A 56,391-nucleotide genomic window follows, 5' to 3' on the forward strand; every position below is an offset into this window, starting at 1 on the left:
ACAGTTGGTTGATCTTGCCGCTGGTTGGCTCCCCTCTCCCACTTGTGGGAGAGGGGCCGGGGGAGAGGGCGGGCGCTTGTTATGCCGTTGGGCGCTGGCGTGCTCCCACATTGTTTCTCACGCCGGCGCGCCTTCCATCTCGCGCAGCCTGAAGCGCTGGATCTTCCCCGTGGCCGTCTTCGGCAGCGCGCCCATGAATTCGATGATGCGCGGGTATTTGTATGGCGCCAGCCGTTCCTTGACGAAGGCTTTCAGCTCCGTCTCGCTGACCTGTGCGCCGGGTTTGAGTACCACGAAGGCCTTGGTCTTGGTGAGGCCCGCGTCGTCGGGCACGCCAATCACCGCGGCTTCGAGCACCGCGGGGTGCTGGGCCAGCGTGGCTTCCACCTCGAACGGGGAGACATAGATGCCGCTGACCTTGAGCATGTCGTCGCTGCGCCCGGCGTAGCTGTAGCTGCCGTCGGCGTTGCGCGCGTATTTGTCGCCGCTCTTGGTCCAGCCGCCGCGAAAGGTCTCGCGTGATTTTTCCCGGTTGCCCCAGTACATCAGCGCTGCGCTCGGGCCCTGGATATAGAGGTCGCCCACATCGCCGTCGGGCACGGCGTGGCCGTCTTCGTCGCGCAGTTCCACCGCATAGCCCGGCACCGGCCAGCCCGTGGTGCCGTAGCGAACCTGCCCGGGGCGGTTGGACAGGAAGATATGCAACATCTCGGTCGAGCCGATGCCGTCGATGATTTCGCAACCGAAATGCGCGGTGAAACGTTCGCCCAGGTCGGCGGGCAAGGCCTCGCCGGCGGAGGAGCACAGGCGCAGCGAGACCTGCTCGCGCGTGGGCAGCCCGGGCGCGGCGAGCATGCCCGCGTAGCCGGTCGGCGCGCCGAAGAACACGGTCGGCTGATAGTCCAGCCAGCGCCTGAACGTGGCCTCGGGGGTTGGCCGCTCGGCCATCAGCACCACGGTGGCGCCCACGCTCAGCGGGAAGGTCAGGGCATTGCCGAGCCCATAGGCAAAGTAGAGCTTGGCGGCCGAGAAGCAGATGTCGGCCTCGCCCAGTGACAGCACGGGCTTGGCATAGAGCTCCGCAGTCCAGTACGGGTTGCCCTGGCTGTGCAGCACGCCCTTGGGGCGTCCGGTGGAGCCTGACGAATAGAGCCAGAAGCCGGGATCGTCGGGGCCGGTGCTGGCCGGCGCGGCTAGCGGCGCGTTGCGCTCGATCCACGCTTCGAGGGCGATCATGCCATCGGGCAGCGGACCGGCGGGCCGCGAGACGATCACGGTCCCGGCTTCGTGGCCGCCCTGGGCCATGGCCTGCTGCAGCACGGGCAGCAGCGCGCCCGATACCAGCACGGCCTGCGCGCGGCTGTGCTGCAGCATATAGGCGTAGTCGTCGGCGGTGAGCAGCGTGTTGACCGCCACCGGCACGATGCCGGCATACATCGCGCCGAGGAAGCACACCGGCCAGTCGTTGCCATCGTGCATCAGCAGCAGCACGCGTTCTTCGCGATGGATGCCGCTGGCCAGCAGCGCGGCGGCAACACGGCGGATGCGCTCGGCCAGTTCGCCGTAGCGCGTCGTGCCGTGGTCGTCGATGTAGGCGGTCTTGCCGGGGCGCTGCGCGTTGCAGGCGATCAGGTGCTGGGCGAAGTTGAACGGCGTGCCGGGTGGCTGGACTTGTGGTTCGGCTGTCATGCTTGTCTCCCCCTATCGACGGATCGATGGATCGATGTTTTGGTGGGTCTGCCGTGGCGGTGCTGGTGCTGGTGGTGGCGGTGCCGGTGGTGCATTAAAGCTGTGCCAGCACGCTGGTGCTTGCCTGCACGGCACTGCGCCGGTGATAGAAATTCAGCGCGCGCAAGCCGCCCAGTTCTTCGCCACCGCCTGCGCGGCCCGGGCCGCCGTGCAGCGATTGCGGCATGACGTTGCCGTGGCCGGTATGCAGCTGGGCAACTTCGGGTGAGATCACGTGGACGCGGCCATGGCTGTCGGCCAGTTCCACGGCGGCTTGGGCCAGCGCATCGGCATCGCTGCCGTAGAGCGATGCCACCAGCGAGCCCTGGCCCCGGCGCACGAGCGCCAGTGCGTGGGCGCTATCGCGGTAGGGCACCAGCGTGGCCACGGGGCCGAACACCTCGGTGTCGTGCACGCGATCGGCAGCGTCCGCATCGCGCGTACCCAGCAGCGTGGGCCCGACGCAGCAGGCCACGGCCGGATCGGCATCGACCAGCGCGTGCGTCGCGCCGTCGTGCAGCACCTCGGCCTGGGCTTGCAAGTAACCCAGCCCTTCGCGCACCGATGCGAGTTGCGCCCGGCTGACCAGCGCGCCCATGCGCACCGCTTCATGGCGGGGATTGCCCACGGTGACCCTGGCCAGCCGCGCGCCGATGGCATCGGCGGCAGCGCCATACAGCGTCTCGGGCACGAAGATGCGGCGGATGGCCGTGCATTTTTGCCCGGACTTGACCGTCATCTCCCGCGCGGCTTCCCTGGCCAGCAGGTCGAACGCTTCGCTGCCGGCGGCTTCGCCGGGCAGCAGCAGGGCCGAGTTGACGCTGTCGGCCTCGATATTGACGCGCACCGAGCGCTGCGTCACCGCCGCATGCGAGCGGATCAGCGCGGCGGTTTGGGCCGAGCCGGTGAAGGAGACCACATCGAACGGCTGCAGCTGGTCCAGCAATCCGGCCGCGCTGCCGCATACCACCGACAGCGCGCCGGGCGGCAACACGCCAGCGTCCACCACGTCCCTGACCATGCGCTGGGTCAGCCAGGCGGTGGCTGTCGCGGGCTTCACGATCACGGGCACACCCGCCAGCAGTGCCGGTGCGGCCTTTTCCCACAAGCCCCAGCTCGGGAAGTTGAAGGCGTTGATTAATAGCGCCACGCCGCGCGTGGGCACCAGCACGTGCTGCGACTGGAACAGCGGGTCCTTGCCGAGCCGCGCGGCATCGCCGTCGATCAGGTAGCGCCGCTCTCCTAGCGCGTCGCCGAGCTTGGCATAGGTGCCAAGCGTGAAGATCCCGCCATCGATATCCACGGCGGAATCGTTGCGCACGGTGCCGCTGTTGGCGGTTGCGATCTCGTCATAGGCATCGCGGTTGGCCTGCAGGATCTTGACGACGGCGGCCAGCATGGCGGCGCGCTCGCGGTAGGTCATGGCGCGCAAGGCGGCGCCGCCTTGCTCGCGCGCAAAGGCGAAGCCGGCGGCAAGGTCGAGCCCGGTGGCATCCACGCGCACCAGCGCATCGCCCAGTACAGGGTCGGACAGCGTCGCGCCGGCACCGGAGCCGGCTTGCCAGCGGCCGCCAAGATAGTTGGAAAGCAGTTCGGTCATGAAGGCAATCTCAGCGGGTGAAGTCGATGCGGCCGTCGGGCAGCAGGTAAAGGACGAGCGCGCGGCCGTGGCTGACGGTGGGCCGGTGTGCGCTGCCCGGCGGGCAGACCAGCCAGCCAGCGGGGCGGCCGTCGAACTCGGCGGCGGCGTCGATCGGCACGATCAGGTCGATCTCGCCATTGGGGTGCGTGTGATGCGGCCCGGCGATGTCTTGCATGTCGACCACGTCGACGGAGAACCCGTGCAGGTCCTCGGCCGGCTTGAAGATGCGGCCATAGCGGATGCCGCCGCCCTCGCGGTTGCACAGCCAGCCCTCGGCCACGCCAGCCTGGCAGGCCGCCTTGAGTTCGCTGTAAGTGGCGCTGCCTGCGCCATGCTCGGCATTCAGCCAGGTATCCAGGGCGGCATCGAGTGGGCGGCCAGCAATGCGGGCCGTGAGCCGCGCGATCTGCTCGCGCAATTCGGTGGGGGACATGGAAGGGGCTCCGTTAGGCTCAGCCGGGTTGCATACCCGCGCTTCATGCATTATTGTGCATGTGTGAAACATAGAGCCATCACGAAATCATGTCAAGCACTATATTGCATGTTCCCGGGTTAACGCGGGAGACTGCCGGCGAGCAGGACGGCGATGCCGCGCCAGGCAACGGTAGCGCCGCGGAAGCCGGCGGGGTGGAGAAAAACGCCTTTCTCGCCGCATTGGGCGAGCGCGTGCGTGAGCTCCGCTCGCGCCGGGGGCTGACCCGCAAGGCCACGGCGCTGGCCGCCGGGGTTTCGGAGCGGCACCTGGCCAACCTGGAGTACGGCAGTGGCAATGCTTCCATCCTGGTGCTGCTGCAGATCGCCTCGGCGCTGCACTGCTCGCTGGCCGAATTGCTTGGCGATGTGTCCACCTCATCGCCGGAATGGCTGCTGATCCGGGAACTGCTGGAACACCGCGACGAAGGCACGCTGCGCCGCGTGCGCATTGCGGTCGGCGAGATGCTCGGCACCGGCGGCGGCAACGCCGCGCGCAGTCCGCGCGTGGCGCTGATCGGGCTGCGCGGCGCCGGCAAGTCCACGCTGGGCGGCATGCTGGCCGAGGACCTGGGCTTTCCCTTTGTGGAACTCAGCCGCGAGATCGAGAAGTTCGCCGGCTGCAGCATCTCCGAAATCCAGGGACTGTATGGCATGAACGCCTACCGCCGCTATGAGCGGCGCGCGCTGGAGGAAGCCATCCAGATCTATCCCGAAGCGGTGATCGCCACGCCTGGCGGCCTTGTGTCCGACCCTGCCACCTTCAACCTGCTGCTGGCCCATTGCACCACGGTGTGGCTGCAGGCTAGCCCGGAAGATCACATGAACCGCGTGCGCGCCCAGGGCGACTTCCGCCCGATGGCCGCCAGCAAGGAGGCCATGGAAGACCTGCGCCATATCCTGGCTGGCCGCGCGGCCTTCTATTCCAAGGCGGAGTTCAGCGTCGACACCAGCGCCGAGCCGCTGGAGCCCACCTTCCTGGCGCTGCGCGAGCGCGTGCGCTACGCATTGCAACTGCCGCTCTGATTCCTTGGTGGGTAGATGCACAATATTGCTTGACGGAGTTTTGATGTATGAACTATAGTTCTTTCACCAAAACCCAATCCATGCACTATTGTGCTTCATTGCTGAGGAGACACAGCCATGACTACCGCCCCCCGCGTCGAATACCAGACTGATCCGTCCCAGTACAAGCACCTCAAGCTAACCTTCGACGGCCCCATAGCGACGCTGGCGGTAGACATCGATGAGAACGCTGGCCTGCGTCCTGGCTACAAGCTCAAGCTCAACAGCTACGACCTCGGCGTGGACATCGAGCTCAACGATGCGGTCAACCGCATCCGCTTCGAGCATCCGGAGGTGCGTACCGTGGTGGTCACCAGCGGCAAGGACAAGGTGTTCTGCTCCGGCGCCAATATCTTCATGCTGGGCGTCTCCAGCCATTCCTGGAAAGTGAACTTCTGCAAGTTCACCAACGAGACGCGCAACGGGCTGGAGGATTCGTCGAAGCACAGCGGCCTGAAGTTCCTCGCCGCGGTCAATGGCGCCTGCGCCGGCGGCGGCTACGAGCTGGCGCTGGCCTGCGACGAGATCATCCTGGTCGACGACCGTTCCTCCGCCGTGAGCCTGCCCGAAGTGCCGCTGCTGGGTGTGCTGCCCGGCACCGGCGGCCTGACCCGCGTGACCGACAAGCGCCACGTGCGCCACGACCTTGCGGATATCTTCTGCACCACCACCGAAGGCGTGCGTGGCCAGCGCGCCAAGGACTGGCGCCTGGTGGACGACATCGCCAAGCCCGCCGTCTTTGCGCAAAAAGTGCAGGAGCGCGCCCAGGCCCTGGCCGCGCAGAGCGACCGCCCGGCCAACGCCAGCGGCGTGGCGCTGACCCCGCTCGCGCGCACGCTGGAGGCCGACGCACTGCGCTACACCTATGTCACCGTGGAGATCGACCGCGCGGGCCGCAAGGCTGCCTTCACCGTGAAGGGCCCATCCGCCACGCAGCCGACGAGCGTCGCCGCCATCGCCGAGGCCGGCGCCGCCTGGTACCCGCTGCAACTGGCGCGCGAACTCGAAGACGCCATCTTGTCGATGCGCACCAACGAACTGGATATCGGCACCTGGCTGATCAAGACCGAAGGCGACGCCGCCAACGTGCTGGCCATGGACGCCACGTTGCTCGCCAACCAGGATCACTGGCTGGTGCGCGAAACCATCGGCCTGCTGCGCCGCACGTTCTCCCGCCTGGATGTGTCCTCGCGCAGCCTGTTCGCGCTGATCGAGCCGGGCTCGTGCTTTGCCGGCACCTTCCTGGAGCTGGCGCTGGCGTGCGACCGCAGCTACCACCTGGCGCTGCCGGACGACGAGGCGCGCGCGCCCAGGATCACCGTGGCCGAGACCAATTTCGGGCTGTACCCGATGGTGACGGGTCAGAGCCGCCTGGGACGGCGCTTTTACGACGAGCAGCCGGCGCTGGACGCGGTGCGCGCCAAGGCCGGCCAGCCCCTGGACGCCGACGCCGCATTCGCGGTGGGCCTGGTGACCGCCAACCCCGACGACATCGACTGGACCGATGAAGTGCGCATCGCGCTGGAAGAGCGCGCGGCCATGTCGCCGGATGCGCTCACCGGCATGGAGGCCAACCTGCGCTTCAACGGCCAGGAAAACATGTTCACCCGCATCTTCGGGCGGCTCACCGCCTGGCAGAACTGGATCTTCCAGCGCCCCAACGCGGTGGGCGAGAAGGGCGCGCTCAAGGTCTACGGCAAGGGCGACAAGGCCGCGTTCGACTGGAACCGCGTCTGACCTGACACCGCTGATATCGTTGATATCGCACCCGAACCCGAACCCGAACCCGAACCCGAACCCGAACACGCCGCATCCAACGCATAGCCAGCCCGGAGACCATGATGTCCAGCATCAACTACAGCGACAAGATCCCCAATAACGTCAACCTCAGCGAAGACCGCACGCTGCAGCGCGCGCTCGAGCAATGGCAGCCCAATTACCTGAGCTGGTGGAACGACATGGGCCCGGATGGCTCGCAGGACTTCGACATCTACCTGCGCACCGCCATCAGCGTCGACCCGCAAGGCTGGGCGCACTTTGGCCACGTGAAGATGCCGGACTATCGCTGGGGCATTTTCCTGAACCCCGCCGAGGCCAACCGCAAGATCCACTTTGGCGACCACAAGGGTGAAGACGCCTGGCAGGACGTGCCCGGCGAATACCGCGCCAACCTGCGCCGCATCATCGTCACGCAGGGCGATACCGAGCCCGCATCGGTGGAGCAGCAGCGCCACCTCGGCCTGACCGCGCCGAGCATGTACGACCTGCGCAACCTGTTCCAGGTCAACGTGGAAGAAGGCCGCCACCTGTGGGCCATGGTTTACCTGCTGCACAAGTACTTCGGCCGCGACGGCCGCGAAGAAGGCGAAGCGCTGCTGGAGCGCCGCAGCGGCCAGCAAGACAACCCACGCATCCTGCAGGCGTTCAACGAGCAGACGCCGGACTGGCTGTCGTTCTTCATGTTCACCTATTTCACCGACCGCGACGGCAAGTTCCAGTTGTGCGCGCTGGCCGAAAGCTCGTTCGATCCGCTCGCCCGCACCACCAAGTTCATGCTGACCGAGGAAGCGCATCACATGTTCGTCGGCGAGAGCGGCGTCTCGCGTGTGATCCAGCGCACCTGCCAGGTGATGAACGAGCTCAAGACCGACGACCCGGCCCGCTTGCGCGCCGCCGGCGTGATCGACCTGCCGACCATCCAGCGCTACCTGAACTTCCACTACAGCGTGACCATCGACCTGTTCGGCGCGGATGAGTCGAGCAACGCCGCGACCTTCTACAGCACCGGCCTGAAGGGCCGCTACGAAGAAGGCAAGCGCGCCGACGACCACGTGCTCAAGGGCCAGACCTACAAGGTCCTGCAGGCCAGCGGCGGCCAGTTGATCGAAAAGGAAGTGCCGATGCTCAACGCGCTCAACGAAGTGCTGCGAGACGACTACATCAAGGACAGCGTGGCCGGCGTGGAGCGCTGGAACCGCGTGATCGACAAGGCTGGCATCCCTTTGCGCCTGAAGGTCCCGCATAAAGCCTTCCACCGCAATATCGGCGCGCTTTCCGGCGTGAAGATCTCGCCGGATGGCCGGGTGATTTCGGACGCGGAATGGAACGCCAATGTCGACCAGTGGCTGCCTAGCGAGACCGACCGCGCCTATGTGGCCAGCCTGATGGGCCGCGTGGTCGAGCCCGGCAAGTTTGCCGGCTGGATCGCGCCGCCGGTAATGGGCATCAACCGCCAGCCGGTGGATTTCGAGTACGTGCGCTTCAACTGAGCGTCGCGAGTCGAAAGCCAGAAATCGAAAGGCAAAAATCGCAAGAAGGCGGGGGCCCGGTGGGCTCCCGCGGCAAAAGGCCCCGGCCACAGGGGTCGCATCACCCCCGGAGTTCGCCATGGACATGTCCGACATCCAGGTCATCAGGCAGCACCTGATCGACCCCGAGATCTGCATCCGCTGCAATACCTGCGAGGCCACCTGCCCGGTCGCGGCCATCACCCACGATGCGCGCAACTATGTGGTCGACGCGGACAAGTGCAACGGCTGCATGGCCTGCATCTCGCCATGCCCGACCGGCTCGATCGACAACTGGCGCACCATGCCGCGCGCCAAGGCCTACGGCATCGTGGAGCAGTTTGGCTGGGACACGTTGCCTGACGAGCTTTCCTCCGAGCAGCTTGCCGCGCAAGGCGTGGCGGCGGATGCCGAGCCGCTTCTCGAATCCGCCCCGGCGTCATCGCTAGCGGCCGTCACCGGCGAAGACGGTTTCAACAGCGCCCAGTACGGCGCCACCGTGCCGCCGTGGTCGGCCGCGCACGCCTATACCAACCTCTACGGCGCCAAGGCCGCCGCCCGCTCCGTCACGGCCACCGTGGTTGGCAATGCGCGCGTCACCGAGGTCGGGCGCGACTACGATACGCACCATATCGTGCTGGACTTCGGCACCGCGCCGTTTCCGGTGCTGGAAGGCCAATCGATCGGCATCGTGCCGCCGGGCGTGGATGCCAGCGGCCGCCAGCACCATGCGCGCCAGTATTCGCTGGCCAGCCCACGCAATGGCGAGCGGCCGGGCTACAACAATATCTCGCTCACCATCAAGCGCGTGCTGGAAGACCACCAAGGCAACCCCGTGCGCGGCGTGGCATCGAACTATATGTGCGACCTGCAGGTGGGCGACAAGGTGGAAGTGATCGGGCCATTTGGCGCGAGCTTCCTGATGCCCAACCATCCGCGCTCCCATATCGTGATGATCTGCACGGGCACCGGCAGCGCGCCGATGCGCGCGATGACGGAATGGCGCCGGCGGCTGCGCAAGTCCGGCAAGCTCGAGGGCGGCAAGCTGATGCTGTTCTTCGGCGCGCGCACGCAGGAGGAGCTGCCTTACTTCGGCCCGCTGCAGAGCCTGCCCAAGGACTTCATCGATATCAACTTCGCGTTCTCGCGCACCCCGGGGCAGCCCAAGCGCTATGTGCAGGACGTGATGCGCGAGCGCGCGGCCGACCTGGGGCCGCTGCTGGCGGACCCGAACACCTGCTTCTACGTCTGCGGGCTCAAGAGCATGGAGGAGGGCGTGGTGCTGGCCTTGCGGGACGTGGCGCAGCAGGCGGGTTTGTCGTGGGACACGGTGGGCGCCGCGCTCAAGAAGGACGGGCGGCTGCACCTGGAGACGTACTGATTCTCTGAAGATGCGCGCCGCGCCCCCGAGCCCTGGCGCGGGCCCGATCCGGTCACGCCGCCAGCTTGCTCAGGCTTTCCACGGTCTTGATGCAGGCCTGCGCCGCCTCGCGGCCCTTCACGACGAAGTGCTCGCTGAAGAATTTGCGGTGGTCTTCGTGATCGTGGAAGCTTTTCGGCGTCAGCACGGCGGAGAGCACGGGCACCTGCGTATCGAGTTGCACGCGCATCAGGCCGCTGATGACGGCGTCCGCGACAAACTCGTGGCGGTAGATGCCGCCATCGACGACAAAGCCCGACGCTACGATCGCCGCATAGCGCCCGGTGTCCGCCAGCTTGCGTGCATGCAGCGGGATCTCGAACGCGCCAGGCACTTCAATCACGTCCACTGCCTCGCGCGCTACGCCGCGCGCGGCCATTTCAGCGAGGAAGGCGTCGCGGGCCTGGTGAACAATATCCGCATGCCATTGCGCGTGGATAAACGCAAAGCGCCAGGCCGGATTGACGGGTGCGGTGTCCTGGAGGTCGCGGTGGTCGCGCTGGACAGGAGAAACTAACTGATTCATGGCCTTCTTCAGAAGAGTGGGTTACCAGAATCAGGGCGCACGAGTTTAGTCCCCCGGCGCCGGGAGACGGGGCGGGGAACAGAAACATCGCGCTCTCTTTCATCCGGACTATGACCGTCGGCTTCGGAGTTGCACCGAATCTGCTGACCCCGGCTCTCGGAGACTTCGAGGAGAACCGGGCGCTCGCGGGCTTATGCGAAAAAATCGCCATCACCGCCGGTGGGGACTTTCACCCCGCCCTGAGAACGCTGATGCAGGCGCGAAGCCTGCAACGCAGCCATGATACACCGTGATGCGATTGTGAGTTTGGCGTGGCCCAGGCCAGCCGTTTGGCCGTCATGCGCCCGACATTGCTTTTCTCAGGGCTGTTCGTTGAGAATGCGCGGGCTTGCGGCAGGCATCGATTTGCGGTTGCGGCGCGTCTTCACGTCCAGCCACCAGCGATCCGCGTTGTGCGCTTGCAGGATGCTGACGGCCTCGCCCATGCGCGGCGTGCTGACTGGAACGCCGCGCGCGGCGGCCAGCGCGATGATGCGGTCGAAGGGCTCGTGCCAGGCGTGCATGGCCAGGTCGAAGGTGCCGTTGTGAATCGGCAGCAGGCAATTGCCATTCAGGTCGATATGCGCCTGCAGGGTCTGCTCAGGCTGCATGTGCACGGCGGGCCAGTTCACGTCGTAAGCGCCGGTTTCCATCAGTGTGAGATCAAATGGGCCATAGCGCTCGCCGATACGCTTGAAGCCGTCGAAGTAGCCCGTGTCGCCACTGAAGAACACACGCAGATCGGTGTGCAGAATCACCCAAGACGCCCACAGCGTACGGTTGCCGTCAAACGGCGTTCGCCCGGAAAAATGCTGCGCCGGTGTCGCGACAAAACGCACGCCCTCCACCTCGGTGGTTTGCCACCAGTCGAGCTGCCTCACCTTGCCCGCGTGGATCCCCCAGTCGATCAGGCGATCCCCTACGCCGAGCGGCGTCAGGAAGTGCTCGGTCTTGTCCGCCAGTGCCATGATGGCCGCACGGTCCAGGTGATCGTAGTGATCGTGCGAGAGGATCACGGCCTTGATGGGCGGCAAGGCGTCGATGCCGATCGGCGGTTGATGGAACCGCTGCGGGCCAGCCCACTGCACCGGCGAAGCGCGCTCGCTAAAGACCGGATCCGTGATCCAGAAAGCGTTGCGTAGTTTCAGCAGCACGGTGGAATGCCCAAGCCGAAACACCGTGTTGTCCGGCGCGGCGAGCAGGTCAGCCTGCGTCAGCGTTTGCACCGGAACCGGGCCGGCGGGCTGGGTGTCCGCGGGCTTGTCGAAGAGAAAGCGCCAGGCGATGCCGAGGGTCTTGAGCAAGCCGCCCTTGGGCGGCCCGGCCAGGGCGCGAGCCTGGCTCGCGCGCGATTCCGGCGACTGGGTGTAGCTCTGGCGGCTGACGGGGCGGGGCGAATGATTGGTCATGATGGCAATCAGGATCCAAAGTGGGGAGGGGGCAGGGCAAGCGGCGGGGGCCGATCCATCCAGCTTCGATTTGCAAAAACTGTACTGCACAGTGTAGTTTCCATTTTATGGAAAGTAAACTTGTCAGTGTAAAATAACCGCTTTCCCCAACGCCAAGGCCCCCCAGGAACGCCATGCCCCCAGCCCAACGCCTGACGGATCGCAAACGCGAAGCCATCATTCAGGCCGCCATCGCCGAGTTCCGCGACAACGGCTTCGAAGTCACCAGCATGGACAAGGTCGCCGCCCGGGCAGCGGTTTCCAAGCGCACGGTGTACAACCACTTCGCCAGCAAGGACGAACTGTTTGCCGAGATACTTTCCCAGCTATGGGAGAGCAGCCAGGGCGAACTTGACATGGCTTACGCGAGCGACCAGCCGGTGGATGCGCAGTTGCGCGAGCTGGTGCGCCTGAAAATGAACATGCTCAACAACGCCAGTTTCATGGACCTGGCACGCGTTGCCATCGCCGAGACCATCCACTCGCCAGAGCGGGCGAGGGAAATGGTCGCCAGGCTGGGCGAGCGGGAAGAGGGCATTCATGTCTGGATACGCGCGGCCCAGGCCGACGGCAAGCTGAAAGCGGCGGATCCCGCCTTTGCCGCTTGTCAGCTGCAGGCGCTGATCAAGGCGTTTGCCTTCTGGCCGCAGATCACCATGGGACAGCCCCCGCTGGATGCGGCGATGCAGCGGCAGGTGGTGGATTCGGCGGTTGCGATGTTTCTTGCGCGGTATGGGGTGGTTTAGGCTTGAAGGTTTTTGCCCGTCCATGCCACTGATGGCGCGGCGCAGATTCCGGTTGCACCTGTAGTTCGGCTTCCCACTCGGTTTCGGATCCGGCGAAGCAGCGGGCCCAAGGTTTAGTCGTCACCATGCCGGACAACTGTATCTGCCGGCAGCAGACTTGATTTTCATCGATCGCAATCTCTCAATCTTGTGCGGTGACAAAAGAGAATTGAGGTGACCGTATCGTGTAAGTTATTGAAAACAAAGGAGTATTGCGTAACGGCTCAAATGCAGTGACAAAAGGAGTTTTGAGGTGGAAGTGTCAGCAGAATTTCCGGCGTGACAAAAGAAAGTTGAGGTGCTTCGAAGAACATGTTTTGGGTGTCGAGCTTCAGCTTCGTCCATGGCGGCTTGTCCTCGCATCGGGCATTGGGGCATCGGTGAGACATGTCTCCGACTCCACGTTATGCACAAGCCTGTTGCGGCCGCACCTGGTTCAGGTCTTTCCCGGGGACGAAGCGCGGGACCCGGGGCTCATATATGAACCTTCTATGAGGGCGGATCCGGGACGGATGGACTCGCCGTTCCTTCGATTACGCGAATGCCACTGGACCGACCTGGAAGCGGTCGATCCCGGCCAATGCGCGCCGCTTCTACACTTGGCGTCGTTATTCGACGAAAGTACCGTGACCGCGACGGCTTTTGGCGCCGCACTGCAGGCCTTCGAGCAGCATGAGGACCATACGATTCTGGCAGCCTACGGCGACGCCTTCTACACCGCGTCGCGATCTCGGCCGGGAGGGGATTTTCTTTTAACTCAAAGGCATGGCGCTCTTCCGACTTCAGCGGAGACGTCATATCGCCCAACTCGGAGTGCTGCAAGGGGCACTATTATAATCCCGGACGCTGTGGAGGCGACGCCGACGCCGGAAGAGGTGGAGCAGTTGGAACAAGCGGTCGCCGTCGCCCGAACAGCGATCTCGCATTATCGAGAGTGTGCCGGCCAGATCGACGTGGAGTTCGAGTCGGCGAACGAGAACCGTCGCCTCGGCCTGGACGATCTGCCGTTTGGCGAAGAGATGGTGCGCATGGAGCCGCTGCCCGATGCCTTGCGTCGCGCGGCGCGTGTGCTCGCCTCCCCCACGGTCACTGCCGAAGCCTTCAATGAGGCGCGAGCGATCGTTGAGGACGCCCAGGAGACGCTTGACGATTGCACGCCGCTTCCCCCGGACATGTGCGACCCGGAGTGAGCAACTGGCTAGTAACTGGATGAAGAGCCCTTGCTTCTCGGTGTAGGCTCTCCAGTCCGGTTAGAAGGAGCGCGGGCTTGACACCCCCGCGCTAGCTTGACACCCCCGCGCTAATTTCGCATGCAAGGACCGGAGCGGCGCTGTTCGGTGGCTGACGGTGACTGACTGAACAGACCGTACGAAGTGAGCGCGGGACATTGGGTGGTATCGTCACGACACAGCGTGCATACCCTATGTCCCAGCAGAGCGCCGTCCCATTGGTCGCCGATGGCTTCGTGAGGCTTTGGGAGCCGCGCCACGATGAGATCGAGAATGACGAGCCGGCCTACCGGGAGATTCTGTATCTGGTCAGGGCCGAGCTTGCGCTTGGCCCGACGATCACCGCCGCGACAATGATGTGGATCCTGGACTGGAAGTCGCCGACAACCAAGGGAAAGATCGACTGGCTGGGCTACGACGAGTATGTCGCGACGCTCATGGACGTTTGATTAGCGCATGTAGACCGCAGAGTCAGCATCCTTTGCACAATGCCAGGCATGGGGCCGTCCGTGGCCTCGACGAGGCCTGCATTTCATCAATCCGCACGTCTACCCGATCTACCTACAACACTGGGCACGGACACCTTGGTTGGACGCTATCGGCAGTACTGCCGATATGGTCTCAGACGTCGTGCAGCAGTCAACGCAGTTTTCGCCTAGCCCCGGAAGGCGTCAACCTAGCATCGTCCGATACTAGCCACTAAATCTGAGCGTACGCCGACCGCTTTCCAAGAATGGCCGACGTCCATTGATACCCGTGGCGGCCGCGGCGGCTTAGCAAGGTGCTGCATTGCGCCTGGCCGCAACCAGCGCGATAGCGCGTTACGGTGTCCAGTATGGCAATTTGGACGCGCCCGCATTGTCAAGGACCATGGCCACACTTTGTGCAGCTCGAGTAACGGCCACATAAAAGCTCGCCGCCGGCATGGGCTCCAGGCTTGATCCCTTGCGCACGAAGTCGGTGATGCCGGCCGTCGGCACGATGAGCACACGATCGTACGTTGCACCCTTTGCGACCTTGAAGTTTATGAAGTCGAGATTGAACTCCTTACCTGAACCAGCCATGCTTCGCAGGCATTGAGGTGCGAATCGTTCGACGTACTCCCTCACGTGCTTCTTCATAAGAAGGAACACGCCGTCGTGGTCCGTCGTCACCTCGTTGCGAGACACGGTCGACGGAAACGCCCAGCTCGGATCGAAAATCGTATCGGAAAATGTAGCGATCTTCGGATGGCATCGCCATGTCTCAACACTCTCCTTGATAGTCAGCCTACCCAGTCGTTCCCGCTCACGGAACCACTTGACCGCTTCTGCATAGGCATATTGTTTGTTTTTAGTGCTGCGCGGGTTCGTTGCCAAGACCGATTGACGGATATCTCCGACCATCCGGATCTCAATGGAAGAGCCAAGCAGGACATCAACGATTGCCCAATCATGGGCACTCAGGTCTTGCACCTCATCGATCAGGATCTCGTCATACAAGCTCTCCAGACGCCTCAGCAGTGCGCCTTTGCTCGCTCCCAGAAGTTCACTTGCGAGTCGACCAAGCTCGCACGCGTACGCCGCGTCATTAGCATCCAGGAACCGTTTCGTTCCGGTTGCCTTCATATGCGGTCGCCCCTCGAAGTTGAAGCCGAGGATTCTCTTTCCAGGAAACTTGAACGGGAGAAATGGCTTGGCAAAATGCCGTAACAGGAAGGTGAACCATCCCATCAGCTCGATGCCGAGGTGATCGCCCGCTCGCTGCCCCAGTCGGCGTCGCAGTTCTTCCTGATTCGCCTGGGTAAAGGTCAGCACGAGCGCGCGACGCTCCGAAGGAAGCGCTGCGCAATGATCGACGATACCTTGAGTCTTGCGCGAGCCAGCAACAGCCAAGGTGAGCAGATTAGCCATGGATGAACACGGCGGCTTCGCGCATGTAGTCGGGAGGCGTAAGCGTGGACTCAGCGCTCGCAATCCGGAACGCGGTTTCGGTCTTCTCCCGATTCATCCATTTGTGGAGATCCGCAGCCGCAGTGATGCCGAGCAGGCTGCGCAGAGTCGCCTCGCCATTGTGGTGGACCAGTTGCGGTTCCAGAGTTCGGCCCTGCGCCACTTGTCCAATGAATAGCTCACGCTTCCCTGCGCAGAGCCACTCATCAACGGCAGTTAGAAGCTCGGCCGGGTCCGTGCCATCATTGTCCCGCATGGCGGCTACCGGCTTGTCCAACGCCGCACAGAACTCAAGGCAGCGAGCCAGGGACAATCCCCGCATGCTAATTACGTCAATGCCAAGTTCCATGGGGCGCTTCCCGAACATATCTTTGAAGAATCGTTCGAAGACGATTTCATCGGAGGGCCCTTCTACGAGTACGATCTTCTTTGCCAGAGCCATGCGCAGCGTGTCATAGCCAGGCAGGCGCTGGAAGTACGACACAGTGTCAGGATCCAGCGACGTAATTTTCGAAGCTTTACCGTTTGCCAAAAGAAGGATGGCATCCAGACCGAGACGATTCAGCACGAAGGTACTGTGCGTGGTGATGAAGAGTTGCTGATAGTTGCCAGTGAGCGCCTCTATTCTTGAGAGAAGCGTGGTCAGGCTGGTATGGGAAAGATGATTCTCCGGCTCCTCGATCATGACGAACGCTGCGTGTCCGGCGTTACGGTTCAGGGCAAGCGAAATCTTGATCGCGGCTTGTTGTCCCTGCCCTGACATCGAGAACGGGACATCGTTCACATGCGGCGTCACGGCGCCATCCCAGGCGCTTCGAGCGCTCTGATCCATGGCCAGCGAAATCGGCTGGTCGTGGAGGGACGCGTGAATCGTACCAATGCGCTTGTTGATCGCATCCAGTGCCGTCGTCGACATCGTGGCCTTGAGCTGGCGATAGGCCAGAGAGACGGTGGCACGCTCCGCCGGCTCGAGATGGTCGCCAAGGATCTGTCGCAGATGATAGTCGACGCCGCTGGAAGACCGAACCGTGCGGGAATCGATGATGGCCGTTGCAAGTTGCCGGGGGCGGTTGGTGATGCGCTCGTCGGCAAACGAGCGCCAGTCAACCAGGTAGTACTCGACCGGCAGAAGGGCGGAAGGCTTGGTCATCCACTGGGCCAATTCGTCCGCATAGTCGGGATCGGGCATGATCCGGAGCGACAGGCCTGGGCAGGCCCGGGTCGGTAGCTCTGTGTTGATGGCGCCGCAGAGCCTTTGCAGCTCAGGCTTATCCTCGAAGTACAGCTCAATATGGATTTCGGGAAACCTGGGGCGTTCACCGCGCTTGATCTTGGCCACAAACTCGGCGACCAATCCGGCATTGAACCAGTGCGGGTTCAGCTCTTCGCCTGCGCTGCGGCCACCGATGCGACCGGTCAGGGCAAGCGCAATGGCTTCAATGAGCGTCGACTTGCCGGCCTCGTTCCCGCCCACTATCAGGTTGAGCTTCGGATTGGGCGACAGGGTGAAGTCGGTGTAAATGCGATAGCCACGGATCTTAATCTTGGTAATCAACCCACACCCCGCTTCGAAGTTTGTCCGGGAGGATTATAAGATACATGCCTCGCTGCGTTTCTCGGCGCCTGCTGCGGCTGGCCCTAGCTCCCGCCGGGCATTCGTCGCGCGGCAGGGCCCTCAAGGCTTCGCTCAAGCCGATCAACTGGCCGCCGAGGTGGCCACGTACGGTTCCGCCTCGGCGCGGCAGCGCGGGCGCACGGCGCTGATGCACCACTGCTTCAGACACTTTGGCAAAACATGGGGGTCAGATGGGGCGCGGCGGCCGCAATAAATTAATCAAGCCGAAACGAAGACTTGGGGAAGCCGCGTGCCTGCCAGGCGCATCAGCGCCGACCGTAGTCGGCCAAGAGCGGGCGCTGGGGATCGGCAAAAATCAGTCCGTTGAGCAGCCGCGAACGGTCATTCGGGCCGCGCACGGGGACAGTCTAACGCTACCGATTGACGGAAAATCTACCACTCCGGCCGTTCGGCGTTGAGTCGCTGGACGGCAGAGACGGGTCGGAAGTCGCTTCTGGCGCTGCAGAGTCCGGTCCCAAATGGTCAGCGGGTCGAGACCGGCCAGAAGCGGCCTGTACCTCGCCATCAAGGCCTCTAGCTCACTAATGGCGGCTTCCAAGCTTGGAGGGACATCAATTTGGCCGGCCAAAATCGCCCCACTCCACCGAGCGGGGGCGTCTCCCTGTTTAATCCCTGTCAGCCTACCGGATTGCGTGCCATGACGATCCACGCCGCGCCGTTGATCATCACCGACCGCTCGCCGGGGAGGCCCGCGAAGGCGGCACGAACTGCGGCCGAGGCGCGGGCGCGGATGTCGTCGGGCTGATCAGCGAGCGCACGCGACAACGGGCCGACCTCGAGTGTCATCTTCACCGCGTCGTCGATCGCAGCGTCCCGCGTCCCGCCCTCGCCGAACGGGACGGAAGCGTCGAAGGGGGCGATAGCAATATCGGTGAAGCCAGCCGCCGTCAGGATGCGTGCCACGCGCCCCCGGTCGCCGAAGGAAAACGGGCCGGGCGCTTCGGGATCGGGCAGCGCGCTCGGCGGGACGATGCCCTTGAGCGCGCCCATCGGCAGGCGCACCCAATCGTTCTCGGCCGCGCCGCGCCAGCAGACGAAAGCGACCCGCCCGCCGGGCCGGAGCGCGCGTCGCATGTGGGCGAACGCCGCTATCGGATCGTCGAAGAACATCACCCCGAAACGCGAGAACAGGATGTCGAACGCGGCCTCGGGCAGCTCTGCGCTGCTGGCGTCGGCCACCTGAAACAGGGCCGGCGTATCCCGTTGCGCAAGCGCGCGCGCTCGGCCGATCAGCGGTTCGGATATATCCACGCCCAGCACTTGGCCCCCTGCGCCGACGCGGGCTGCGAGAGCCAGGCTCGACGCGCCCGCGCCGCAGCCGATGTCCAGCACGCGCTCACCCGTCGCAGGCGCGGCGGCTTCTATCGCGGCCTGGCCGAACACCGCCACCATAGCGTCGAGCCGGGCCTGGTTGGCAACCCAGCGCTCCCCGCTTTGACCGTTCCAGTCACCGACCTGATCGGCACTTTGCTCTGCCATGTCATCTCCTTGACTCGACGATCCGTCCTTCACCGCGCCGATCTACGCCAACCTTTTCGAAGGCGACGACGCAACGGGAGAAAGGAATCTGTGCTCTCAAACAACCATCGACTGCTGGGCGAAGATACCCGCCATCGCGCCCTGCGATGATGCCTGGGTGACCGAGGGCAAGAAGGGCGTGGCGAGGTCGCCAGCGGCGTAGATGCCGGGGATGCTGGTTTGGCGGCGCTCGTCGACTTTGAGGACGATGCCAGTGGGCGTATCGACCGTGGCAAGGCCCAGTGATTCATGCAGGCTTGCGGACGGTTTGTTGCGCGGATGGGCGAACAGGACGTCGACCGCGACATTGCGGCGGGTATCGAGATTGACCGTGGTGATATGGCCCTTGTGATGGGCGATCTCGACGATCCGGCCATCGACGACAGGTATGTTGCGGCGCGCCAGATCGGCCTGGATATCGGCCGCAATGTCATGACCATCGGCGAAGACAGTCAACTTGTCAGTCCAATCGCGGAACAGCCTGGCAGACTGGTGCGACTGTGGGCCGGACCAGACGAGGCCCCAATGCTGGCCGGCGACTTCGAAGCCGTCGCAATAGGGGCAGGGCACGATGGACGTGCCCCAGCTTTCGGCAAAGCCCGGAACATCAGGCATCTGGTCTGCTACGCCATAGCTCAGGATGAGGCGGCGCGCCCTTAGGCTTTCGTGATCGTCAGTGACGACGCAGAAATCGTCGATGGCGCCAGACACGCTCTCGGCCCGAGCATTGACCAGCCTGATCGTTGGATAGCGCGCGAGCTGCTGCCGCGCCTCGACTAGGATGTCCAGCGGCGGCTTGTGATCGTGGCCGAGCAGGCCATGCGAGTGGCCGGCAAAGCGGTTGCGCGGCCGGCCGGTATCGAGAACGGTGACCTTGCGGCGCGCACGGCCGAGCTGCAGGGCGGCGGCGAGGCCGGCAAAGCTGCCGCCGATGATGATGACGTCATTCATGGTGATGGGCTCCGTGTTGTGGATAGAGGGGTGGCTAGGCCTGGTGCGCAATAACGTCCGGAGATAAGCGCTTGAGACGGTCAGCGAGCAGGGCTTCGGCATTGGCAGAAAGTTGCCCATGGCTATTGACCGGCCGGACAATGCCGCATTCGTTATCGCCGGGCGGCCCGGGGAAAGCTGATTTGGACAACCGGTTGGAACCTACCCTTGGCTTGCACATTTTCGATACTCCGTGGTATCGTAGTGCAAGAATTTGAATACTGTCAAGTACTGGAATTTCCGTGACCGAAAACAGCGAGGGCCGGCGCGGTCGGCCCGCCAACGAGGCGCTTCGCCAAACGATAGTCGACACCGCCTGCGAACTCTTCGTGGAACTGGGTTTTCAAGCGACAACCATGGACAAGGTCGCCCAGCGGGCGAAGATATCCAAGCTAAGCATCTATCGGCACTTCGAGAACAAGGAGGCGCTGTTCAGCGCGGCCATGGTGGCCCGCTGCGAGCAGTTTGCACCGCAGGCTCTTTTTGAAGGCGTCGACGGTTCGGTCGAAGATCAGCTCATGGCGGTGGGGTCATCCCTGCTTCGCACGCTGTTGAGCCCGGACGTCCGCAGTGTCGAAGCCATGGTTTTGGCCGACAAGACGAATCAAAAGTCGTTAAGCAAGCTCCATTACGAAGCCGGCCCCGCCCATGTCATCGCCCAAATCGAGGCCGTGTTGCGTCAGTTGCACGCGAAAGCGATTCTGAACGTACCCGATGCTCTCCAGTCCGCCCGCTTGTTCGCCGCGCTTTTCAAAGGATCCGATCTCCTGCTTATCGCCCGCTTCGACGAGGCGAGAGCAGAGGACGACAACGAAATCGAATCCTATTGCCGGTCGGCCGTCGCCATGTTCATCGCCGCGCACCGTGGCATCTAAAGATGCCATCGCGGCCGATGAAGAACACGCAGCAGTTGCATACGCTGTTCGCCCTGAGCAACCTATGGATGATGCGTGGACGACTGATGGGCGAGGCCATTGCATGAGCGCAAAAGCCGTCCGCGCGGGCAGGCAGAGGCCGCTTTACACACGATAGCGGCCGCTACTGCGGCCCAAGTGGAACGACAGAGAAGGGTCGAGCGGAGACCCTCGAATGCCCTCCGGACAGCCACCGACGACTTGCGGTCCAAGCGGTACTTCGTCACCGACTGTATACCAACATGCTGCGGGCGCTTGTGTCGCGCCAGCGCCGGGTTGATGTCCTACCCAGATTCGGCGGGCGAGAAGGCCTAGGGGTTTTGCTTACCCTCCGCAGGATCGTAGGCCCAACGCCGAGGATCGGACGTCAGCCCGCGCACGCCCCGTCGCGTAGTCCTTCGGTGCCGACCGCCCCGTCAGCCTTGCCTGGTGCATGCCATATTCCACAGCGTCTCCGAACGGGTTCCCGTACGGCAGTACGCAAGTATGGGCTTCGGCAGCTCCGCCATGAGCAAACCGAAGGCTGCAGCAGCTTCGACGGTGACACCCCCCGATTTTACGGGCAGGTAGTGCGCGGCCATGCCAAGCGAACTGGCCACCTCCGCGATTTTCGCGAACTGGACCTGGCCGGCAGCCTCTCCATCGTGCCGGTTGCAGACGATGGAAAGGAACCCGACCGCATGCGCCGCCCGTACGTCGGCTCCGCTTAACTGTGGCGCCACGCTCACGTCGTTCGAGAGCTGCTTGATCAGCATGTCCTGTCGGCCCGTGCCCACTTCCATACAGCGCTCTATGGCTTTGCGGAAGCAGTCGACTGCAAAATCCACGTCTGCCAACGTTGTAAAGCGTCCAAGGCTCAGGCGGACTGTGCGCTCCGCGGAATCTTCACCCAGGCCGACGCAAGTCAGCACGTGAGACGGTTTGCCAGCCGCCGAATTGCAGGCAGACGTTGAGGAGATGGCCAGATCGTCGGTCAACATGGACGGGAGGAAATTGGGCAGTTCCACGGTCAGACTGAGTGTGTGCGGAATGCGGGCCGCGGAACTGGCGTTCTGCGTGACGGCGCCTGACGCGCGCACACCACTCAGCAAGCGCTCGCTCAGTTGCGCGATGCGCTCGTTGTCCGACGCCATTTCAGTACGCGCCAGTTCGCAAGCCGTTCCCATGCCGACAATCTGGTGCGTGGCAAGGGTGCCAGATCGCAGCCCCTGCTCATGTCCGCCGCCGTGCATCTGGCAGGCAATACGCGGTGCCACTTCGCGACTCACATAGAGCGCGCCGATGCCTTTCGGGCCATAGAATTTGTGTGCCGACATCGACAGCAGGTCTATACCCATCGCCTTTACGTCTATTGCGGTCTTGCCAGCAGCCTGCGCCGCGTCCACGTGAAGCAGAGCGCCAGCGGCGTGAACAATCTGCGAGATCTCAGCAATATTGGTGAGGGTGCCGATCTCGTTGTTCACCATCATCAACGAAACGAGGCCCGTCTGATTGCTGCAGGCCGCTTTAACAGCGGCCGGCGAAATCTCGCCAGCCGGATTCGGCAAGAGGTAGGAAACGGAAACGTCAAGTCGCTCAAGGTGCGACGCGGTGTCCAGAATTGCCTTGTGCTCAAGCTTGCTGGTAACCAAATGGCGGCGCGTCGGCTCGTGGTCGAAAAAACCCTTGAGCGCTAGGTTGTTCGACTCTGTCGCACCGGACGTCCAGACAATCTCGGATGGCTCTGCACCAATGAGAGCGGCTACCTGGGCGCGAGCCTCCTCGACCACATCCCTTGCCTTCAGCCCTGCAGCGTGGGAGTTCGACGCAGGGTTTCCGAAGACGCCGGCGGCCCCCAAGCAGCCGAACATCGCCTCCATGACACGAGGGTCCGCCGGTGTGGTTGCAGCGTAGTCGAAGTACCGCAGAGTGTCCGTGCTCATCATTCATCCTTCAGAAGGGTAGAAATGCTACGACGAACGCACTGAAAGTTGCTTCCAAAATCCATCCCCGAGAGGGGAATGCGTAGCATTCAATGCTACTGAATTCGCACTATGTAGAATATTTTCGCGTACGCGGCCTGGCCGCACGGGGTGACTTAATAACCGTAGCGGGCAAGACCGGCCATTCGCAGTGAGGCCGCCGACTGACTCGGAAGGATCGCAAGTCGCCTCTGGCGTCGGCAAGGCTCCGCCTAGATTGCTAAGGACCGAGCCCGGCCAACTATGGTCGGTGGCACGAGCTTTCTCGTGGCCATTCGAACGGCGGCTTCGCCCAGCCACGCAAAGGCATCCGATCTTTCGTGGACGTCGTTCAACACCCGCTGCCGACCGGCGGTCCGATTGGCGCGTGCCCCAACGATCAGTACACGCCCATGTAGTCGCGCTTGCCGATATCAACTCCGTTGTGGCGCAGGATTGCGTAGGCGGTCGTGATATGGAAGAAAAACTGCGGCAGTCCGTAGTTTTGCAGATAGGCGTTGCCGACCAGCCGCTTCTCTTTCGGCGTGCCGGGACGCAGGACGATCTCCCTGTGTTCGCTCCCGTCGAATTGCGCGGCGTCGAATGCGCCAATGTAGGCTAGGGTCTTAGAGATCAGCGCTTGCAGGTCGGCAAACGTGACCTCAGTGTCGGCCCACGAAGGCACTTCCACACCGGCCAGGCGCGAGGTGATGCCCTTAGCGAAATCGGCGGCGATCTGCACCTGGCGCACCAGCGGGAACATGTCCGGGAACAGGCGCGCTTGCAGCAGCGCGTTCGGGTCGATGCTCTTTTCGGTGGCGTGTGCTTCGGCCTTCGTGAGTACCTCGGACAATGCTGCCAGCATTTGCTTGAAAACGGGGACGGAGGCGCTGTAGATGGAAATGGTCATGATCACTCTTTCAGTCGACGTGGAATGCCGCGCGGAAGATGCCGCACCGGCCTGTTTTAATGTTTGGACGCGTGATTGTACTGACTAAATGAATGAGATGAAGAAGCGCCTGTCACTACTTGCCCAGGGAATTCCGGCACGGCCGGCGCGAATCGCCGCAATCGTGCCTGGACGCCACGCGACCGTCGTAGGTCGCGGATAAGCTGCGTGACCCGTCGGTTAGCGCCGACATGGTGAACCGGCTCTCCACATTGCAAACCAATCCGCCTGTTTTCATCGAGCAGTCACGGCGCATCAAGCCAGCCCAAGGGGCGACACGCCGGTCCAGCGGCCGGGGAAACGTAGATGACCGTTGAACCTTGGAAGCTGCCGTTCAGTGCGGGCGGGGTCGAAGGGCTGCAGTGGGTCGGGTACGGCCTGCCGCCCCTCGATCACAGCCGTCGCCTGCCGGCCAAGAACGGCCGTTGGCGGAGTCATTTCGTGAGCGTAACTCACGTCGGCCTCGCGGGTTGCTCGCCCCGGAAAGCGAGCTAATATCTCAACTCTTCCCGCAGATAAGTCGGGAGCTGTCTGGGAGGTGTCATGAATCCACGGAACGTTCATGAACTTATGCGTCAACATTTCCCGCCTATTGATGCAGCGTCAAGAGAGTGGATACACATCGTCGGGCCGGAAGGCCTTCGAAAACAGGAACTACTGTGCCTACTGGACGAGTTTATTCCAGCAGAGCGCGTTCTCGTTGAAGTACATCGAAAGCTCGGCGACTACCTCTGCAAGAACGAAGCCGCAATATTTTCTGCCGCGCACTGGGGTGAAGGCGAGATTCACATAGCCGATCGGGATTTTCGTGGCTTCGTTGTTATTGGTCACAATGGTGTCGCAACTGGTTGGTCCAACGCATGAATGTGTTCTGCGAGGAGAATCAAGGTGGACGGTCACACCGGAAATGAGCTGCGCCTGATGCTGGAAGGTGAGAAGCCTCTATCGATGTTCTATTACGGCAAGGCCTTAGGCGATCGGGACATCTTGCCCATCCAAGATTTTTCGCAGCACGTCGAAAGTGGCTTGATAAGAATGGAGGAGTTCGACGTCGCGAATGCGACGGGCAACAGCTATGCAGCTATCACGTATCTGCTGTATGCCCGGCGAGGTGAGGAGTGGAGGATTTCCGCAATGAAGGTCGCCTTGACTGCGCAGCGGGACAACTTTCACAGTCCTGATGAAGGCATCGATCGGATCATTGGGATGCTACTCGGCTACCCGAAAAAGAGCATCGATGAATATGTCCGACAAGGAATTCTCGCCCAAGCCTATAACAAGCTGAAGACGGCAGCCAATGATGGTGTGATCCCTCCCCCAGGCATCTAGCAAGCAACCCTTGTCACGAGCATCCCTTGGACTTTCATGTGAGCGTGACTGACCGCTCAGGGTCGTCGGTACCGGCCGCCCGACGCGGGGTAGGTCACCCTGTTCGATAATCGACCGTAGCTGGCCGTGAACGGCCAGAATGGGTCGTTGAGAATCGGAGTCGAATGTGTGTGCAATCTCCGCTTAAGGTGGCTCTGCGACACGCTACGTCAGACAGCCCGTGTGAATATACCAGTCGCTACGTGCTAGGCAGTCGTACAACGCGGCCTTCCAGGAATTGCGCGCAATCCCCCTCTCCACGGTGGCGAAGGTCTTCAATAACGACTGTCTGGCTCCAACGGAGGGAGTCGTCCGCAGTACCGCTCCGATAGTCCCCAGCTCGACGGCAGCCTGTGTCGAAAACCGCGCCTGCAGATCTAGGTCCTCGAAGTAGTTGTAAATGCGCTGGATCAATGCCCCAGACCACACCAACGGTGGCTTCACACTGTATGTCACGACGACCGGGGAGCTTTGTACCATCTCGGCAACCAGCCAGGTCGTTGCATCTATGATCGGATCCTCGAAATATGGATGCAGCATCAGATCGAACTCACTCAGGGCCGACGCACCCTTTCCGGTATTACAGTCTCGGCAAGCGGGAATTAGATTGTTCGGGTGGACCGAGAACAGCGGGTATCTCGATTTTGACAGAAAATGGTCCAGCGTGTAGGTGTGTCCGAATCCGCAATATGGACAAATCCCCAGTGGCGCAAGCGTCATCAGCGTGTTGTAGTGGCCATATCCCGAAGCATCCCGCTTAGCCATATGATCGGAATACAGACTGACGAGCTCCCCTTTCGTCAAGTCCTCCAATACGACCTGCGTAGGGTTTCCGTGACTGGCGGCCTCGAACCTGTAAAGCTCATTTGTCACCGCTCGATTGTTGTAGTGCACTAGCACAGCCTCAATTGCATTCTTGGAATCGTTGAATTTCTGGGCCAAATCAGCATTAGCGATCCCTGCGACGCATGTACTCAGAACATCTATTTCATTAAGATTCGGCCGATCCAATCGCTTCATTCTTGTCGCCCCGCTTCCGCCACAGACGCTCTTTCGCTGAGAAGTGCAAGCACAATGGCCTGTGCCTCCATGCCGAGTTGTCCCTTGAATTTTTGCAGAATCTGTTCAAAACTCATGCCCTGCGCAACGGCGCGTGCGAGAACGTCATGAAACCCGGATTTGCTAACCTCCAGCCCGAAAATTTCGCGCGTTAGCATACCAACATTCTCACCGAAGGTTTCCCGCTCTGGTCGATCCTGACGCGCGCTGTTTCCCGACCGAGTAATCTTCCAAACGCAGGATTTTGGCACCTCCTGCACAACGACTGGCGAATGTGTCGCAATTATCGCTACTCCATTCCGGTGGGAAAGCAGGTCGGACAGCGCACGCATAAATGCGGCAAGAAGAGGTGGATGCAGATGGCTCTCCGGCTCATCCAGCAACACAAGCGTTTTTTCTTCGACGTTGGCGACGAGTCTCGTAAGCGTCAGCAACACAATGGCGTGCCCAGAACTGAGTCGCGACACTAGTTCCTTCGCCTCGTCGAGTGCTTCGTTGATCGGCTTATGCAACAGTCTGCCGAAGGATATCTCGGCAAAGTTCCGGTCGGACTCAAGCCGTTCAATCGCTGCGCTCCACCGATCGGATTTTTCCGGTTCTGATAAACACGATTTAATCGCATTTAATATGTCTATTGCCAGTTCTGTGTCGGTTTTAGGCGGGAGCGGCGGGTTCAATAGGTCATCATATCCATGACGGACCTGCTTCATGCCAATGTAAAAATAAGCAACGCCTTTGCTTCGATCAGGCTGATCAAGGGGGGGGATAAATGGATCGAAAGCGCTAAATGACACCGAAACCACACTGCTGAAGTAATTTTTTGGCAGGGGCAGTGGGAAGCCGGTGATACTGGAGTCGAAAAATCCGAATCTTCCCAATACGATCCGTTCTGGCGATACAATTGCTGTCACCATGTTGTTCAGGATTGTTGTCTTCCCGACACCGTTTCGCCCGCTCAACACGTGCAGATTGGTTGGTGGCGACGACTCCGGATCCACATCGAAGGCCAAGTCGATGGCAGCTTGCTGATTGTCTCCGCCTGAGCGAAATCTGAAATTGAACGGCGTTAACTCGGCCAGCCCCTTCAGGACTCGATCAAATTGCCCTTGGATAGAGGACAGGCTTACGGTCCGCATTAGCGAGACCTTGAAAACCATCTCACTTTTTAAGACCGAGATTCTCTCGACGTTCCGCACCACGTCCTGCATGGCGTGTAGATAGTAGTCCAGCCTATCGCCGGTAAGGAATTTTCTTAGGTTCTTGTAATACTCGACGTCTTGACCGAGCGAAAAACATCTTTCCGTTAATCTAAAAAATACCGGTGGTAGGTGACTCTTCGTCCAGCCAACCTGTTGATTAGTTAAGCCAATCTTCACCGTTCCGAGATCACAAACCTTTCCGTTGGGGTCGACATATGTGACAAAAAAGCTCGTCTTATAAGAATAATCGTCCCAGTCGCTGACGCGAAGTAAGAATGCCTCACCGGAAGAAGGAAGCGATTGACCCGACTCGATTATATGAAAGGTAATCTCACTCAGATTAGTCTGATGCATTGTCGTGGAGGAAGTTTGGTACGGACCGGAGAAATCCCCGTCCCAGGGGCAATCGTTTGCGAGATTCTACAGGCGGTTGTGTGTCCGTCAACCAGCTTCACCACCGACGGATGCCCTTCCCCCGGAGCTGAATGTTGACTGGCCGCTTTCTAGCAACTTAGACTGTCTGCTTTGGGTCGATTCTGTTGAAAAACTCGGCATCACGGAACGTCGGCACCTATCCTTGAGATCATCGTTCGACGAGGGTTTCGCCATGATGGGTCAACAAGTTGGATCGCAGGATAGGCTCTTCTACTCGTTCAACCTTGATGACCATGTGCCCCGTAGCCACCTCTTGCGTGGCATTGATCGGTTCTTCGATCTTGGCGATCTTCGCCAACACCTCGCGCCTTACTACAGCCACACCGGGCGCCCCTCGATTGATCCCGAGCTGATGGTTCGCATGCTCATCGTGGGCTACTGCTTTGGCATTCGGTCAGAGCGCCGCCTCTGCGAAGAGATTCATCTGAACCTGGCTTATCGCTGGTTCTGTCGGCTTGGTCTCGAAGATCCAATTCCCGATCACTCAACGTTCTCCAAGAATCGCCATGGCCGCTTCCGCGAAAGCGGCGCGCTGCGTCACGTGTTCGAGATGGTCCTTCGCCGTTGTATGGCGGAAGGGCTGGTTCAAGGCGAAGGCTTTGCTGTCGACGCGAGCATCATCAAGGCAGACGCAAATCGCTCCCGAGGCGTGGCGGGAACGGAGATCATCGATTGGAACCAAGGCGAAGGCCCTAGCCGCGCCGTTCGCGAATACCTTGCTGCGCTGGATGAGGTCAATAAAATCAAGGACGACGCAGCGTCCGAGGCAGAGCCTACGATCCCGCCGAAGAGCATCTCGTTGACTGATCCGGCATCGCGCTGGACCGCGGCACCCGGTGGCCCTGCCTTCTTTGCTTACTCGACCAACTACCTGATCGACCTGCACGCGGGAATCATCCTGGACGTCGAGGCCACCCCCGCGTATCGAACCGCAGAGGTGGAGTCAACGAAGACGATGGTCAACAGAGTCGAAGAACGCTTTGCTCTTAAACCTCAGCGTCTTGCCGGCGATACCGCCTATGGGACCGCGCCAATGCTCGGGTGGATGGTCGAAGAGAAAGCGATCGCGCCTCATGTTCCAGTCTGGGACAAGACCCGTCGCGACGATGGCACGTTTCCGAGAGAGGACTTCCGTTGGGACGAGCAAGCCAATGAGTACCGCTGCCCTGGTGACAAGGCTCTGCGCAGCGATTGGCGTGCATATACGAACCCACGCACTCACATCACGAAGGCCGACACCGTCATCTATCGATCCAGCCAGCATGACTGTGGTGGGTGCGCGATGAAGAATCAATGCTGCCCAAACATGCCATTCCGCAAGATCGCACGCAGCGTCCACGAGAACGCGCGTGACGTGGCACGGAAGCTCTCGGCGACACCGGAGTTCAAGCGGTCGCGCAGGGAGCGAAAGAAGGTCGAAATGCTATTTGCTCATCTAAAACGAATCCTGAAACTGGATCGCTTGCGGCTACGAGGGCTAACTGGGGCACAGGACGAGTTCCTACTAGCAGCAACAGCGCAAAATCTGCGACGAATGGCAAAGCGGTTGATGCCGTTCGGTGAAGATATGAATGCGATAGCGGCTTAGCCGCGATGCACTAGGTCGGAAGACCCTCGAAGCTCGGGCGCCGCAGATCAACGCGAGCCCCACCGGGAGCGAACGCCTATCCCGATCGATATCCAAACCGAGTTTTTCAACAGAATCGGTCGTTCAGCGACGCTCAGACCTCATACGAAGGCAACTGCGCAAGCCGCAGAACGAGTGTGCAGCTATCGGCACTTGTAGGCCTTGCACCTCAGGAGAAGGAAGGGGTGGCTTTCTCCAGCGCGGAACCCCGTTTACAGGCAAAAATACGGGCCCCATCTGAAAGACGGGACCCGTTTTGCGTTTCAACAGATTTTGTTAACGGCTAGCCCCCGGGGCGCCTTTTTCGTGCTCCAGCTCCACGGGCACGGTCGAGGGTCATCGCCGGGCGGCCTCGCGACGGGCCCGCTTCTCGAGAATGGCGTACATAGCGGGGTTAAATGCCGCGCCGCGTTCCTCGAGGCGGTAGAGCAGGTGCTGCAGCAAACCTATGTTCATCGCGGGAATCCGTTCGTGGACGATACCCATGTCCCATAGCATCCGCAGATTCGTCTCGCCCTTCGCCTCATGGGCCTTCGGTCCATTCGACTTCACGGCATTGGACACCCACCGCCCGGCGGTGACGCCAGAGAACAGAATCCACTTGGCCAGACCCTCTGAGCCGGCCAGCCATTCGCAAAGCCACCAGGTGACTCCAAGCGCAGCGAGTTCGACGCCGAATTTTCCGGCGATTTCGGCGAGGTCTTTTCCGAGGCCCGCCAGCGGCTTTGGCAACTTTGCTCCCATCTGGCGCGTCCCGACGCCTGGCAGCAGGGGACCTTCGAGGATCTGGCCGTCAGGCGGGTCAGGGAGGTTTCCGGTGAAAGCACAGGACGACGCAAAATCGGTTATCCGGTCGAGGGCGAGAGCATCCACGATGGCCCATTCGAGTAGAGGCGAAACAAAGTCGTCCCCCGCAAGGTAGAGTTCAGCGACGTGTTCTAGGCTGTCCTTCAAAGGGGGTAGGCACAGGTCACGCATGCTCTTTGACTTCGCGCCCGGCCGGATTTCGCTCAAGGCCCTCACGTGCATCCATACCGTCCCATAGGCCTTGATCATGTCTTCGGGCTTGATGTCGGTGACGCGCTGGGCGGCCTTTGTCATCTCAGACACTGTCATCCCGAAAGGATAGATGTCACCGTCCAGACTACTCAGCATGATATGGTGGAACGCCGACGGGATGGCCGAGAGAATGTCGCGAACGCGTTCAGATTGCTCCTCGATGAAAGTCTCAGCGAGGCTGTCGTATCGCAACATTGGGTCGTTGCGGAGCACGGCGGCCTCGCACACCGACCTGCACAGGTTTTGGGCTACTTGCAGCAGTTGCGAACGTCCAGGCGGCACCGTTTCTTCCACAGCCCTCTTGAGCATCCTCTGGCTGAGTTCCGAAACGCTGAATCCTGAGACGCTTTCTCGTGTTGTGGCGTCGGTCAGATCTTCCATTCAGCCCCCCTTTTTTTCTTAGAGATACGAGTGTAACAGTGGGAGGGGGGAATCCTGTAGCGACAACCCGCGCTCGCTCGTCGGATAAGGTCCGCAGCGCTTCTTTCAGTTGCGAAAGGGGGGAATAGACGCAATCTGCCACGTCACGTCTTGCCGTGCCCCCTCTACCAACTACCAAAACTCGCGCGGCACGCGTTCTCGTCCGAGATTTTCCGTGCTGTGTGCTGCCCGGCGCCGCTTTGTCGCAAGCACCACGTGCCTCTTCAACGATCCGAGTCGGGAAGGCCCTAGCCGCGTGACCGGCTCTCGCGACCTCTGCCGTCGAGCGACGACTTCCCGGCCGATAGAAGGCCTCAGAGCCGGCAACCGCGCGCGGAGCGGTCCAACGGATTTGCGTTTCAATTCCGACCAGTCTCACTATTTCTAAGTCGAACGAGCCGCGACAGAATTTGTGGATAAGTCCTTGATTTCTTAGAAGTCGCAGTCTCACGAATTCTGATTCGTCGCATCATCAAGGTCTACCCAGCCTATACGTCGACCATTGGGGCTGTGAACTATGCCGCGCGACGTGGCTGGTCAGTGCATGCTGCCGCGGCGGGCGTCATCGGCCGCCGTGGGCAGAAGTTGTCTGAACGCTTGCCGCGCTCCGGCACGGAAGTCCATGTTCCGGAGCGAGGGTGCCGCAAAGTCCTTCGGTTATAGGGCGTAGTTTTATATGGACTCCCTGGCTTCGTGGTCCTTCCTGTTTTGCGTGCCACGGGGCTCAGAGCTGCGCCCGCTGATTCCAAATTCTGCGGCGTGGCATTGGTACACGGGCTCCATGAACCGCACTGCTTCCAGCACGGCCAGGTGCCACGGAGACCCGGTGCTCAGGCGGTCCATCGTCTCGTCTGCGGCGGCCCAGCCGTCAGCATTGCGGGCAAAGTCGATCACGAGGGGCGCCGAGCGGACGTTATGCCGGACAATCAAGCGGCCGTGGCGGTTGCGGCCGGACCAGAACCAAGTTAGCTCGTAGCTGAAGCCCCCTTGCTGACAACGTTCGATGAACTTGGCGTGGGTGATGCCTGCAGCTTCGAAGGGTTGTGTTTGTGTATTGAGAGAGTTCATCTTTGTCTCCAAAGGGCCCCCGCCTAGGAGCCCGTCTTGTTATCAGTCTCCTTCGAACTCGGCGTCAGCTTCCGCGCACAACTCGGTATGGGCCTCGCGTAACGCTTCATCGCTTGGCAGGGCTTCCCAGCGAAACGCAACACCCTCGGCGCAGCCTTCGAACGTAGCGCGAGCATCTGCTATGAATTTTTCTACGTTGCGGTGCTCGCCGCCCTCACTGAAGTCCCAACCAGACTCTTCACTGATGACAAGATACAGAAAGGGCAGCGCGTCGTCTTCGTGAACACAGTCGTCCTGCAAGTTGTCCAGGTCTTCTTCGCTTCCGTAGAAGAGGTAGGCCTCGGGGTCACGCCCGCCGCCGGTGAAGTAGCAGTCTTCCTCGTATTTTTCCCAGAGCCTTAGCGGAACGCTCAGGTTGTTGTAAGCGTGAGCGATGTTAAGTTCTTGCACTTCGTCCTCTGTCAAGTCGGAAACGGTGTAGCTGTCGAGTCGAAGACTGCCTTCATCGTCAAAGCTGAAAAGGGCGTAGGAGGGACCAAAGGTGCCGAAGGTGTACGGTAGGGGAGTAGTCATTTCAGTTGCTCAAGAGGGAGTAAGGTTTGGTGGCCTGTGCTGCCAAAAATCCCGTTGCAATCAAGGGGAATGCATGCTGAACAAAGTCGCTACTCGACAGTCCTTTGGTTAGTCCGACTTTGTCGAGGTGCTGGCCCATACTCTTCTCAAAGTCGTGCACAAGCACAAGCTTGTTGTCACTGCTCTCCCACGCAATGCCGATTTTTCCGACTGAACGCCAAGTATTCAGCATGGTCCGGAGCTCGACGTCTCGCGGGTTCACAACTAAATAAGCCTGGTGAGCGCCGCACTGGATACGAATGGTGGCCAGGTAGCCTTTGCGCACAGGGATGCCGCCTGTGCCAACGGACAGGCCACTGTCTAGCGAGCGCGAGAGCTCGCTGGAAGAGATATCCTCGGTTGCAAAGCACAGAATCGGCAGGTCCGGATAAGCAAGCAGGTTCTTGGACTGGGGGAAGTCGCGGCCCCGTGCGATAGTTGCGGTGGGAACTCGCAGAGCCACTGGGCGGAGGTGGGCCATTACATTTGCGGCAGAATTTGTCATCATGACGATGTCCTTAGGTTGGTTGTGAGCAACGTGTCGTAGCTGCTCTGTAACCTATAGCGACAGTCGTTAGACGCGCAAAATACCTAAAATCATTTGCCGACTTCTAAAATGAAGTTCCGATCGCGTTCGACGGCCTATTGGCTCCCTGTCAGGTTCAAAAACAGCAACATAGCGAGATGCCTCTGGACAGGGAAGTGCTCCGCCGGGCCGCGGAGAAGCATGTCGGGCCAACTATGTATGAGCTTAGGATTCACTGCACACCTCATGTCATCCAGCAGATCTGGACCGAGCGTGCGGATGACGTCGGCTGCGAGGGCACTTGATTGGAACATGCCTCCTCACAATGTCAGTGGCCGATACTTCAATGTAACTGTCGTGTGGTGACCGAAATAAGACGTCGGAACCTATCCTCACGCATCGGTGATAGTCGAAAAGCCGAGAAGTTCTGCATGCGGCCAGTTCCCCATGGTGAGTCAGGCTGAGGGGGCGACGCCGGTACCCATCGTGCCATTACCTCGTGCCGTCAAACTAATGCAATTAACAACATGACTATAGTTCATCAGGATTCGCCGCTGCCCCCAGATTTTCGCTCTCAGACGACGCTATCCACTTGAGCGGTTAAGACGTGGGTAATCTCCATTCCCCAGCCTTCGGACGTGCTCTTGTTGAGATGACCATGTTTCATGGCCGCTTCCTCCAGCGTCTTTTCGTCGTACATCGGATACGGACGAAAATTGGTGGACTGCACTGATGCTGCCTGTAGTTCGTCCATGTCTGTATCATCAAACGAGAGGATGAAAAGCATGGCGCGTGACGGGCTGCACAGGATTACAGCTAGCTCTCCAATTTCGACGGCATCAGAGAAGGCGGGGATAAGCGGGTGGTCGGGCATGCAGATCGCTCCCTCGGCACCCTCTCTACGGTCGAACGTCACAAAGGTCACGCACCCGGTCAGGTCCAGACTTTCAACGTTAAAGACGGAAAGGGAATGCCAGTTTCCTACGCATTCATCGAAGTCGGCTTCATCCCGAACGACTACGCAAGGGACTGTCGCCGCGCACGAATAAGGCGCAATCGATAGAAGCTTATCTGGCGCCGTAACCAAGTACCCGACAGCTCGGCTTGCGTATTGCCGGAAGAACAAAGCCCCCGCTTCTTGGAGCTCTTGCATACAGTCATCGGGCAAGGGAAATTTCTCGACAATGCGACGTGAGCTCGCGTCTTCTTCCGCTGAGGAATCGGCCTGATAAGGCGGGCGCTTGAGCTCATGGAAATCTCCTCTGCTCACAAATCTTGCGCGATTCCTTATCTTTGATGCTTCTGGTGTGCGCTCAATACATTCGAGACCGGCGCGGAATGCATCCAGAACAGTGGTTGAGTTCTCGTGAAGATAGAATCCTAAAAAATCTCGAAGAATAGGTTCACCATCGTTTTGTATCTCTTCAGTGGCTAGTACCATCAGCAGAACTGAACACATTGCCCCAAGTTTCATGGCGTCTTGTTTCGCATGATTTGCGAGAAACCAGTACCTTGCGCCCGCCCCGAGACGCACCTCTGCATTCAACTGAATTTCGTCGAAAAGATCGTCAAACACAATAATAGCTTTTTGTTTGCAAATCCACTTAGAAACGGCAAGTTTATTGAACGGGTCGGCGGAATCCAACAGGAAGTGGTATGTTTCACCTTTCCAAGAAAGAGCCAGAACGCCAATAATTTGACCGCTAATATCGACACCGCCGACGGTCAGGGTTGGCCGTTCGGAGACATCTGGAAAATTTGATGATGGCAGTTCGTGAACGAATAAATTCAACTTGGCGATTTCACTATCAGATTTTCCAGTGGTATTTTCCTCTATCGATATGTAAGTGTTATTGGTAAGGCTGTGGTGGGGTAAAGTAATTATGAAGTTGGAGTATGAGGTAAGCATGAATCCGGTGCAAATATAGTTCTTGTTGTTTGAATAGAAATCAATTCTATATTTCTATGGATCGGATCCCGGGCCACATGAGTGATCTAACCGTCCGCGAGCTGAGGTCCATAATCAATTTGCCTAAAGAGGCGCGAGGCGAGGAGCTTCGGAAGAGTTCTCGAGGCGAGATGATGCTGTGCTAGGGAACAAGGAGGTACCCCAAGGCAGGGGCACCGCAAGATGGCTCTTTCCGGACCTTTAGTTACGCCCAGAAATTCCCTTAATCCGACTGCAACACTTCCGGTCGGAGCTTGACATAGGCATCGCCCAGCGACGTGTCTCGCTGAAAGCCGGAGAGGTCAACGACTCTTCGCAGAAGCGTTGGCTTAACCTGTGTTCCATCAGGCAATTTTGATGTCAGAAATTCAGCGCGATAAGTCCATTCTCCGTCGTTGATGTGCACTGAGTCAATAGTATGTCGTGTCAATCCTTTGATTTCATTAATGTTCACAAAGTGATTGAATCTATAGTTGACAAAAATACTAGTTTCGTTGAGTACGTATAAAACAGGAATTGACGTTCGGAACCTAAAAATGGATGGCCATAGTACCTTTTTCTCGCACCAGAATGCTTTATTAATCGAGAGTTCAGAGTGAAAATCACCATTGGTAAAAGTGGACCAGAAATTTTTTAGACCGAAAGAATCGGCTAGCTCGTCGGATAGGACTAGGCGCTCTTCCGGAAGACGAACGGCGAGGCATTGAGGCTCATCTGTCTTCCCCTGGAACGCGTAAGGAAGATCGTTGGAATCAAGGATATAACATGTGGTGCTGTTGATGGAGTCATGGCGGATAGTATCGATGGAAACAGAGCTTTCGTCTGTTTGCATGATTTTGTGTCGGGGGCTACCATGGGGGTAGGCACGCCGTTTTATCATTGCCAGCACGTCTCTCGCGAGAGAAGGAATGTCGTTCTTATCGACTGCATCCCCGTGCGCAAGGATAGCTTGTTCAATGAGTCGAACAGCTTCGAGCTCAGTATCAACACATGTTATAATGAGTTTTTCCAGGTGGAAACTAAGTTTATTTAAAATATGTTCTGCCGTTTGCATTCGCCTTGTATAACCAGAAAGGTGGTCATAAAAATTTTCATATTCTTCGCTGAGCAAAATAGATTTTGCTAATTCTGGGTAATCGAATGCGAGCCACTCTCCAAAGATTGACGTGTAGACGTTGCACCAGAATTGGCTATGCTGTCCACTGTCCAATCTATGAAGAATATCCTTGGCGTAGCGCAGTGCGTTCGAGAGCTGCGTGCTTTCCGAGTGCTGGTTTTCGGCACCGGTGAGGCCTGAGCTTTCGCTGTCGAGAAGATAGTTGCGTTCGGTTGTATCAGTGCGTGTACCGATGGATTTAGCCACATCTACAGACACTTCATACAAACGCTCTCGCGAAATTTTCTCGCGACTGATAGCGGTGAAAATGACTTTATTGAATACAGCAGTGGCGCTGTCATCATCTGGCTTCCAGTCGTCTGTGCGAAGAACCTGCGCCAGATGTTCAAGCTCAACATGTCCAAAGTCTTGCAGATCGTGGCACATCTCTTCCTCTGCAAGGCAGTGCTCATCCCTTTGATGCGAAATCGCTGCCGCGCGCAGTAGCTTATACTGTCCGAGGCGCATCAAAAATTCTTCCAAATGCCCGTTGTGGCGCAGATTGGCGATTAGATTCGGTTCGTATTTATCAATCATCCATACGAGGACGTCGGGGGACAGCGGAACGATTCCATAATTCAACGTATCGTCCATTCGTTGTAGCAGTTCGACAGCGTACAGCAACGCCTCTTCAACTACGTTGTAAATTGCCGAATGAAAATCACCATTTTTTTGCAAGTTAATTCTCCAGTAGATGTCGTCTAGTTCCTGCTCCTCTTGTAGCCACGGGTTTTTAGCCACAGGCGACTGAGGTGTTGGCATAATCGTCAAAGAACGCCATTGCCTTGTCTTGCCACGTTTGGACGAATTCTGCTGCCAGGGTCTTCATGACAGCGGGCTGGTAACGAAGAATCGAAATCGTCCATGGCACGCATGATTGCATGCAGGGGAAGCCACGGTGAGATGCGCGAGCGCAAAAAACGGTGCCCCGAAAGGAGCACCTGAGAATGTCGGCAACTGCGTCGGCCGGCGCCTTCAGCGAAGGAGATGGTGGGGCATTGCCATCAGTGTTGCTGCTCGTGATGGAGGCCGGCTTCCTCTTCTGTAAAGACTGAGGTGATTTCCATTCCCCATCCCTTGGAACTTCCTTTGTGAAGATGGCCGTATTTGCTTGCAGCATCCTCCATGGTCTGCTCGTCATACACGCGATATGGTCGCCAGTTGACCCCTGTTTGGAGGCAAGATGCCTGCAGGCAGCCCATGTCGCCATCGTCGAACGGGAAGACGAAGAGCATGGCTCGTGAGAGGCTGCATAAAATTACGACCAGATGCCCGGTGTCCATGGAATCATCGATAGCCGGGTCGAGGAACTGACTAGGAATGCAGATGATGTCTTCGGTGACCGTCTCTCCTTGCGGGCGGTCGAATGTGATAAATGTCAGGCACCTGGTCAGGTCTAAGCTGGGCGAATTCCAGATTTGCGGGGCCTGCCAAATGCTTGCGCACTTATCGAACGCGGCTTCGTCACGAACTACGACGCATGCTGCAGCCGCCGCGTTTGTGTAAGGCGCTATTGCGGCGAGTTTTTCCGGCGTCGTAATCAGGTATCCGACTGTCTGGTTGCTGTATTCTTCGAAGAACGACGCTGCTTGTTCTTGGAACTCTTGCATGCAGCCATCTGGCAACAGCACTTTTGTGACGGCATGACCACAGTGAGGGGATTCCACGGTTTCAGCGGTCTCACGGGTCTCGGTAATTTGATTTTTCATAATTAGTCCTTGATGGTTTTCAGGGATTTTCCTGTGAGCATATATAGCTCGAGTTTTTAGCCCTATATTTGAGACAAAATTTCTTGCGCTCTGGTACTCGGTATGTCCGGAGCATCTCGCATGCACAGCGGCGATCGCCGCCGAACGCTCAGCCTGTGGGCCGGTAGCGGCCCACGCGGTGCCAACGCCATAGCGTCGCGATGGCCGCGCTAAGCCCTGCGGCGGAGGCGCGCTATTGGAGATGGAGGTAGTTGCGAATCCGCACGGTCTCTGTCAGTGAAACGCCGAAGAAGGCGAACGCTGGGGAGCGAGTTGCGCCCTCGCGTCGATTTCCTCCACCAAAGCCTTGGCGTCCCGGTCGACTGCTTTGGTCACCAGAAGGTAGGCCGTTGCGGAGCGCAGCACAGAGAAAGTCTCGACATCCGAGGTCGCTTGCGCTGCAAGCAGGCCGCTGCCAATTAGCGCAAAGGCATGCCGCACGAAGCGGGAACTGCTTATTGGATTAGTATTGGCAACAACATCCAGTTGTCGTCCAAAGGTCTGGCCGATTTCCGGCAGTGCGACAAAATTCCTGTCCCCAAGGTCACAGACGATTCCAACCTTGCCTGCGGCGCGCCATGCGGCTAGGCATTTTCGGAAAACGGAGTCTGCCGGATTCACGAGCACGTACACTTGGTGGTCGTTCATTTGGAATCGCAAAGTACCAAGCGTGCCGTCGGGAGACGGGATTCCGCCGCTGCCGATGGACATTTCAGGGTGGCTATCTGGAGCGTAGTCAGCTGGAATCTCATACGCGATGAACTGGAGAACCGGGAGGTCAGGATAATCGCGGAGCATCTGGCTGGACGGGAAGTCCCTGCCATAGCGAATAGCTGCCCCCGGAATCTGAGGCACTTGCGATTGATTGGATGTATGTGCGAGCGAGGTCTGTGCGATGGCGTTCATAGTAGTTTCCTTGGGGGAGGGTGGTAGGCGGTTTGTCGTACCTGTTCAAGAGTAGATATCGGTTTTATATTTTGGGTAGATCGGTAACTTAAATTTAGGCGAATTCTTTGCGATCAGTCTTACTTCAGCTTTAGCCAAGTTCGGACTCCATCGCATTACACTAGACGGCTGGGTGCGAACGATGTGAACAGTGGCTCGATTGCGGATTCGGACACGCCGTCAGCAAGGAAGTAGCATCTTTTGACAGATTGTGTCCGTTACCACGCAGCGAAGGGCGCGCGCTTGATGGGGCCCGACCTGGATGCGCATGGTCCCCAGGTAGCGACCGGGCACCGTGATGCTTTCCGTGCCGACTGACACATTGCTCATCGCGCGGGAGAATTCCTCCGAAAAGACGTCCGGTGTCGCTACACGGATGATTGGCAGGTCGGGAAACGCTCGGAGCGTGTTAGAACCGGGAAAGTCGCGGCCGTAGGCAATTTCTGCAGCGGGAACGAGCGGCGTCAAGGTGTTCAGCGGAATCAGCGTGTGGGGAGTGGCAGTCTTCGTCATTTTGTGTGTCCTTAGGAAGTTGGAAGCAACGGTTGGTGCTTGTGCAACTTATAGGGACTGCCGTCACGAATGAGTTTAGCTAAATCGATTTAGACGCGTGTGGCCTCCAAACTGCCGCCTATAAACAAAGAATTGCTTTTTTTTTACTAGCCAAGACAGTGCACACAGCGCACCGCGACCCGGTTACTCTGGTAGCGGCGAGCGTCTCAAATGTGTGCTAGTGTTTCTTCAAACGGTCGCCGTTGGGCCGAGACAAGCGACTGAGGAGCACACCATGTCCGCACACCTCCTTACAGAAGGTCAGCTCGCCGTAATAGCTGAGAACCACGGGGTGAGTATGGACTTGGCGCGCCACATTGCTGACGCCGCGGAAGCAATGTGTGCGTCGGGCACAGGAGCTTCGAAGGCAGTGGCGTCATGTAACGATGAAGCGCTTGGTTCTGCACTCAAGTTCGCCGTTCGCATAGTGACAGAATCCGCCGCCCACGCCCACGCTGTGCCCATGGGGCTGTGTGATTCGCCTGCGAGCGATGCGTCGGGAGCTATGCACGAAGAAGGTGAACGCGCGCTCAGGGGTAGTGTTAGCGAGCAACTCGATCAACTGAACCGCGAGCTGACTGAGCTTAGGCTCTCGAGGGATATATATGTGCGTCGTGTCGAGCCAACGAGCTTTGGTGGTGTAATTGCAACCTTGGTCAAGGTTGGCGAGCGCGAGCAATAGCCCCAGGCTTTTCCCGCGTCACAATGAACGATGAATAGCACAGGGGGACCGACGGCGGTCCCCCACCCAGTGTCTAGGCTGCCGCCTTCTCAGCGCCAAGGTCGTTCGGAGCCTGTGTACCGTAGTGACAAGTCTTCACTTCGACTGCTGAACCAGAGGTGTCGGAACGCACGTGCGCTTCGTAGAGGCCCTCGCCAATACGTCGAACCACCCCTGTTACCAAGGCGTTCCCCATCAAAAATGCTCGCTGGATGGGCGTAACGCCGGGATGGTCCGTGTGACCACGAGGAAAACCCTGTAGTGCTTCCAACTCTTCTGGGGTCAGACGACGATGCCGGCCAGTGCTGTCAATGACAGCATGTTTCGTCCGACTTGGTGCCGTTCCCCCTTCGCTAGTGAGGATAGTACGAGCAGGTTTCTCAAGCGGGTCCGGGAAAACCATTGCGCCTTCTGCGTACTTATACTCGTGCCCATCGGCGGACGTTCGTGCCTCGCGTTTGGCTGATTTCAGGTACTGCCAACGCTGGAGGCTTTCGCTCTCGAGATAGTAGCTCGGTGTGACAATGGTGGTGTCGCGGAGGACGTCGCCCAAAGTCAGGGGCCGATCATGCCCCGTGAAATCAGCGTAGCGAATGCCATCCGCCGGGGCCGATTTCGTTGTCCACACTCGACCGCCGACCATCACGCCGGAGTTTTTTGAACCAACTCTTCCCGTCACTGCGTTCCCGATACTGAAGCTGAGTATCGAAGGGCTCAAGGCCGATTGTCAGAGCATGCTCATAGCCCGTATAAGCCTCAGCGAAGCAGGCAGGGAAGGCGCGATTGAGTACACCCGCTTGCATCCATTCGCCTCCACCAGAATCCGCAGTCCGGCTGGTCCGCTGATGTAGAGCGGTACTGCAGTGGGATGCAACGATGAAAACGCGCCTGCGCTTTTGAGAGAATCCGTAGGCGGCAGCATTGATAACCCGCCACTCTACGGCGTAGCCCAACTGAGCGAGTGACGACAAAATCATTGCGAAGTCCCGGCCACGGCAGGCAGAAGGTGACGAGATGAGTCGGTCTACATTCTCAAAGACGGCATACTTTACGGGCTCACCGTCCTCAATTCGTCGACGTAGGACCTCGACGAGCGACCACCACAAAACTCCTTTCTTGCCAGCAAGACCCTTCGATTGCGACAGGGGCCGAGCCACGGAGTAGTCTTGGCAAGAGAAACCGCCGACGATCAGGTCGGGATGAGTTGCGCGCAAGGTTTCGTAGTCTTGCTCCGACGCCAGAACTTCGAAAATATCTCTGTTTAGGTGGCAGCCGTCCTGCCAGGTCGCTCGATAGATGGCGCTAGCGACCTGCTTCCGCTTGCTAGGCTCGAACTGGTTACTCCATACCACTTTGAATGGATCACCGTGAACGGCCTCGAGGCCGATACGGAAACCACCTACACCTGCGAAAAATTCGGCCACGCGCAGCGGCTTCTGAACTGATACTGACATTGTCGTCCCTAGTCAATTGATGAACACAGCGACCGGGGACAAGGTGTGCGTCCCGCGGTGAGCCGTTGGGACGTAAAGCGAGAAGGTTTATACGGGGACGAAACCTAAATAGAAAAAATGGAACTTAAAATGAATTGCGCTCGCGCCGGATTTGACGGGAGCGCAATTTGACGCATGGGGAGAGACCTTTAAGGTGCCGCAGCGACTGCCACGGCGAGCGGTTGCGTGGTCAAACTGGACTCCGACTGAGGATGGACGGTCCCCACGCGGACCGACGGATGGGTGCCCGCCGTAGCAGCAGTGCCAACCGGCTCGGGATTGAACACAAACAGTCCTTCTTGCGCGGTTCGCTGTTTGGAAGTGCTCGCACCGATGCTCCTCTTGACCTCAATCTCATGCACCACCGAGCCGTGGTAGAGCTCACGCGAGTAGGGGGTCAAATGGTTGGAAACAATGACTGGAATGCCTCTGCTGGCAGCATCTCGTGCGAGATCTACTAACAGTTCCTGCTGCTTGTTCCCAAATGCGCTGGCGACGTAAGCCCGGAATGATTCGGCATGCTCTTGGTCGACGTATGGCGGGTCGCAGTAAATGACATCGCCTGGGCGCGCGGCATCGAATGCAGCAGTGAAATCAGCACAGAGCAAGATTGCTCGTTGCAGCTTCAGGGAGGCGTCGCGTATCTCGGGCTCCGGCAGCGATGGAGCCGACTTGTTGTGACCAAAAGGCACGTTAAAACGGCCAGCTTGGGAGTATCGACACATCCCGTGGTAACCGAATTTGTTTAGATACAGAAAGTATGCAGCACGTGTAAGTGAATTCGATTCTGCGTTGAACGCGTCTCGCACCGTGTTATAGATGTCGGGTGTGTTGGCTGCAGGAGAGAACAAGGGGCGCGCACGGTCCAGAAGGCTATCGACGTTGTCTCGCACGGCTTGGTAGAGCTCAACAAGGTGGGTGTTGGCATCGACAAGCAGGTACTCCTCGAACTCGGTGCCGAGGAACACACTGCCGCCGCCGACGAATGGTTCGATAAGGCGGCGCGGTCTGTGGGCAAGAAGAAGAGCCCCGATGTGTGGCAGGACTTTCGTCTTGCCGCCTAGCCACTTCAGAAACGGCGCCGAGCGCCCCGGGGTGCTGTGTGATGGATTCGTATGCATCCATCTTGTAGCACCGGGTTTTAGCCAATCGTTTTAGGAGCTAGCGGGAACATCGACACCGCGGCTGAACTGAGACATGTGAAACCTCTTCCGCTGACGTGTCGGCAAGGTCGATGTCCAGGGCGCCAGCAGCACGGTCTCAGTGTGCCCACTTGACTACCGCTCGCCTGATGTCCCGTGGGTCCGTCAGTTCTTCCCCGTTCGCCTTCGTGATTGCAAACTTTCGCAGCAAGTCGTCGAGATACAGCGGCTCTCCCTTTTGGGGTGGCTTCGGCTTGGGCACTCTTCGCGGCTTTGTCTTCAGGATGCCACGTGCAGCATCCTCAGCTGCGCGAAGTAGCGCCAGTTCCTGCTCGCCGAATCGGTAACGGACTACGAAAGCACGGTTGTTCGTAGAAACATAGACTACAGCGAGCTCTCCTCGTTGGTGCGAGGATCCGATGAGGTTCCGTACGCTTGACAGGGGGATTTCAAACCGGTTGGCAACACGGATGACCGCACTAGCATAGTTGCGACGGCTTCTCGTGGCGAACGCCAAACCTTCGAACATCCAGTCTTGTGGCGATTCCACGTATGCCGGCCATTTCGCGAGGACGAATTCGCTTTCTCCCGCCAGTTCGTTGGCGACAGAGGGGAACTGGCCCACCGGAGCCGTGGCTGTCCACGAGCGCTGCGCTTGCCATGTCTTGTGTCTAGGGAGATGGTCGATAGCTTGCGCTTGCGGCCAAGGAATTTCGGTAACTGAGGTAGTTGTTGAGGTTGTATTGGTCATCGGCGTCTCATTGAGAGGGGTGGCGTCACCTTCCTTCAGTCGATGCCACGAACTTGTATAGACGCGCGTTTTATATTGGGACCAGAAGTCTGCCGGCCAAGCGTGGAGTCTCTCTGGGAGCTAGATAGGGAAGTGCTGCACCGCTTGACTCTTGATTCCGGTAGCCGTTGGTGTGGTGCCACGGTGTGGGGGATGGCGTCAGAGGCGGCTCTCTGGGTGGCCTAGCTGGGAGGCGGTGTGGGCGCTCCCCGAGTTCGCGTCTCGAATCCTATCTGGTATAGTTTCACTTTCGTGAAACAACCTGGGAATCCGCGCCGATGAAGGCTTTCAGGTTCAGTTGAGTGCCAAAATGCCAAGACCTCTGCCCGACGCAACGCCACCGTCTCGCGCCACGATTCGAACTATTGATAATCTCGGGGATCGTGTGAGAGCGAGCCGTGCCGCCGATGGCATGCCGATCGACCAGGCGGCCAAAAGCTGCGGTGTCTCAGTTGGCATGCTATCGAAACTGGAGAACGGGAGAAACGTGACGCTGGAACACGTTCTGCGTATCCTCGAAGGCCTTGCTTTAACGATGCTCGTTGTCCCCAAAGCGCATGCGGCCTTGCTGGAGCAGGCTGCTTCGCACGCGGCAGCAGAGTCAAGGGTCGGCGAGGACAGGCGGGAGGCCGATTGGATGTAACTCGAGCCAATAGCATGTGCAGCTTGGCAGGCGCGATGTCGTTCGCTGCTAACGTCTAGGATTTTAAGAAAATAGAAGCTGTGGTGGAGTCGACCTCTACGATAGAGTTCCGAAGCACGTCCGGCTCCAGCCGCGGTAGGGGAGAGCTCTGGTCAGTACCTGGTTTACGTTTTCCCCTTGGCGCAGGCCTGGTTGACATTCCCACTATCATGCCAGCAGATTGGTCGGTCAAGATTGTGAGTTGCGCCTTAGAAATGCGTACATGTTTCATGATGAATCCTTTTATTTTCCGGAAGCCAATTCAGGCACCACTGGCTGGCGGGTGTGCCGAGATTGGAGCGTTTAGCTAGAGAAGCTGCCAATTCTATTTAGAGCTTAAAAATGAGCGCAGAAGCATCTGTGTAAAAATAAGAGTCGATAAAATCCGTCAATAAGAATAACTTAACTATTGCATATTTGGTTTCGATAGTTTTCGGTCAGGCAGGCGAGCTGATGCTCCCATAGGTGTCCACTGTCATCAGGCGGATAGGGTCGCTCGCATCTGGACAAGCTTCCTGCTGACATCCGTCCAGACACCAGATTGTCGCCAGGTGCGATATTTCTTGTGAACAAACTTAGCATCCAGCGGCGAAAGGAACGAGTCAGAACCAATTCCGGTAGCTTTGCTGTGGATGATGCAATCCACACACGCACGAAGCGTCGTCAGATCTAGCTGGTCATCACCTTCTGCCACCAGGAGCTTGTGGACTTCCTCCCACTCCAGGTTTGTCAGCAAGATGTCTGCATGCAAGAGGTGACTGAGGCGTTCACTATCAAAAGATGCGAAGGGCGTGTCGCCTTGGATGCGCGCTGCCGGTCGAATATGCGGCCTGCGCCGGCGAACATATGGCTTTACATCAGAAGAATTCTTCCGAGATCCCGTTTGCTGGGGATCGGACTTCCGCGAGGACTCCGATGGCGGATTTGCCGCACTTAAGATGTCTGCACATGTGAGGTTTCGCGGGTCGCGCGCGCCGCGAGGATCGCTAAAGTGAATGACTGGTGGCAAGTGTCTGTAACGAGGAAAGGCATCTTCTAAGGCCGTGGCATTGTGAATGTGCAGAGACTCTACGCAAAAGTGCGTATTCCTTAAGTGTCCTCTAGCATCGACCTCCATGGAGGCTTTAGGCAGGCTTACGTCTATGGAACCCTCACGGAGGTTCGTATAAACGCTGCGCCAGAATGCGGTTGCGCTCGGATATGCCCTTAGGTACTGCAACACGGCGTGGTCTCTGGCGGACGGAGAACTTTGACACCCACTCCCGGTTTCGAACGCGTAAGGTGTACCTTCATCGTCCAGAAAGCCAAACTCATCGAGTCCATGCGGCTTTAGGATGAGTTGATGTCTGTAGGACGCTGACATAAACGCCTTCATAAACGAAACTGCCGGCACGAGAATACTCAAGCCATCGGACCAGAACTGAAACACGCTATGTCGGCAGGATCCTGCTTCCTCGATGGTCAGCGCCGGAAAGAAGGTTCGCGGCGACACATACACGTAGGTAGTCAAGTCGAGACGTGCGGAAACGGTTTTCCGACGTGTTCCAACCGCTTGGTTTGGCTCGCTGTAGAGGCCGACGTATGCCTTGTGAACCTCCTTCTCCAGGCCGAGGAATGTTCCGAGAAAGTTGCCGTCATCTGTTGCTTCGACGCTTTGTAGCCAATGCATCCGCTTCGTTCCAAATTATCAGTCTATGGCTGCCGTGGAAGGGGAACCCATCAATCGATGCTGTCCAGGCAGCTTTGGTCGAGACACCGCTGCCAGCGGGGGCGCCGCCGTATGTGCCACGGTGCCATCGTCTCTAGCCTATGTCTAGGTATCGTCATTTGGATTTCACGTTGCCTAAATCGAATTTTAGCGAACCTATGGTCGTGGCCAGATGTTGGTAGGTGAGTAGCCACACGAGGGTTGGCCAAGTTGGGGCCACCATGGTCGTGCCGGGTATGGGCGATGAGGGCTTCGATAGACTGGACAGGGGGAGGATGCGAGCGACATCTGAGGCCATGGCGGAGAGAGCCCTCCCGAGCAGTTTGGCGCGCGAGTGGGCGTCATCCCAGGAGTATCCAAGTTGCCTGGCAGCCTGATCGTAAGGGAAGCTACGGAGAAACGTATCACCGGTAGCGGCACGGGCGGATATTGAGGTCAGCCAAGTTGGCGTCGTTGATGCCGCTGCAGGACTTTTGTCAGACCCGTCGATATCTGACGGAAGAAATCCGGCAGTTGCTCCCGCGGCGCTCAACACCAGTTTCGAAAGGGTGAGGGGACACTGATGCCAGACGCAAATGCATACTGCCGGCAAGTGATGCTCCCGGTGCCAGTAGCTCTCCCCTCGATCGGCGCAGTCCTGCCTTATGCATTGTCTGCAGAATCTGCGCTCCGCAACGCCTGGAAGTTGAAGATACGCGCTGGTCGGCAGGTTGTGTCTGCCATCAAATTGCGGTTCCAAGCAGAGTTGAGAGATGGCCGACGCATGCGACGATGAAAGGGGAGCGGTCAGGTATGGAATGAGGGAGTTTTCTCCCAACAGTTGGGCAGCGTCGATGCCCGTGGCGTCAGCTATCCTCGCAATGAGGCAGGGAAAGAGGAAGGGCGGAAGAGGCTTTCTCCCGCCGGAAAGGGCCGCTGTGACAGCGTGGACGGTCATCCCGAGATGCTTGGCGGCCCGGATTATCACGCTGCTGCACAGTTCGCCGGGGAGCGGCCGAGGTAAATACAACACAGCCGCTCCCCGTTGTTGCTAAAGACCGGCAACCAGTGCCTGAGCGCTTGCGAGTGCGCGCATCTGATTCAGCCGTTCGATGACGTCACCCTTCCCCTCGGCCGTGAGGATACTGCGGTAGTCCTCCGGGGCGTACGCTGCATGCGTTGCCGTCATCTTCCTGCGCTGTACGGCCCGCTTGACCTGAGCCTTGGGGCCCATGTCCTTGGCAAGCTTAGCCGTTACTTCCGAGAGCGACTTGCCTGGCGAGGCGTCGACGGCCTGCTTGACGAGTTTCACGGCATCATCCTCACCGGCTCCCAATACTTGGGCAACAATCGACAAGCGGTCAAGCGTTCCGGGGGCCGAGGCGGGGAGACTCGCGGTTTGGTTGCCATGCTGAATCCGGGCGACGGCAAGTTTTTCTGACAGGTCCGGGGGAAGCATTCCGGTCAAATCCTCCCACTCGGCAATCCGCAGTGGATCGCCGGAACGGATAGCATCTAGCATTGGCTCGATAAAGCCATACTCCTCGGCGGCAACTTGCGCAAGCAGCTCTGCGGTAACAATTTCAGAGGCGTCGACAATCGCCCGAGCCTGCGCAGAAACGAAGAGCTTGACCGCCAGGTCCGGTATGCCCTGGCTATAGTAGTAGAGGGTATCCTTGCATGCATCTGTGAGCTCGCTGGGGTTGAATACGTATTGATAGCTCCACAGCTTCGTAATGAAGTCGTCCCACTCCGAAGGGAAGTCTCGCGTGCCGCGGCTGAACACGCTCCAATCTGTCGCTCCGTGACCGATGACTCTGCGCGCGCTGCGCATGTCGGATTGCAATATAGCCTTCGCTTTCATGGTCCCGCAAAATAACGTCGGTGTGCGAAGAACATTTGAGGCGGACACCAGCAGTGTCATTAAGGCATCACCCTTGCTCGGAGTCAGCGGAACCCGGGCACCGCGTTGCGGTGTCTTGCGGCGACCGTTCGCCAGATTCTGAATCTCTTCGAAGACAATGAGGCCGCAGTGATGAATTGCTAGCAGTCGTGACGCCCGGCTCAGCAACGTATCAGCATTGGTCTTTCCTTCAATGACGTAGCGCTGATAGTAGCCTGCTTCTGGCACCAACTGGTCAACTGCCAGAATCAAGCTTTCGCCCACTGCACGTACCGACGCGCCATCATAAGGAGTCTCCACGATGATGTAAGGGATTTGCGTGATGCCCAGTTTCGTATGCTTAATCACGCGCGGATACCGCTGCAACATGCGAATGAGGCTCACCGATTTCCCGATTCCTGGCACACCGAAGAGTGCCTTTGTTAGCAAGCGAGCGTTTTGCGGAGGTGATGGAAGGCCCCGTCGAGTCTTCTCCGATTCGTACAGGTCTTTCAGTATGCCCAGGTGCGCTGCCGAGTGCGGCGGACGGCCCGCATAGCCTTCCCGCAAGAAAAGGTCCAGCGTTCGGCACAAATGTATGTGCCGCTCGAAAACAAAAAAGAAGCTCGGCAGAGCACCAAGACGTGCGAGCCGCTCCTCGCTCGGTAGCAGCCTGTCGGGCGCGTTGTAGCGCGGGAGCTCTGACAGAAGGTCAGCGATGGCCTCGTCAGGCAGAAGCGGAGGCAGCGCCTCGATCAAAGCGTTGCCTTGATACCGAGGGTTGTGTTGGGGCGTGTAAACAGCCTCAACTGCAAGATGATTATTTGCCATTCAGAAGCTCCTGTCGTTTCGCAGCTAGTCTGGCTGCAAGGGAAAGCGGGTGGGGGGCAGCGGGCTTTCCGGCGGCACTGCTGTCCGCCGGGCGGGGCTGCTCGGGCGGAACTGTTTGGCTCTCCGGCTGTGGGCCAAACTCCTTCTCGAGCGATGCAACTGAACTCTTGCTTCGGCGCGCACGCAGTTCGGCATTGCGGTCGTCAGCCATGTCAGCACGACGGGAGGCTCGGCTCTTGCCGGCTGACGCCTTCTTCGTCTCGGCCTTTGCGTTCTCAAACATGGCGTCTAGATGCTGATGGCGGAAGACGGCTGAATCGGCAGCAGTCTGTTCCTTTTGCTGACGTTGTTTTGGTTTTGTCGATTGAATCGCCTTGACTTCAGGGAACGAGAGTCCGAGGTAGTTGTCGCACTCTCGAGACAAGCGTGCGAGCAGGAACTCTCCTGCGGACCCGCGAGGATCATGGACGTAGATAGTGTCTACTAGGCGCGAGTCATACGATACCTTCAGCGTTGAGCTATTGCGGACGGCTGCGACAAAGGCTCCACGGAACTCGAGTTCGTCGCATCGATAAGTTAGGCCGCGAAACTCGATACCGGAGCCGGTGATAGTTGCGTCATCCACTGGCAGGAGGTGCAGGCGAAGGGTCTCCTCAGGAAACCGACGGAGTGCGAAGCCACGACCCTGCGCAATTTCCCAGTTCCACACGTTTATTGGCGTTATTGGGGTACCGGCAAGCCGCATCTCCGTTGGAGCGGGGTAGTCCAACATGACTCGCCGGTTATATGAGATTTGCCCGATGAGCATCGTACGAATGAACTCGTCCAGGTTCAAAGTGGCATCTTGACCATATTTCTTCCCCGTACGTTTCCTAAATTCACTGGGTACCTCGTAGCCTGGCGTTTCTTCGCTGACTATCTGCGGGATGATGTGAAACGACGCCTCCACCAACCCTTTGCGACGTGGCATGCGGGGCGGGTTGTTCGTTACTCGAATGCCGAGGAGCGGAACACTGTCACTATTTCGGCATAGCATTTCGCCGCGGTCAGCAGCGAAGCTCGAGGGTAGGAGTCCTTCGGCCGGCCAGTCCGTCGGGTCATACGGAACCTTGTAGCGCTCACAGAGTTCGCGCTTGCTTTCCGCCAAGGTACATATCGCGAGTACAGCAGAACTCCATGCCGCGGTTTCCAGCGTGATGTAGAACGTGGGGCAAAGCTGACTTCGACGGTCAATGATATGGTAGCCAGTTGCTTTGCCAATCGTCCGGCCGCGATCAGCTCGGGCAACAAGCTGACAGTCGAAGATGGTTGCATCGATTTCGTAGACTTCGCCGACCCCGCGGACTGATTCAACTGCGGAGGCAAGCGTGGGCGCCATATCGAGTTCGAAGGCATTATCGCCGTGCTTCTTGCGCAGCCTGGTTTCTAGAGAGAACTGCTTCTCAATGCTATATCGAATTTGCCGCTTGCTAGGGCGTTCGCCAAACGGTTTGGAAAATGAATTCCCGTTGCCATCAGCAAATGAATAGTGTTTGATGATGATCTGATTGACAGCGTGTGCTGTACTTTTCTTGAGAGAAGTTTCAGCCACCTGCTTGATTTTTTCGTGGTCCGTGGTGGTCATCTGGTACGTGTAGTACTCCTCTGTCTTGCTGCCGCGCCTTTTAGTGTTCCCCACCACATATTGATTCTCGTCTTTTGAATCATTGATAGTTGATATTCCTGATCGGTGAAAGTCCATCAGCATTGCCAGGCCTGTTTGACCACCTCGGAAGTACCGACGAAGATGACTCATGAGTGTCTGCGGCGAGCAGCCTTGGCGTTCGGCCTCTTGCGCAACATGTGGCCCACGCCATGCAGGGTCGAAGATATCCGGGTAGACAATCAGAGGTCGAATCATGTCCATCGCATCTTTGGCACGCTTTCTTGCACGGTCGCTTCGCTTGGGCATGACTTGATGGTTTTCGGGCTGTAGTACGGAGTATTCTTTTGATGCAATCTCATCGATCAGCTTGCTCAGCGGACGAGCTACAGGGAGAGCGTTCCTGTCGTCCAGGTCGAAAACCCACGCAACGGGGGCCTCGACGAGATTCAGCGAATGATCGACGTGGAGGACGCGAAATCGCTCCTCGGCTGGCCCTACGACAATGTCATTGATGGCAAACAATTACGGCTCCAATTGGGTCATGGGGCGCGATACCGAGAATAGGGGTGTGAGCGCTGGCTCGCGGGAGTCCATCGGAATATCGAGGCGACGCGTAAAGATCAGAGTGCGAGCGAGACCAAGTGCGGTATCGGCAGTCAGCCTGTTCTTTTGGTCATAATGTCTGCAGTACTCGAGTAGCGACACATCGGAATTGGCGGCAGCGAGTTCAGACTCGAGTCGCAAGATATGCTCCGCATTGCAGCCAGGGTATGGCTCCTTTTTCGGCTCTGCGGGATCCGGCAGAGCGGCTCGTGCCCATTGGATAGTCTGCGCCATGAGGCGTCCGGCCTCTGTCTCTACGTATAGGAGATGGGGGATTCCCATGGCATCGTAGTAGTAGCGCTGAATCTCTAGCAAAGCTACCTTTCGTTCGTCTTGGAGGTCGCTTGGACATTTGACGTTCAATGCGATTTGCCGAGACTCATTTGTCGCGTCAGTTAGCAGAATGTCCGTTGTCATGACGACTGGTATGCGCGTCCCGGGATAGGTGGAATGTGTGATGCCAAGAGCTTCGGCAATATCGGTGGTGAGGCTCCGCTCCAAAGGCATCTGCTCTCTGATGTCGCTGTACTTCAGGCACCATTCTGCGAGAGTGAATGCATTGAACTCAAGATCAGAAAGCAGGAGATGCGGTCGATTTATGTACGCGCCGGTAAACCGATGTATGTTAGATTTTGGGGAAAAGTCGTTGTAGTCAATCCAGGGAACATACTGCTCCTTGACGCCCTTGCCGCGCCCTTCCAGTTGACGGCGTTCGATGAGTTCTTCAGTCCAAATTTGTGGCCCGCGTGCCATGTTCTTGCCCCAGCGGTGACATTCGCACAGTTCTATCAACAGCGAATGATGTTAATCGGATAGTGTCTCGGCAAGCGGATCGATGGATAGGTTCTGGGGTTGTTATATTTCTCCAATCGGTGATTGAAGGTTGCGCAACTACCCGGTCCATGACTATCGAGGATGCGTGCCGACACTTTGATATAGGTATGGAAGTTATACGCAGGACTGCCTAAACACGGTCCTTGAGAGGGCGGTAAATCTATTTAGGCAGATTTTTTTTGTCGCTTCGCCGATCAGGGCGAGGAGTCAATGGGTCCATGCTTCAGCGAACGGCACCTCATTCAGGCCTTTTTATGGATGCGTGCGTAGTATTCCTCAGTCACGTCGCTTGTTGCGGAAATTCCACAGAGGGATGACCATTGGTTCCAAACGGCTTCCGCTTCGATATCGTGCCCCGGTGACCCTAAAAGGTGATACTGCCTGCCACTGCGAGTGGTACCACTTCGCGTATCAGCGTCGAATGACGTGATCGGGGAGCTTACGCGGCCTACGTCGTCTTCGATGCTGTGTCCGGTGAAATGCCGAGTCCCGATATCTGTTTCGAGTACTCGCCAGCGTTCCAGCCAAACGGTTGGTTGGGCTTCTAGTGGTCTAGCAGGCCAAATCGGCATGATGATTCTCCCATGTGCGAATAAGCGAAGCGGCGTCGGCCGAGCACCATACCGTCGGAGTGGGGGGGGCGGAATACGGATGGTCGGCAAGGAAAGCGCTGTTAGGCTCGCGGCTTATCAATAAAATCACGGGCTAGCACAAGCCAGCACAGTGCGGCTCTCAGCGACTGGACGGTGTTGGGGGCGCTCAGACCGACTGTTGGGTCCGGGCAAATCAACCGCCACTCCTCGTGGCCGGGCCACTCCTCTGCACGGTCATCTAAAGCGCACCAGTAGCGGACGCCATTTTGCTCACAGAACCTCGCGATGACCTCATACGGTGTAGCAATCATGCGGGCGCCTGAGAACCGAATTTCGGCGATAGGGTCGGTAAAGCCGGCCAACCGGCCCCTGAGCTCGTCAGACATGCACAGTGCAATCTGCTCAAGCGGCACTTGTAGTGTCCACGAACTACGTAACACGAGTCGTAAGTCGAACGCTTCGCCCAGCTCCTCAAGTGGTCTAGCCCAAGTCCACAGGCGTCTTAGTTCTTCGCGCCCGGTTTCCTTGCGAATCGCCAGGCCGGATCCTTGCGGGCAAACGACTCCCTCGATGTTTAGGAAGACGTGGATATGCGATGACGATTCCATCGGTGTTCTCCGTAAATAGAGCTCATCCCGGTGCACGCGGACGACACCAAAATGCGGGCGCTTTTTAGGGTGGGTTGCTGGTATCCCTGACGGGGATACCGGCAACCCACCCGGCTTTACGGTAGACGTGCGGAGGCACTGCCAATAACGCTGGCGTTTCAATCGGGTCGGTGTTTCGATAGGGGGAGTGCTAGGGATGGTGTTCAAGTGCGACACGTGTCGCACTTGAACACCATCCCTAGAGGTGAGTCGTGTTCTGGCAAGCGGTATCGTCATAGTTCGCGCGTGCTGCCGTGAATCCGGGCGCAGTCGAGAGCTTCGAGGATCGGCGCAAGCTTAAGATGTGAGTTGCAACGTCGGGTGCCTCTAAAGTGCTCTAGCGCGTTAAAATCAGCACGCACCCAAATTTAAACTAGCCAGCGTGGCAACTGACACAGTCCATCCGCCGCGGCCAGTCGAGCAGGTCGACTGGCCCGGTGAAGCTCGCCTCATAATAAAGGGCCTCCTCGCTCGAGAAGGAGTGACTTATGCTTTGCTTGTGGATCGTCTCAAAGCGGTCGGAGTGGAAGAGACGGAATCCTCGATTGCTAGCAAATTGTCGCGTGGCACGTTCCCGCTGACATTCCTAGTGCAATGTATGCACGCTCTTGATAAGCATCGGATAACCATCCAATCTCCGAGCAACGTCGAATGAGTTCGCGCGAGAAATCTGTCGTATACGACAGATTTCTGTTGACAAAGTCGACTTCCGATCTAAGCTGAAGGCAGCCGAGGCTGGCTGCGCTCCCCATCTGGAATTAGGCGCTACAGTTCCGCAACGCCAGTCGGCAGGCCAGTTCAGGTCGAGCATGTCGACGTCGAGTTGAGCCTGGCTACCCTGGCGTGTGGATTAAGCGACGCACGAGCATCGCGCCGGAACATCACGTTGTCCCGACTTCATGCCAGTGTGCAATGCAGCACATTTCGGAAGGAGGGAATGTGTCATGTCCTCACTCATTTTTCGACCCGCGCTTTACCTGGACTTTGATGGCGTCTGCCATCCCGCGGGAGTTTCAGTCAGCCTAACCGGCAAGCTTCCGCACGGCCCGGAACTGTTTGCATATGCGCCATTTCTGGTTGACTTGCTAGCGGCATATCCCACTGTTGAGATTGTGTTGACGACAAAGTGGTCCTGGGTGGTTGGCTGCAAACGGGCGGCCTCTTATCTGCCGCCTGAGTTAGGGGAGCGTGTGGTAGGAAGTGTCCACCCTCATAAATTTGGCCGACGAACTATTTTGCTGCCCCAACTGGAAGCCATTCTTCGCCATGTCAAGCTGACTGGCAGAAAGCAATGGCTCGTCGTTGACGATGACGCCGACATTCATCGCGCGGCGGAATTAGGTCCAGGGCATTTCGTCGCGTGCGATCCTCGGTTGGGGCTGTCCGATGTCTCGGTGCAGGAAAACCTTCGAGTTCGTCTGTTCGAGATGTGCGACCAAAACCGGCGGATGGAAGCATTGGTTGCAGAGAGAACTTCTCGTCGTGACTGCTAACAATAGCGGGAGAGGCGGCGATGCTTTAGGAACCAGAGTTCTAAAGGCGAATTTTTTTGTGCGAGCCTTTCTGTTTGGTTCCACGTTTGCGGCTTGCTCTCAACTGCGGTAAGTCTCAGGCTGGAGGCGCTCTTAGGGAAATACCGGATGCATTAATCCTCTATCGAACGAAGGCTGGCATGATAATCTGCTGGTCCGGTTCTATCGCCTATCATTCCTTCCAAGAAGATCTTGCTGCGCGCCGGTAGCGGCAGCGTGCGCCATTGGTAGGAAAGAGCAAGTGACAGCAAATGTAGTGCCTACGCATAGGAGACACTGATGCTGAGTCCGCATGAACTAGCGACCCTGATGCTGGTGAAGAATGCTATCGATCTAGTCGAACTCGATGCCGCCGATTTCAATGCCTTGCTCGAACGGGAACTCGCAACGCGCGAGCGAGTCTCACCGGTAGAAATTCGCGCTCCAATTACAATAAATGGCCATGTTTTTATCAAGGCTATGCAGCGGGACGGGCGTGGTGGTCATTAGCGCGAGCTTGCTGCCAGCAGAGCTCTTTGCCTTCAAAGGCGTCTTCGCGGCTGAAAACTGTCCCCATATTGGGTTCGGCTTGTTGTCTTGAATCTCCCCTGCGCTCTAGCTAGCCGTTCTTTCCAGTATTATCTTGCGGACAAAATCCGCTATCATTTGGTTTCATGCGAGCAATTCAGTCAGTACCTAAGGAAGTATTCCGGCGCTCCAGTCGGGGCACAAACTCGGAGCCGTTGGAGGCAGAACGTTTATTTGTGTCTGGCAGCAGAGAGTCTGCGGACAAGCAAGCGGCAATACTGTGGGTCCGAATGCAGATGGTCCGAAACAGCATTTCCTTCGACGACCTTGTGCGCGCTGGATGCTTTGAGGATGCCACCAAACCGCAGGCAGTGCGTTACCGGAGTGCGGATGGTCGTGTTTGGGACGGTCAGGGCGAACTGCCAGATTGGCTACAGAGGGCGGTGAATGCAGGGCAGACTGTCGAGCATTTCCGAGTGAAATAGGGTCCTCGGTATCAAGGTATTTGCGAACCGCATAATGTATCCAAAAAGTACCAAGGGTGAATTTCTCCGGTCGTATGTAGAGTATTTGTAACAAATTGTTATTGGCTGACGAAAACTCAACGGCTATAGGCCGAAAAATATAAAAGGATTTAGCTCCTCTGCTAAAAGAGTTCAAGTTTCGCTTCGCTTCACCCAACCCCTAGATTAGCTTTCGCCTTACGGAGATCCATTATTTTGGGGAGTGCGCCGCGCTACGCGCGGCGCCGCTGACGATGCGCGTAGCGCACCGTGTATTGCCACGCGGCTTCGCCGGTCGAAAGAGTTTCGCCAAGCAAAGGCGCGGACAAGGACACCGTCATCGCCGTCACCCGCGCGCTGCATATCCTCGAGGCGTTCTGCGCCGACGACTCGCCGCTGTCGCTGGCCGAACTCAGCCGCCGGGGTATGGGGAAGTCGACCGTGCTGCGCACTGCGCGCACGCACGCTCGCTCAATCCGAGTACTTCGTGTGGCGCGAAGACGGCGGTGAATGGCGGCTGGGCGCACGCTATCAATCCGCCTTCCGGGTCAGCGACACGGTCGAACCCATCCTTGAGGCGGGCCTCATTCGAGACCCGGGAGAGTGCCGCGTTCTATGTTCGGGAGGGGGATGCGCGCGCCTGCCTGGTGCGGACCGAGGGGCTAGGCGCGGTCAGGCATCACGTCCGCGTTGGTGAGCGGCTGCCGCTTACCGGGGCGCCCGGTCGTGTGCTTCTGACATTTGCCGGCGAGCCAGGCGAGCCCTATGAGTCGATCCGCAAGGACGGCTACTTCATTTCCATGGGAGAACGCGAGCCGGAGGTGTCGAGCGTCGCAGTGCCACTCTTCGGGATCAACTGGGTCCTCGCCGGCGCGCTTTGCACTTCCGGTCCCATCAGCCGACTGACGCGCGAAAGACTGGGCGAGCATGTCGAGCCGATGTGGAATGCGGGACGCGAGCTTTCGTACGCGATTTCCGGAATGCGCGCGCAGCCGCCCAGGCCGTCTACCTGGTACCCTCAACCATGTGGCTGGCAGGGCGGCTGCCCCCTCTGTTCTT

Annotated in this window: 49 protein-coding genes, 2 pseudogenes and 1 riboswitch (1 of these 52 only partly in view); of the genes and pseudogenes, 19 read left to right on the top strand and 32 right to left on the bottom strand. The window is 58.8% G+C overall.

Translation table 11 applies throughout. From position 1 onward, the window contains the following. Positions 1–117: 117 nt before the first annotated feature. The 3 genes from AC1Q7Q_RS32510 to AC1Q7Q_RS32520 all read right to left on the bottom strand — a co-directional run bounded on the left by AC1Q7Q_RS32510 (position 118) and on the right by AC1Q7Q_RS32520 (position 3,803). Positions 118–1,689 carry a benzoate-CoA ligase family protein gene (locus tag AC1Q7Q_RS32510; RefSeq protein ID WP_492376634.1) on the bottom strand — a complete coding sequence of 524 codons (1,572 nt, stop codon included), beginning with the start codon at positions 1,687–1,689 and terminating at the stop codon, positions 118–120. Between the two features lie 94 nt (positions 1,690–1,783). Then, complete coding sequence (locus AC1Q7Q_RS32515) at positions 1,784–3,328, bottom strand: 3,4-dehydroadipyl-CoA semialdehyde dehydrogenase (RefSeq protein WP_492376635.1); 1,545 nt, start codon at positions 3,326–3,328, stop codon at positions 1,784–1,786. A gap of 10 nt (positions 3,329–3,338) precedes the next feature. Beyond that, on the bottom strand, positions 3,339–3,803 hold the full coding sequence (locus AC1Q7Q_RS32520; RefSeq protein ID WP_492376636.1) for a DUF4863 family protein: 465 nt from the start codon (positions 3,801–3,803) through the stop codon (positions 3,339–3,341). A gap of 89 nt (positions 3,804–3,892) precedes the next feature. Between AC1Q7Q_RS32520 and AC1Q7Q_RS32525 the strand changes: the two genes are divergently transcribed. The 4 genes from AC1Q7Q_RS32525 to boxA all read left to right on the top strand — a co-directional run bounded on the left by AC1Q7Q_RS32525 (position 3,893) and on the right by boxA (position 9,574). Further along, positions 3,893–4,867, top strand: coding sequence for a helix-turn-helix transcriptional regulator (locus AC1Q7Q_RS32525; protein ID WP_492376637.1), 975 nt, complete (start codon positions 3,893–3,895; stop codon positions 4,865–4,867). A 117-nt stretch (positions 4,868–4,984) separates the two neighbouring features. Continuing rightward, positions 4,985–6,643 (top strand): 2,3-epoxybenzoyl-CoA dihydrolase, encoded by a 1,659-nt coding sequence (gene boxC, locus AC1Q7Q_RS32530; RefSeq protein WP_492376638.1) that lies wholly within the window; start codon positions 4,985–4,987, stop codon positions 6,641–6,643. A gap of 104 nt (positions 6,644–6,747) precedes the next feature. After that, complete coding sequence (gene boxB, locus AC1Q7Q_RS32535) at positions 6,748–8,175, top strand: benzoyl-CoA 2,3-epoxidase subunit BoxB (protein WP_492376640.1); 1,428 nt, start codon at positions 6,748–6,750, stop codon at positions 8,173–8,175. Between the two features lie 118 nt (positions 8,176–8,293). Next, positions 8,294–9,574: a benzoyl-CoA 2,3-epoxidase subunit BoxA gene (gene boxA, locus AC1Q7Q_RS32540; protein WP_492376639.1), complete on the top strand. Its 1,281-nt coding sequence runs from the start codon at positions 8,294–8,296 to the stop codon at positions 9,572–9,574. 52 nt (positions 9,575–9,626) lie between these two features. On the opposite strand, the gene AC1Q7Q_RS32545 is transcribed toward boxA, so the two are convergent. Both AC1Q7Q_RS32545 and AC1Q7Q_RS32550 read right to left on the bottom strand, forming a co-directional pair. Then, on the bottom strand, positions 9,627–10,139 hold the full coding sequence (locus AC1Q7Q_RS32545; RefSeq protein ID WP_416051634.1) for a 6,7-dimethyl-8-ribityllumazine synthase: 513 nt from the start codon (positions 10,137–10,139) through the stop codon (positions 9,627–9,629). Positions 10,140–10,226: 87 nt separating this feature from the next. Next, a riboswitch (FMN riboswitch) is annotated at positions 10,227–10,390 on the bottom strand. Between the two features lie 108 nt (positions 10,391–10,498). Next, the gene (locus AC1Q7Q_RS32550; protein ID WP_492376641.1) at positions 10,499–11,587 is read right to left on the bottom strand and encodes an MBL fold metallo-hydrolase; all 1,089 of its coding nucleotides are present in this window, start codon (positions 11,585–11,587) and stop codon (positions 10,499–10,501) included. Positions 11,588–11,760: 173 nt separating this feature from the next. On the opposite strand from AC1Q7Q_RS32550, the gene AC1Q7Q_RS32555 reads away from it, so the two are divergent. From AC1Q7Q_RS32555 to AC1Q7Q_RS32565, 3 genes are all read left to right on the top strand, one after another. Continuing rightward, complete coding sequence (locus tag AC1Q7Q_RS32555) at positions 11,761–12,372, top strand: TetR/AcrR family transcriptional regulator (RefSeq protein WP_492372616.1); 612 nt, start codon at positions 11,761–11,763, stop codon at positions 12,370–12,372. Between the two features lie 551 nt (positions 12,373–12,923). Next, positions 12,924–13,601 carry a hypothetical protein gene (locus AC1Q7Q_RS32560; RefSeq protein WP_492372537.1) on the top strand — a complete coding sequence of 226 codons (678 nt, stop codon included), beginning with the start codon at positions 12,924–12,926 and terminating at the stop codon, positions 13,599–13,601. A gap of 233 nt (positions 13,602–13,834) precedes the next feature. Then, on the top strand, positions 13,835–14,089 hold the full coding sequence (locus AC1Q7Q_RS32565; RefSeq protein WP_492372538.1) for a hypothetical protein: 255 nt from the start codon (positions 13,835–13,837) through the stop codon (positions 14,087–14,089). Positions 14,090–14,461: 372 nt separating this feature from the next. On the opposite strand, the gene AC1Q7Q_RS32570 is transcribed toward AC1Q7Q_RS32565, so the two are convergent. The 4 genes from AC1Q7Q_RS32570 to AC1Q7Q_RS32585 all read right to left on the bottom strand — a co-directional run bounded on the left by AC1Q7Q_RS32570 (position 14,462) and on the right by AC1Q7Q_RS32585 (position 19,676). Beyond that, complete coding sequence (locus tag AC1Q7Q_RS32570) at positions 14,462–15,532, bottom strand: UvrD-helicase domain-containing protein (protein WP_492372539.1); 1,071 nt, start codon at positions 15,530–15,532, stop codon at positions 14,462–14,464. Further along, on the bottom strand, positions 15,525–17,126 hold the full coding sequence (locus AC1Q7Q_RS32575) for an ATP-dependent nuclease (RefSeq protein WP_492372540.1): 1,602 nt from the start codon (positions 17,124–17,126) through the stop codon (positions 15,525–15,527). Before AC1Q7Q_RS32575 ends, AC1Q7Q_RS32570 begins: the two co-directional genes overlap by 8 nt. A gap of 696 nt (positions 17,127–17,822) precedes the next feature. Further along, on the bottom strand, positions 17,823–18,686 hold the full coding sequence (locus tag AC1Q7Q_RS32580) for a class I SAM-dependent methyltransferase (protein WP_013958645.1): 864 nt from the start codon (positions 18,684–18,686) through the stop codon (positions 17,823–17,825). A gap of 96 nt (positions 18,687–18,782) precedes the next feature. After that, positions 18,783–19,676, bottom strand: coding sequence for an NAD(P)/FAD-dependent oxidoreductase (locus AC1Q7Q_RS32585; protein ID WP_013958644.1), 894 nt, complete (start codon positions 19,674–19,676; stop codon positions 18,783–18,785). A gap of 281 nt (positions 19,677–19,957) precedes the next feature. On the opposite strand from AC1Q7Q_RS32585, the gene AC1Q7Q_RS32590 reads away from it, so the two are divergent. Together AC1Q7Q_RS32590 and AC1Q7Q_RS32595 are read left to right on the top strand one after the other, a co-directional pair. Further along, a complete protein-coding gene (locus tag AC1Q7Q_RS32590) occupies positions 19,958–20,590 on the top strand; it encodes a TetR/AcrR family transcriptional regulator (RefSeq protein ID WP_492372541.1) in 633 nt (210 codons plus the stop codon). Continuing rightward, a pseudogene (locus tag AC1Q7Q_RS32595) lies at positions 20,578–20,697 on the top strand (IS5/IS1182 family transposase); the annotation flags it as partial. The gene AC1Q7Q_RS32590 and the pseudogene AC1Q7Q_RS32595, both read left to right, overlap by 13 nt. 348 nt (positions 20,698–21,045) lie before the next feature. On the opposite strand, the gene AC1Q7Q_RS32600 reads toward AC1Q7Q_RS32595, so the two are convergent. Together AC1Q7Q_RS32600 and AC1Q7Q_RS32605 are read right to left on the bottom strand one after the other, a co-directional pair. After that, positions 21,046–22,554: an aminotransferase class V-fold PLP-dependent enzyme gene (locus tag AC1Q7Q_RS32600; protein ID WP_492372542.1), complete on the bottom strand. Its 1,509-nt coding sequence runs from the start codon at positions 22,552–22,554 to the stop codon at positions 21,046–21,048. 415 nt (positions 22,555–22,969) lie between these two features. After that, positions 22,970–23,479, bottom strand: coding sequence for a DUF1993 domain-containing protein (locus AC1Q7Q_RS32605; RefSeq protein WP_043356507.1), 510 nt, complete (start codon positions 23,477–23,479; stop codon positions 22,970–22,972). A 582-nt stretch (positions 23,480–24,061) separates the two neighbouring features. Here AC1Q7Q_RS32605 and AC1Q7Q_RS32610 point away from each other — a divergent pair. Further along, a complete protein-coding gene (locus tag AC1Q7Q_RS32610) occupies positions 24,062–24,382 on the top strand; it encodes a hypothetical protein (RefSeq protein ID WP_492372543.1) in 321 nt (106 codons plus the stop codon). Between the two features lie 24 nt (positions 24,383–24,406). Next, positions 24,407–24,847 carry a hypothetical protein gene (locus AC1Q7Q_RS32615; RefSeq protein ID WP_492372544.1) on the top strand — a complete coding sequence of 147 codons (441 nt, stop codon included), beginning with the start codon at positions 24,407–24,409 and terminating at the stop codon, positions 24,845–24,847. Positions 24,848–25,051: 204 nt separating this feature from the next. On the opposite strand, the gene AC1Q7Q_RS32620 is transcribed toward AC1Q7Q_RS32615, so the two are convergent. Next, positions 25,052–25,906 carry an HNH endonuclease gene (locus tag AC1Q7Q_RS32620; protein ID WP_492372545.1) on the bottom strand — a complete coding sequence of 285 codons (855 nt, stop codon included), beginning with the start codon at positions 25,904–25,906 and terminating at the stop codon, positions 25,052–25,054. After that, positions 25,903–27,498 carry an AAA family ATPase gene (locus AC1Q7Q_RS32625; protein ID WP_492372546.1) on the bottom strand — a complete coding sequence of 532 codons (1,596 nt, stop codon included), beginning with the start codon at positions 27,496–27,498 and terminating at the stop codon, positions 25,903–25,905. The genes AC1Q7Q_RS32620 and AC1Q7Q_RS32625 overlap by 4 nt, the downstream gene beginning before the upstream one ends. Positions 27,499–27,751: 253 nt before the next feature. On the opposite strand from AC1Q7Q_RS32625, the gene AC1Q7Q_RS32630 reads away from it, so the two are divergent. Then, positions 27,752–29,167 carry an IS1182 family transposase gene (locus AC1Q7Q_RS32630; protein ID WP_492372547.1) on the top strand — a complete coding sequence of 472 codons (1,416 nt, stop codon included), beginning with the start codon at positions 27,752–27,754 and terminating at the stop codon, positions 29,165–29,167. A gap of 375 nt (positions 29,168–29,542) precedes the next feature. On the opposite strand, the gene AC1Q7Q_RS32635 is transcribed toward AC1Q7Q_RS32630, so the two are convergent. The 9 genes from AC1Q7Q_RS32635 to AC1Q7Q_RS32675 all read right to left on the bottom strand — a co-directional run bounded on the left by AC1Q7Q_RS32635 (position 29,543) and on the right by AC1Q7Q_RS32675 (position 39,201). Continuing rightward, a complete protein-coding gene (locus tag AC1Q7Q_RS32635; protein ID WP_492372548.1) occupies positions 29,543–30,646 on the bottom strand; it encodes a hypothetical protein in 1,104 nt (367 codons plus the stop codon). A gap of 711 nt (positions 30,647–31,357) precedes the next feature. Further along, positions 31,358–31,753, bottom strand: coding sequence for a hypothetical protein (locus AC1Q7Q_RS32640; protein WP_492372549.1), 396 nt, complete (start codon positions 31,751–31,753; stop codon positions 31,358–31,360). A gap of 42 nt (positions 31,754–31,795) precedes the next feature. Beyond that, the gene (locus AC1Q7Q_RS32645; RefSeq protein WP_492372550.1) at positions 31,796–32,326 is read right to left on the bottom strand and encodes a hypothetical protein; all 531 of its coding nucleotides are present in this window, start codon (positions 32,324–32,326) and stop codon (positions 31,796–31,798) included. Position 32,327: 1 nt separating this feature from the next. Beyond that, positions 32,328–32,873, bottom strand: a complete 546-nt coding sequence (locus tag AC1Q7Q_RS32650; RefSeq protein WP_492372551.1) for a hypothetical protein — start codon at positions 32,871–32,873, stop codon at positions 32,328–32,330. 592 nt (positions 32,874–33,465) lie between these two features. Next, complete coding sequence (locus tag AC1Q7Q_RS32655; protein ID WP_492372552.1) at positions 33,466–34,800, bottom strand: hypothetical protein; 1,335 nt, start codon at positions 34,798–34,800, stop codon at positions 33,466–33,468. Between the two features lie 262 nt (positions 34,801–35,062). Then, entirely contained in the window at positions 35,063–36,757 is a 1,695-nt protein-coding gene (locus AC1Q7Q_RS32660) for a hypothetical protein (RefSeq protein ID WP_492372553.1), read from the bottom strand. Between the two features lie 242 nt (positions 36,758–36,999). Further along, positions 37,000–37,704: a hypothetical protein gene (locus AC1Q7Q_RS32665; RefSeq protein WP_492372554.1), complete on the bottom strand. Its 705-nt coding sequence runs from the start codon at positions 37,702–37,704 to the stop codon at positions 37,000–37,002. A gap of 273 nt (positions 37,705–37,977) precedes the next feature. Further along, positions 37,978–38,649, bottom strand: coding sequence for a hypothetical protein (locus AC1Q7Q_RS32670; RefSeq protein ID WP_492372555.1), 672 nt, complete (start codon positions 38,647–38,649; stop codon positions 37,978–37,980). 219 nt (positions 38,650–38,868) lie between these two features. Next, positions 38,869–39,201 (bottom strand): hypothetical protein, encoded by a 333-nt coding sequence (locus AC1Q7Q_RS32675; protein WP_492372556.1) that lies wholly within the window; start codon positions 39,199–39,201, stop codon positions 38,869–38,871. A 274-nt stretch (positions 39,202–39,475) separates the two neighbouring features. Between AC1Q7Q_RS32675 and AC1Q7Q_RS32680 the strand changes: the two genes are divergently transcribed. Continuing rightward, entirely contained in the window at positions 39,476–39,922 is a 447-nt protein-coding gene (locus AC1Q7Q_RS32680) for a hypothetical protein (RefSeq protein WP_492372557.1), read from the top strand. Positions 39,923–39,995: 73 nt separating this feature from the next. Here AC1Q7Q_RS32680 and AC1Q7Q_RS32685 read toward each other — a convergent pair whose 3' ends face one another. The 4 genes from AC1Q7Q_RS32685 to AC1Q7Q_RS32700 form a co-directional block, all read right to left on the bottom strand. Further along, on the bottom strand, positions 39,996–40,604 hold the full coding sequence (locus AC1Q7Q_RS32685; protein WP_492372617.1) for a DNA cytosine methyltransferase: 609 nt from the start codon (positions 40,602–40,604) through the stop codon (positions 39,996–39,998). Further along, a complete protein-coding gene (locus tag AC1Q7Q_RS32690; RefSeq protein WP_492372558.1) occupies positions 40,543–41,415 on the bottom strand; it encodes a DNA cytosine methyltransferase in 873 nt (290 codons plus the stop codon). Before AC1Q7Q_RS32690 ends, AC1Q7Q_RS32685 begins: the two co-directional genes overlap by 62 nt. Before the next feature lie 188 nt (positions 41,416–41,603). Next, positions 41,604–42,575, bottom strand: a complete 972-nt coding sequence (locus tag AC1Q7Q_RS32695; RefSeq protein WP_492372559.1) for a DNA adenine methylase — start codon at positions 42,573–42,575, stop codon at positions 41,604–41,606. A 139-nt stretch (positions 42,576–42,714) separates the two neighbouring features. Continuing rightward, the gene (locus tag AC1Q7Q_RS32700) at positions 42,715–43,347 is read right to left on the bottom strand and encodes a hypothetical protein (RefSeq protein WP_492372560.1); all 633 of its coding nucleotides are present in this window, start codon (positions 43,345–43,347) and stop codon (positions 42,715–42,717) included. Positions 43,348–43,696: 349 nt separating this feature from the next. Here AC1Q7Q_RS32700 and AC1Q7Q_RS32705 point away from each other — a divergent pair, with 349 nt between their 5' ends. After that, the gene (locus AC1Q7Q_RS32705) at positions 43,697–44,029 is read left to right on the top strand and encodes a helix-turn-helix domain-containing protein (protein WP_492372561.1); all 333 of its coding nucleotides are present in this window, start codon (positions 43,697–43,699) and stop codon (positions 44,027–44,029) included. A gap of 517 nt (positions 44,030–44,546) precedes the next feature. Here the strand turns inward: AC1Q7Q_RS32705 and AC1Q7Q_RS32710 are convergent. The 6 genes from AC1Q7Q_RS32710 to AC1Q7Q_RS32735 all read right to left on the bottom strand — a co-directional run bounded on the left by AC1Q7Q_RS32710 (position 44,547) and on the right by AC1Q7Q_RS32735 (position 52,751). Next, positions 44,547–45,737, bottom strand: a complete 1,191-nt coding sequence (locus AC1Q7Q_RS32710; RefSeq protein WP_492372562.1) for a hypothetical protein — start codon at positions 45,735–45,737, stop codon at positions 44,547–44,549. Positions 45,738–45,891: 154 nt separating this feature from the next. After that, positions 45,892–46,788: a TniQ family protein gene (locus AC1Q7Q_RS32715; RefSeq protein ID WP_492372563.1), complete on the bottom strand. Its 897-nt coding sequence runs from the start codon at positions 46,786–46,788 to the stop codon at positions 45,892–45,894. A gap of 18 nt (positions 46,789–46,806) precedes the next feature. Next, complete coding sequence (locus AC1Q7Q_RS32720) at positions 46,807–48,468, bottom strand: AAA family ATPase (protein ID WP_492372564.1); 1,662 nt, start codon at positions 48,466–48,468, stop codon at positions 46,807–46,809. Continuing rightward, positions 48,458–50,635, bottom strand: a complete 2,178-nt coding sequence (locus tag AC1Q7Q_RS32725) for a TnsB C-terminal domain-containing protein (protein WP_492372565.1) — start codon at positions 50,633–50,635, stop codon at positions 48,458–48,460. The genes AC1Q7Q_RS32720 and AC1Q7Q_RS32725 overlap by 11 nt, the downstream gene beginning before the upstream one ends. Further along, entirely contained in the window at positions 50,636–51,469 is an 834-nt protein-coding gene (locus tag AC1Q7Q_RS32730) for a TnsA endonuclease N-terminal domain-containing protein (protein ID WP_492372566.1), read from the bottom strand. Between the two features lie 754 nt (positions 51,470–52,223). Further along, positions 52,224–52,751, bottom strand: coding sequence for an HAD domain-containing protein (locus tag AC1Q7Q_RS32735; protein WP_492372567.1), 528 nt, complete (start codon positions 52,749–52,751; stop codon positions 52,224–52,226). Positions 52,752–53,172: 421 nt separating this feature from the next. Here AC1Q7Q_RS32735 and AC1Q7Q_RS32740 point away from each other — a divergent pair, with 421 nt between their 5' ends. From AC1Q7Q_RS32740 to AC1Q7Q_RS32760, 5 genes and pseudogenes are all read left to right on the top strand, one after another. Continuing rightward, positions 53,173–53,445: a DUF6471 domain-containing protein gene (locus tag AC1Q7Q_RS32740; protein WP_492372568.1), complete on the top strand. Its 273-nt coding sequence runs from the start codon at positions 53,173–53,175 to the stop codon at positions 53,443–53,445. 289 nt (positions 53,446–53,734) lie between these two features. Continuing rightward, entirely contained in the window at positions 53,735–54,283 is a 549-nt protein-coding gene (locus tag AC1Q7Q_RS32745; RefSeq protein WP_492372569.1) for an HAD domain-containing protein, read from the top strand. Between the two features lie 318 nt (positions 54,284–54,601). Beyond that, on the top strand, positions 54,602–54,811 hold the full coding sequence (locus AC1Q7Q_RS32750) for a hypothetical protein (RefSeq protein ID WP_492372570.1): 210 nt from the start codon (positions 54,602–54,604) through the stop codon (positions 54,809–54,811). A 314-nt stretch (positions 54,812–55,125) separates the two neighbouring features. After that, on the top strand, positions 55,126–55,314 hold the full coding sequence (locus AC1Q7Q_RS32755) for an H-NS family nucleoid-associated regulatory protein (RefSeq protein WP_492372571.1): 189 nt from the start codon (positions 55,126–55,128) through the stop codon (positions 55,312–55,314). A 357-nt stretch (positions 55,315–55,671) separates the two neighbouring features. Continuing rightward, positions 55,672–56,391: pseudogene (locus AC1Q7Q_RS32760) on the top strand (IclR family transcriptional regulator) (it continues 17 nt past the right edge of the window).

The sequence above is a fragment of the Cupriavidus sp. GW823-FHT07A04 genome (genome assembly GCF_058794615.1).

Excerpts from the sequence above, each read along its gene's own strand:
- AC1Q7Q_RS32545 (WP_416051634.1), bottom strand. The coding sequence starts at position 10,139 with ATGAATCAGTTAGTTTCTCCTGTCCAGCGCGACCACCGCGACCTCCAG.
- AC1Q7Q_RS32570 (WP_492372539.1), bottom strand. The coding sequence starts at position 15,532 with ATGGCTAATCTGCTCACCTTGGCTGTTGCTGGCTCGCGCAAGACTCAA.
- AC1Q7Q_RS32555 (WP_492372616.1), top strand. The coding sequence starts at position 11,761 with ATGCCCCCAGCCCAACGCCTGACGGATCGCAAACGCGAAGCCATCATT.
- AC1Q7Q_RS32630 (WP_492372547.1), top strand. The coding sequence starts at position 27,752 with ATGATGGGTCAACAAGTTGGATCGCAGGATAGGCTCTTCTACTCGTTC.
- AC1Q7Q_RS32645 (WP_492372550.1), bottom strand. The coding sequence starts at position 32,326 with ATGACTACTCCCCTACCGTACACCTTCGGCACCTTTGGTCCCTCCTAC.
- AC1Q7Q_RS32710 (WP_492372562.1), bottom strand. The coding sequence starts at position 45,737 with ATGCATTGGCTACAAAGCGTCGAAGCAACAGATGACGGCAACTTTCTC.
- boxB (WP_492376640.1), top strand. The coding sequence starts at position 6,748 with ATGTCCAGCATCAACTACAGCGACAAGATCCCCAATAACGTCAACCTC.
- AC1Q7Q_RS32730 (WP_492372566.1), bottom strand. The coding sequence starts at position 51,469 with ATGGCACGCGGGCCACAAATTTGGACTGAAGAACTCATCGAACGCCGT.
- AC1Q7Q_RS32560 (WP_492372537.1), top strand. The coding sequence starts at position 12,924 with ATGGACTCGCCGTTCCTTCGATTACGCGAATGCCACTGGACCGACCTG.
- AC1Q7Q_RS32680 (WP_492372557.1), top strand. The coding sequence starts at position 39,476 with ATGTCCGCACACCTCCTTACAGAAGGTCAGCTCGCCGTAATAGCTGAG.
- AC1Q7Q_RS32655 (WP_492372552.1), bottom strand. The coding sequence starts at position 34,800 with ATGCTTACCTCATACTCCAACTTCATAATTACTTTACCCCACCACAGC.
- AC1Q7Q_RS32600 (WP_492372542.1), bottom strand. The coding sequence starts at position 22,554 with ATGATGAGCACGGACACTCTGCGGTACTTCGACTACGCTGCAACCACA.
- AC1Q7Q_RS32620 (WP_492372545.1), bottom strand. The coding sequence starts at position 25,906 with ATGAAGCGATTGGATCGGCCGAATCTTAATGAAATAGATGTTCTGAGT.
- AC1Q7Q_RS32665 (WP_492372554.1), bottom strand. The coding sequence starts at position 37,704 with ATGAAAAATCAAATTACCGAGACCCGTGAGACCGCTGAAACCGTGGAA.
- AC1Q7Q_RS32755 (WP_492372571.1), top strand. The coding sequence starts at position 55,126 with ATGGTCCGAAACAGCATTTCCTTCGACGACCTTGTGCGCGCTGGATGC.
- AC1Q7Q_RS32750 (WP_492372570.1), top strand. The coding sequence starts at position 54,602 with ATGCTGAGTCCGCATGAACTAGCGACCCTGATGCTGGTGAAGAATGCT.
- AC1Q7Q_RS32640 (WP_492372549.1), bottom strand. The coding sequence starts at position 31,753 with ATGAACTCTCTCAATACACAAACACAACCCTTCGAAGCTGCAGGCATC.
- AC1Q7Q_RS32695 (WP_492372559.1), bottom strand. The coding sequence starts at position 42,575 with ATGCATACGAATCCATCACACAGCACCCCGGGGCGCTCGGCGCCGTTT.
- AC1Q7Q_RS32580 (WP_013958645.1), bottom strand. The coding sequence starts at position 18,686 with ATGGCAGAGCAAAGTGCCGATCAGGTCGGTGACTGGAACGGTCAAAGC.
- AC1Q7Q_RS32720 (WP_492372564.1), bottom strand. The coding sequence starts at position 48,468 with ATGGCAAATAATCATCTTGCAGTTGAGGCTGTTTACACGCCCCAACAC.
- AC1Q7Q_RS32650 (WP_492372551.1), bottom strand. The coding sequence starts at position 32,873 with ATGATGACAAATTCTGCCGCAAATGTAATGGCCCACCTCCGCCCAGTG.
- AC1Q7Q_RS32510 (WP_492376634.1), bottom strand. The coding sequence starts at position 1,689 with ATGACAGCCGAACCACAAGTCCAGCCACCCGGCACGCCGTTCAACTTC.
- AC1Q7Q_RS32605 (WP_043356507.1), bottom strand. The coding sequence starts at position 23,479 with ATGACCATTTCCATCTACAGCGCCTCCGTCCCCGTTTTCAAGCAAATG.
- AC1Q7Q_RS32515 (WP_492376635.1), bottom strand. The coding sequence starts at position 3,328 with ATGACCGAACTGCTTTCCAACTATCTTGGCGGCCGCTGGCAAGCCGGC.
- AC1Q7Q_RS32745 (WP_492372569.1), top strand. The coding sequence starts at position 53,735 with ATGTCCTCACTCATTTTTCGACCCGCGCTTTACCTGGACTTTGATGGC.
- AC1Q7Q_RS32690 (WP_492372558.1), bottom strand. The coding sequence starts at position 41,415 with ATGTCAGTATCAGTTCAGAAGCCGCTGCGCGTGGCCGAATTTTTCGCA.
- AC1Q7Q_RS32660 (WP_492372553.1), bottom strand. The coding sequence starts at position 36,757 with ATGCCAACACCTCAGTCGCCTGTGGCTAAAAACCCGTGGCTACAAGAG.
- AC1Q7Q_RS32550 (WP_492376641.1), bottom strand. The coding sequence starts at position 11,587 with ATGACCAATCATTCGCCCCGCCCCGTCAGCCGCCAGAGCTACACCCAG.
- AC1Q7Q_RS32700 (WP_492372560.1), bottom strand. The coding sequence starts at position 43,347 with ATGACCAATACAACCTCAACAACTACCTCAGTTACCGAAATTCCTTGG.
- AC1Q7Q_RS32635 (WP_492372548.1), bottom strand. The coding sequence starts at position 30,646 with ATGGAAGATCTGACCGACGCCACAACACGAGAAAGCGTCTCAGGATTC.
- AC1Q7Q_RS32565 (WP_492372538.1), top strand. The coding sequence starts at position 13,835 with ATGTCCCAGCAGAGCGCCGTCCCATTGGTCGCCGATGGCTTCGTGAGG.
- AC1Q7Q_RS32625 (WP_492372546.1), bottom strand. The coding sequence starts at position 27,498 with ATGCATCAGACTAATCTGAGTGAGATTACCTTTCATATAATCGAGTCG.
- AC1Q7Q_RS32735 (WP_492372567.1), bottom strand. The coding sequence starts at position 52,751 with ATGGAATCGTCATCGCATATCCACGTCTTCCTAAACATCGAGGGAGTC.
- boxA (WP_492376639.1), top strand. The coding sequence starts at position 8,294 with ATGGACATGTCCGACATCCAGGTCATCAGGCAGCACCTGATCGACCCC.
- AC1Q7Q_RS32705 (WP_492372561.1), top strand. The coding sequence starts at position 43,697 with ATGCCAAGACCTCTGCCCGACGCAACGCCACCGTCTCGCGCCACGATT.
- AC1Q7Q_RS32585 (WP_013958644.1), bottom strand. The coding sequence starts at position 19,676 with ATGAATGACGTCATCATCATCGGCGGCAGCTTTGCCGGCCTCGCCGCC.
- AC1Q7Q_RS32670 (WP_492372555.1), bottom strand. The coding sequence starts at position 38,649 with ATGAACGCCATCGCACAGACCTCGCTCGCACATACATCCAATCAATCG.
- AC1Q7Q_RS32520 (WP_492376636.1), bottom strand. The coding sequence starts at position 3,803 with ATGTCCCCCACCGAATTGCGCGAGCAGATCGCGCGGCTCACGGCCCGC.
- AC1Q7Q_RS32685 (WP_492372617.1), bottom strand. The coding sequence starts at position 40,604 with ATGGTCGGCGGTCGAGTGTGGACAACGAAATCGGCCCCGGCGGATGGC.
- AC1Q7Q_RS32525 (WP_492376637.1), top strand. The coding sequence starts at position 3,893 with ATGTCAAGCACTATATTGCATGTTCCCGGGTTAACGCGGGAGACTGCC.
- AC1Q7Q_RS32675 (WP_492372556.1), bottom strand. The coding sequence starts at position 39,201 with ATGACGAAGACTGCCACTCCCCACACGCTGATTCCGCTGAACACCTTG.
- boxC (WP_492376638.1), top strand. The coding sequence starts at position 4,985 with ATGACTACCGCCCCCCGCGTCGAATACCAGACTGATCCGTCCCAGTAC.
- AC1Q7Q_RS32610 (WP_492372543.1), top strand. The coding sequence starts at position 24,062 with ATGAATCCACGGAACGTTCATGAACTTATGCGTCAACATTTCCCGCCT.